Consider the following 55,559-nt stretch of genomic DNA (forward strand, 5'->3'; position numbering starts at 1 on the left):
ACGCCGCAGATCGGCATCGGACAGCCCGCGCAGGTCGGACGGGTCGCGGATCGTGTCGAGGAGGGGGGTGTCTGCGGGCATGGAACGCTCGAAACCTCTGGAGGGAGACGCTGATATGGGTCGCGGGGGCCGGTCCGTCAAAGCGCCGACGTGCATGCTCCAACGTATACGATCAAGGGCCGAAAGCCGCGGGGGTTCCGCGCGCGGCGCGAGACTCAGGGCTCCACGTCGAGGGGGCCGGTGCCGCGCGCGGTCCCGTCCGAGCCGAGGCCGATCTTCTCGATCCGCGCCTCCGCGCTCTTCAGCAGCGTCTCGCAGTGCTTCTTGAGCGCCTCGCCGCGCTCGTAGACACGGATCGACTCCTCGAGCGGCACGGAGCCCTGCTCGAGCTTGCGCACGATCTCCTCGAGCTCCGCGAGCGCGGCTTCGAAGGGCATCTGCGCGATGTCGGTGGGGCTGTGCTCTGCCATGAGGCTGCTCGGTTCCGTCCTGTCGTCGCCGGAGGTGGAGGCATAGCCCGTGGGCGCACGGCCTGGCAAGTTTCCACACCGCCCGCGCCGTCCGCGCATGGCCCCGCCGCGCGGCATGCCGTCCGGCGGTCTTCCCCCCGTCGCACCGGCGCCCTAGCCTCCGATCCGATGCGAGCGTGCGAGGGTGACGGGCGGGCATGGACGAGAGCAATCCTCTGGCGACGACCAAGTTCGGCGTGGGGCAGCCGGTGCCGCGCACCGAGGACCCGATGCTCCTGCGCGGCGAGGGCCGCTATACGGACGACATCGAAATGGAGGGTGCGCTCCATGCGGTCGTCGTGCGCTCCAGCGTCGCCCACGGCGTCCTGCGCGGGGTCGACGTCGCGGCCGCCCGCGACGTGCCGGGCGTGGTCGCCGTCTACACGGCGCAGGATCTCGCTCGGACCGGCACGCTCCCCGCGGGCATCGCCGCGACGCTGAAGAACGCCGACGGCTCGGCGATGGTCGTCCCCGCCCGCCCCGCCCTCGCCACGGGCAAGGTGCGCTGCGTCGGCGACCCCATCGCCCTCGTCGTCGCCGAGACGGCCGCCGCCGCCCGCGACGGCGCGGAGGCGGTGATGCCCGACGTCGAGGCGCTCCCCGCCGTCGCCGACCCGCGCGAGGCGCTCGCCCCCGGCGCGCCGGCGATCTGGGACGAGGTGCCCGGCAACCGCGCCGTCGACTGGGCCTTCGGCGACGCCGCCGCCTGCGAGGCCGCCTTCGCCCGCGCGGCGCACGTCACCCGGCTGAGCGTTGCCTCGAACCGGGTCGTGCCGAGCCCGCTCGAGCCGCGCGCGGCGATCGCCTCGTTCGACGCCGCCGAGGATCGCTTCACCCTGCGGCTCGGCAGCCAGGGCGTGTTCCCCATGCGCGGGCTGCTGGCCAAGGCGATGGGCGTCGCGCCGGAGCGCATCCGCGTGCTCACCGGCCAGGTCGGCGGCTCGTTCGGCATGAAGTCCGCCGTCTACCCGGAATACGTGGCGCTGCTCCACGCGGCGAGGGCGCTCGCGCGCCCCGTGCGCTGGGTCGACACCCGCTCGGAGAGCTTCCTCTCGGACCACCACGGCCGCGCGCTCGTGCTCGACGGGGCGCTGGCGCTGGACGCCGAGGGACGATTCCTGGCGCTGCGCATCGAGGGCGTCGCCGATCTCGGCGCCTGGCTCAATCCGGTGGCGCCGCTGTTCTCGACGATCAACATCCCCAAGAACGCCGTCTCGGTGTACCGCACGCCCGTGGTGCACGCGCGAATCGCCTGCGCCTACACCACCACGACGCCTGTCGGCCCCTATCGCGGCGCCGGGCGGCCGGACGGCAACTACCTGATGGAGCGCCTCGTCGACACGGCCGCCGCCGAGATGGGGATCGATCCCGTCGAGCTGCGCCGCCGCAACCACGTCGCACCGGACGCGATCCCGTTCGAGACCGCCGCCGGCACCCGCTACGACAGCGGCGACTTCCCGGCCATCCTCGACGCCGCGCTCGCCGCCGCGGACCTCGCGGGCTTTCCCGCGCGCCGGGCCGAGAGCGCCGCGCGCGGTCTGCTGCGCGGGCTCGGCATCGGGCAATATTGCGAGGTCACCGCCGTCGTCACCTCGGAGATGGGCGGCCTGCGCTTCGAGAAGGACGGCACGGTGACGCTGCTCACCGGCACGCTCGACTACGGCCAGGGGCACGCCACCGCCTTCGCGCAGGTGCTCTCGCAGCGCCTCGGCGTCCCCTTCGCGTCGATCCGGCTCGACCAGGGCGACAGCGACCGTCTCGTGGCCGGCGGCGGCACCGGCGGCTCGAAGTCGATCATGGCCTCCGGCGCCGCCATCGTGGGCGCTGTCGCGCGCGTCGTCGAGGCCGGCCGTCCGCTCGCCGCGCACGCGCTCGAGGCGGCGACGGTCGACATCGTCTTCGAGGACGGCCGCTTCGCCATCGCCGGCACGGACCGGTCGATCGGCGTGATGGAGCTCGCCGCGCGGCTGCGCGACGAGGGCTTCGTCGCCGCGCTGCCGGACGACGTGCCGCGCACGCTCGACGTCACGCACGTCCACGAGGCCTCGCCGTCGGCCTACCCGAACGGCTGCCACGTGGCCGAGGTGGAGATCGACCCGGAGACGGGCGTCGCGCGCGTGGTGCGCTACACGGCGGCGAACGACTTCGGCGTCGTGGTCAACCCGCTCCTCGTCGAGGGGCAACTCCACGGCGGCGTGGTGCAGGGGATCGGCCAGGCGCTGATGGAGCGCGTCGTCTTCGACGCGGACGGACAGCCGCTCGCGGGCTCCTTCATGGATTACGGCCTGCCGCGGGCGGACGACGCGCCGTTCCTCGCGGTGGAGAACCTGGAATTCCCCGCGACCACGAACCCGCTCGGCGTCAAGGGCTGCGGAGAGGCCGGCTGCGCCGGCGCGCTGCCGGCGGTGATGAACGCCGTCGTCGACGCGCTGCGGCCCCGCGGCATCCGCCACATCGACATGCCGGCGACGCCGCAGGCCGTGTGGCGCGCGCTGCGGGCCGCCGAGAAGGGCACGCGGGGCGCCGCCGCCTGACGCGCCACCCGCCCGCGAATCGGCTACAGTCGCGCACGAAGCGGGAACGGTCGGCGGACGAGGGGCGCGATGCTGCGGCGGTTGGTGATCGGTGCGGCGGTGCTGCTGGCGCTCGGCGTGGGCGCGCTGGCGCTCGTGCCGCTCGTCGTGCCGGCGGAGACGGTGCGCGCGCGCATCGCCGCCGAGATCGAGGCGCGCACCGGCTGGCGCGTCGCCTTCGACGGGCCGGTGTCGCTCGGCGTCTTCCCGGAGATCGCGCTCACCGCCGAGCGGCTGCGCATCGAGAGCGCGGCGGACGCGCACGACGCGCTCGCCGCCGACGTCGAGCGCGCCGCCTTCGGGCTCGCGCTGGCGCCGCTGCTGTCGGGCTCCGTCCGGCTGACCGAGATCGCGCTGGAGCGCCCGGTCGTGCGGATCGTGCGCGGCATCGGGCAGGCGCCGGAGAGCGACGCGCCGGAGGCCGACTCGGGCGCGCTCGCGGGCGTGGCGATCGACCGGCTGACCGTGACCGACGGCCTCCTCGTCCTGCGCGGGGCCGCCGGCGAGAGCCGGCTCGACGACCTCTCCCTCGTCCTCGCCATGCCCGACCCCGCCCGGGAGACGACGCTCGAGGCGACGGGGAGGCTCGACGGGCGCACCTTCGCCCTCGACGCGCGCGTCGATTCGCCCGCAGCCCTGCTCGCCGGCGAGGACGCGGCGATCGCGCTGGGGCTCGAGGCGCCGGGCCTGCTGCCGGCGCGGCTCGCGGGAGAGGCGCGGGCGGCCTTCTCGAGCCCCCGTCTCGTGCTGCGCGACCTCGTCCTCGAAAGCGGCGAGAGCCGGCTCGCGGGCGCGGCGGACATCGTGCTCGGCGGTACGGCGCCGGCGATCGACCTGCGCCTCGCCGGCCTGCTCCTCGATCTCGACGCGCTCCTCCCCGCGGGCGACGGGGGCGCGGGGCCGCGGGCGATCGATCTCTCCCCGCTCGGCGTCGTCGTCGGCGACGTCGAGCTGGCGCTCGAGCGCCTGCGCGTCGCCGGCCGCGAGATCGCGCCGGCCCGCCTCCAGATCCAGTTCGAGGACGAGGCGGCGAGCCTCGTCGTCGACGAGGCGGGCTTCGCCGCCGGCAGGCTGTCGGGCGAGGTGCGGATCGGCCGCGACGGGGCGCGGGCGCGCGTCTCCGGCAGCCTCGCCGCGCGCGACCTCGACGCTTCCGTGCTCGGGGCCGCCCTCGCCCCGAGCCTCGGTGCTGCGGACGCGCCCGCGCTCGCGGGCCTCGTCGCCGCCGACCTGCGCTTCGCGCTGGCCGGGGAGACGCCGCGGGCGCTGCGCGCGAGCCTCAACGCCGCCGGGCGCATCGCGCTCGCGCAGGGCGAGGCGCGGGTGCCCGCCCTCGCCGCCGTGGCGCCGGGGGCGGAGGCGACGCGGTTGTCGCAGATGACGCTCGCCGTCGAGCTTCCGGACCTGACGCGGCCGGTCGGGATCTCGGGGGACGCCGTCTGGCGCGGCGAGCGGATCGGGCTCGACGGCTCGCTCGACCTGCGCGCCCTCGTCGAGGGCCGCGCGGCGCCCCTCGACCTCGCGCTCTCCGCGCCCCGGTTCGAGGTCGGCTATCGCGGCACGCTGGCGCCGGGGGGCGCGACCGCCGGCGAAGCGTCTCTGCGCACCGGCTCCCTGCGCGACCTCCTCGCCTGGCTCGGCCGGGCGCCGACGACGCCCGGCGGGCTCGGACCCTTCGCCATCGCGGGGCGTGTCGACGTCGCCCCGGGCGCCATCGCGGTCGACGACGCGCGGCTGTCGCTCGACGGCGCGAGCGGCACCGGCACGGCGCGCCTGCTCGTCGGCGGCGCGCGACCACGGCTCGAGGCGCGGCTCGCGCTCGACCGGCTCGACCTCAACCCCTACTTCGGCCTCTCCGCGGCCCCGAGCGGCACCGGCGACGGCGGCGGTTGGAGCGAGGCGCCGGTCGACCTCTCCGCGCTGCGGGCGCTCGACGCCATCCTCGACCTCTCGCTGGGCGCCCTCGTCTTCCGGGGCATCGAGACCGGCCGCGTCGCGCTCTCGGCTCGTCTCGAGAACGGGTCGCTCGCCGCGGACCTGCAGGAGATCGCTCTCTATGGCGGGGGCGGCAACGGCCGCGTCGAGGTCGACGCCGACCCGGCCGCGCCGCGGCTCGGGGCACGATTCGCCTTCGCCGACCTCGACGTGCGCCCGTTCCTGACCGACGCCGCCGGGTTCGAGCGTCTGGAGGGGCGCGGTGGCGTGCGGCTCGACGTCTCCGGGCGGCTCGTCACGCAACGCACGCTGATGGAGAGCCTCTCGGGCAGCGCCGGCTTCGCCTTCCGAGACGGGGCGATTCGCGGCGTCGACGTGACCGCGCTGGCGCGGCTCCTCGCGACGGGCATCGTCGACGGCTGGCGCCTGGCGGAGGGCGCGCGCACGGAACTCTTCGCCTTCGAGGCGGGCTTCACCATCGCGCAGGGCACGGCGCGCACCGACGACCTGCGGCTCGTCGGCCCGCTCGTCGACATGAGCGGGACGGGCGCGATCGACCTGCCGGCCCAGCGCCTCGCCTTCACGGTGGAGCCGCGCGTCGCGCTCGAGCAGAGGCGGGGCGAGGGCGTGCGGCTCGTGGGCTTCGGCGCGCCCGTGCGGATCGAGGGGCCGTGGGCGCGTCCGCGAATCTACCCCGACATCGCCGGCGTGCTGCAGGATCCGGTCGGGGCCTATGCGCGGCTGCGCGAGCTCGGCACGGGCGTCTTCGGGATCGATCTCCCGGGCATCGATCTTCCGGGGGTCGCCATTCCGGGGGGCGACGCGCGCTCCGCGGGCGAGGCGCTGGAACGGGCCGTCGGCACGGAGGCCGCGCGCGGGCTCGAGCGCCTCCTCGGCGTGCCGCAGGCGCCCGTGCCGCCGCCGCCCGCCGCGACGCCCGGTGTGGACTCGCCCGCGGCGCCGCCGCCACCCCGCGACCCGGCGGTGGAGGCGGCGCGTGGGCTCATGGATCTGCTCTTGAACAACCGTTGAACCCGGGCATGCCGCGTCGGCAACCCGGCTCGACCGAGAAACGGCCGAGATCCGGCTCTTCCCGGATGCGGCACGGTTGACCCCGGGGCGCGGGGCCATTCTAAATACGTCGAAACGCGGCACCGCCGCGCGACAGGGAGGATTTCATGGCCGACACGACCAAGCGTTCGTTCCTCGCCGCCGCCATGGCCGGCACCATGCTCGCTCTGGCGCCCCACGCGGCGTCCGCGCAGGAGAGCCAGGACTACCTGCTCGCCACCGCCTCGACCGGCGGTACGTACTACCCCGTCGGCGTCGCCATCGCCACCCTCGTCAAGGTGCGCCTCCAGAACCAGGAGGGCATCAACATGTCGGCGATCAATTCCGCCGGCTCGGGGGAGAACATCCGCCTGCTGCGCGACAACGAGGCTCAGTTCGCGATTCTCCAGGGCCTCTTCGGCGCCTATGCGGCGAACGGGACCGGTGACCTCGCCGATGCCGGTCCGCAGGAGAACCTGCGCTCGATCGCGCAGCTGTGGCCCAACGTCGAGCACTTCGTGCTGCGCGCCGATCTCGCGCCCACGGGCACGATCGCGGACATGGAGAACGCCAAGGGCATGGCCGTGTCGATGGGCCTGCAGAACTCGGGCACGCTCGGCTCCAACGAGGTGATCATGTCGAACCTCGGCATGCCGCTGTCGGAGTTCGAGCTCGCCTACATGGGCTACAACCCGTCCGCGGACGCACTGCAGAACAACCAGATCGTGGCGGCCTCGATGCCCGCCGGCGTCCCCGTGTCCGCGGTCACCCGCAGCTTCGCAGCGATGGGCGACGGCGTGCGCCTGCTCGGCTTCAGCGACGAGCAGATCGCGCAGGCGAACGGCGAGTTCGAGGACCTGTGGGTTGCCTACCCGATCGCGGCGGGCACCTATCCGGGCCAGACGGACGACATCGTCACGATCGGGCAGCCGAACTTCCTCGCGGTGAACGCGGACGTTCCCGAGGAGACGATCTACCTCATCACCAAGGCGATCTACGAGAACCTGCCCTTCCTGCAGGCGATCCACCCCGCCACCAACGAGATGAGCCTCGACAATGCGCTGGCCGGCCTGCCGCTGCCGCTGCATCCGGGCGCGCTGCGCTACTACGAGGAAGCCGGCCTGACGATCCCGGATCGCCTGCGTCCCTGATCCGGGCCGAGGCCGGAGGGCGGCGCGCGCCGCCCTCCGGCACGCGCCGGCGCACCCGCCTTCACGCGCGGGTGTGCTCGACGAGAGAATACCGGTTGCGCCGGCCGGGCTCGTGCGGCGGTGCGCGGCGCGCGACGCCGCGACAGTGAGAGACCCCTCCCCATGACCGACGACGCGCCCGCGCCACGCCTCGATCCGGCCGCAGACGACCGGACGCGGGGCAAGCCCGTCGCGGCGGGCGGGCGCGCGCAGGCCGAGGACGTCGAGGGCGAGGTCGAGGCGCACGTGCGCTCCTTCGAGGGGACGCTCGTCGGCCGGGTCGCCTGGGCGGTCGGCATCGCGCTCGCGCTCTACCATATCTGGGCCAACACGATCGGGACCTTCAACCAGGTCTGGCTGACCGCGATCCACTTCGCCGGCTTCGCCTTCCTGTGCGCCCTGCGATACCCGTTCGCGCGCACGCGGACCCCCGCCGCCAATCGCGCGATGCTCGCCTTCGACGTCGCCTTCGGTCTCGTCGTGGCGATCTCCACGCTCTGGCTGATCTCCAACCAGGACGCGATATACGCCCGCGGCGTGCGGCTCTCCACGCTCGACGTGGTGCTCGCCTTCATCGTCATCGCCGGCGCGATCGACCTGACGCGGCGCGCGACCGGCTTCATCATCCCCGTGCTGATCCTCGTCGCGCTCACCTACGTGGTCTGGTGGGGACCCTCGGCGCCGGGCGTATTCCGCTTCGCGGGCCTTTCGCTCGAGACGCTGCTGTTCCGCTCGATCTTCTCCGACGAGGGCATGTTCGGCTCGATCGCGCTGATCTCGGCGACCTTCGTCTTCCTGTTCATCCTGTTCGGCGCCTTCCTCGTGCGCTCGGGGGCGGGCGAATTCATCATCGACCTCGCCCGCGCGGTGGCCGGGCGCTTCGTCGGCGGGCCGGGCTTCGTCGCGGTGATGTCCTCCGGGCTCACCGGCACGATCTCCGGCTCGGCGGTGGCGAACACCGTCTCGACCGGCGTCATCACCATCCCACTGATGAAGCGCGCGGGCTTTCCGCCCAAGTTCGCGGCCGGCGTCGAGGCGGCGGCCTCCACCGGCGGTGGCCTGATGCCGCCCATCATGGGCGCGGGCGCCTTCGTCATGGCGACCTATACGCAGATCTCCTATCTCGAGATCGCGGCGGTGAGCCTCGCGCCGGCGCTGGTGTACTTCCTCTCGGTCGCCTTCTTCGTGCGCATCGAGGCGAAGAAGCTGAACCTCGTCACCAACGACCCGGACGCGCCGTCGGCCTGGGCGGTGCTGAAGAAGGGCGGGCCGACCTTCCTGATACCGGTCGCGGTGCTGATCGGACTGCTCATCGCCGGCTACACGCCGGTCTACGCCGCGGGCTTCGCGATCCTCGCCTGCATCGCGGCCTCCTGGCTGACGCCCAAGCGCATGGGACCGAAGGCGATCCTCGACGCGCTGGCGCTCGGCGCGCAGAACATGATCATGACGGCCGTGCTGCTCGTCGCGGTCGGGCTCGTCATCAACGTCATCGCCATGACGGGCGTGGGCAACACCTTCTCGCTGATGATCAACCAATGGGCCGGCAACAGCCTGATCATCGCGCTCGCGCTGATCGCGCTCGCCTCGCTCGTGCTCGGCATGGGCCTGCCGGTGACGGCGTCCTACATCGTCCTCGCGACCCTGTCGGCGCCGGCGCTGCACGCGCTCATCCAGAACAACGCGCTGATCGACGTGCTGGTGGACGGCGGCGTGCCCGAAGCCGCGCGCATGACGCTCATGCTCGCGGACCCCACCGCGCTGACCACGCTCGCCGCGCCGATGACCCGCGAGGCGGCGGTCGCGTTCATCGGGGCGATGCCGCCTGAGGTGCTCAGCCTCGTCTATCCGCAGGTGCTCGACCCGGTCACGGTGAAGCTGGCGCTGCTCTCGGCACACATGATCATCTTCTGGCTCAGCCAGGATTCGAACGTGACGCCGCCGGTCTGCCTCACGGCCTTCGCGGCGGCGGCGATCGCCAAGACGCCGCCGATGGCGACGGGCCTCGTGTCGTGGAAGGTGGCCAAGGGCCTCTACCTGATGCCCATCCTGTTCGCCTACACGCAATTCCTCGGCGGCCCGCCGCTCGAGGTGCTGCACATCTTCGTCATCGCGACGGTGGGCGTCTACGCGCTCGGCGCGGCGATCGAGGGCCACATGGAGGCGCCGCTGAACTGGCCTCTGCGCATCCTCCTCTTCGCGGCGGGCGTGGCGCTGATCTGGCCGAACAACACGATCGTCGAGACGCTCGGCGCCGTGGGCGTGATCGCGATCTTCGTCTGGAACGTGCGGGAAGACCGCAGGCGGCGCCGGCCCGTGCCGGCCGGCGCCTGACGCGGGCTCAACCGCAGCCGGCGACGAGGCCGCGCAGCGCGGGGCCCGCGCCCGCGAGCGGGAACGTGCCGGCATCGGCGCCGTCGATCGTCACCGACACCGACATCGTCTGTGCCGCGGCCATCGCCGCGACCAGCGGCGTGCGCTTCGAAATCCGCTCCACGCTGGCGAAGAAGGTGCCGTTCCAGCGCATCGGCATCTCGGTCGCCTGCGCGCCCGCCTCGAAGCGCGCGGTGACCTCCGGCTCGGCCTCCGCGCCGGGCACCAGCGCCGAGAGCATGTAGATGCGCAGCGCGTCGACGTCGCAGGCCACCGTCAGCGCCTGGCCGCGCGCAGGGCTGACGCTGGCGCTCAGCGCCCGCGGGTTGAAGGTCCACCCGTCCACGCCCGGCGCTTGGCCGATGGCCGCGCCGGACGGCAGCCACACGGCCAGCATCGCGGCGATCCCGATGCGCGACGAAACTCCTCTCATGCCTCGCTCCTCTCTCGGTGCCGGATCCAGCCGGCGCGAGATGGATGTCGCTCGCCCCACGTCCGCGGCAACAGCGGCATGCGGTCGCGACATCGTCCTGTCGTGGTCGTCCGTTACCCGCGGCGGGATGGCCGTCGCGACGGCCGAAGGGAGTACGGAATGCGCGGTGACGAGGAGACGCCGGCCCTCCTGGCGGAGATGGAGGCGCTGCGCGACGAGGTCTCGCGGGACGGGCGGCGGCGGTGGGAGGCCTTCCGCGCGGACGTCGACCGCACGCCCTTCGCCGTCGGCGCGCTCAACCTCGCCCATTACCTCGCGCTTCGCCGGCGCGATCACCGCGCGCTCCAGCGCGCGCTGATGCTGCGGGGCCTGTCCTCGCTCGGGCGGCTGGAAGGCCGCGTGCTCGCCACGCTCGACGCCGCCACCGTCGCGCTCGCGGCGCTGGCGGGCGAGGAGACGTGCCGGCATGCGCCGTCGCAGCGGCAGTTCTTCCGCGGCGAGACCCGCCTGCGCGCCGCGACGGAGCGCCTGTTCGGGCCCGCGCGGCCGGAACGGCAGGGGCGCATCCTGGTGACGCTGCCGAGCGAGGCGGCGGACGATCCCGCGCTCGTCGCGGGCCTGGCGCGCGCCGGCGCCGACGCGCTGCGGATCAACTGCGCGCACGACGACCCCGAGGCTTGGCGCGCCATGATCGCGCACGCCCGCGCCGCCGAGCGCGAGACCGGACGGCGGCTGCGCATCCTCATGGACATCGCCGGCCCGAAGATCCGCACCGGCGCCGTGCTCGCGCCCGACGAGCGCGCGCGCATCGGTGTCGGCGACCGGCTGCTTCTGGCCAGGACCCTCGCCCCGGGCTTCGCGCAGTCCTTCCCCTTCCAGGCCACCTGCACGGCGCCCGAGGTGCTCGACGCCGTCGGCGTGGGCGCGCGGGTCGCCGTCGACGACGGGCGCTTCTCCGGCCGCGTCGTCGCCCGGGCGCACGACGGGCTCGTCGTCGCGATAGACCAGGCGAAGCTCGGGGGCGCCCGGCTGAAGCCCGAGAAGGGGCTGAACTTCCCCGAGACGGCGCTCGCCCTCGACCCGCTCACCGACAAGGACCGCGCCGACCTCGACGTGGTGGCGCGGGAGGCCGACCTCGTCGGCTATTCCTTCGTGCAGACAGCGGGCGACATCCGGCGCCTGCAGGCGGAACTCGCCGCGCGCACGTCCCGCTGGCGCGAGATCGGCCTCGTCGCCAAGATCGAGACGCCCGTCGCCGTGCGCAACCTGCCGGAGATCATGGTGGCGGCGGCGGGGCGGCAGCCCTTCGCGGTGATGATCGCCCGCGGCGATCTCGCAGTGGAGATCGGCTTCGCGCGATTGGCGGAGATGCAGGAGGAGCTGCTCTGGCTCGCGGAAGCCGCGCACGTGCCGGTGATCTGGGCGACTCAGGTGCTCGAGCGCCTCGTCAAGTCCGGCCTGCCCTCGCGGGGCGAGATGACGGACGCGGCCATGGCGGCGCGCGCCGAATGCGTGATGCTCAACAAGGGCCCGAACGTCGAAGCCGCCGTCGATGCACTCGACGGCCTGTTCCGGCGCATGGGCGAGCATCAGTCGAAGAAGACCCCGACGCTGCGGGCGCTTCGCACGTGGTGAGGGCGGCGCCCCGCGCGGAGCGCCGCCCGCTCGACTTCACCTCTGCGACGTCACTGCGGCTCGATGGGCTCGGCCGGCAGCACCGGCGTGTCGGCCTGCGGGTCGATCGGCACCGGCGCCGGGGCCGGCTCCTCGATGGCGCCGGTCACCGGCACGTCGGTCGCGGTGTAGCCGTCCATCAGGAAGAAGGCCAGGATCGCGCCGATCACCACGATCGCGCCGATCACCCAGGCCATCCCCATCCCCGAGCGCCGTGCGGGCCGCGCCATGCGGTCGTCCCTCGCCGCGTGCCCCGGAAAGCGCGTCGCGTCGGTGCGCGCCGCCACCGGGTCGACGGGATCGGCCGGGCGCGGGTCCGGGCCGGCGCCGCGGGTGGTCTCGCCGGGGCGGATCTCGCCGGGGCGCGTGCCGAACGGGTCCGTCGGCGCGGTCGCCGGCAATGGATCGACCACGCGGTCGGTCCCGGTATGGGGCGTGCGCGGATCGGCGGGGTCGCGTCCATCGTTCGTCGCCATCGTGGCCTCCTTTCGGCTCGAGCGGCGTGATCCGGCCTCAACGCCCGGCGGGGCCGCGGGTTTCCGTCGCGTCGGGCGCTTCGCGGCGGCATGCGACTTGAAGCGCGCGCGAGAGAGCGCTAACCGTCGAGACCGCGCACACGAGGACGGACGAGCCGATGAACGCCCCTGTCGATCCCAAGAAGCTCATCAAGGGCGCCACCGGCGACTGGGAGGTCGTCGTCGGCATGGAGATCCACGCCCAGGTGAATTCCCAGGCGAAGCTGTTCTCCGGCGCCTCGACGGGCTTCGGTGCGGCGCCGAACTCGCACGTCTCGCTCGTCGACGCGGCGATGCCGGGCATGCTGCCCGTGATCAATCTCGAATGCGTCCGCCAGGCGGTGCGCACCGGCCTCGGGCTCAAGGCGCGGATCAACCTGCGCTCCATATTCGACCGAAAGAACTACTTCTACCCGGACCTGCCGCAGGGCTACCAGATCTCGCAGTACCAGCACCCGATCGTCGGCGAGGGCGAGGTCGTGGTAGACATGCTCGACGGGCCGTCCTTCACGGTGGGCATCGAGCGGCTGCACCTCGAGCAGGACGCGGGCAAGTCGATTCACGACCTGCACCCCACCATGTCCTACGTCGACCTCAACCGCTCCGGCGTGGCGCTGATGGAGATCGTCTCGAAGCCGGACATGCGCACGTCCGAGGAGGCCAAGGCCTACGTGACGAAGCTGCGCACCATCCTGCGCTATCTCGGCACCTGCGACGGCGACATGGAGAAAGGCAACCTGCGCGCGGACGTGAACGTCTCCGTGCGCCGCCCCGGCGAGCCGCTCGGCACGCGCTGCGAGATCAAGAACGTCAACTCGATCCGCTTCATCGGCCAGGCGATCGAGTACGAGGCCCGCCGGCAGATCGGCATCCTCGAGGACGGCGGCAGGATCGACCAGGAGACGCGCCTGTTCGACCCGGCCAAGGGCGAGACGCGCTCGATGCGCTCCAAGGAGGAGGCGCACGACTATCGCTACTTCCCCGATCCCGACCTCCTGCCGCTCGAGCTCGAGCAGGACTTCGTCGACGGCCTCGCCACCGGCCTGCCGGAGCTGCCCGACGAGAAGAAGGCGCGCTTCGTCGCCGACTACGGCCTCTCCCCCTACGATGCCGGCGTGCTCGTCGCCGATCGCGAGCAGGCGGACTATTTCGAGGCGGTGGCGAAGGGCCGCGACGGCAAGGCCGCCGCGAACTGGGTCATCAACGAGCTGTTCGGGCGCCTCAACAAGGAGGGGCTCGACATCGCCGCCTCGCCCGTCTCCGCCGACCAGCTCGGCGAGATCGTCGACCTCATCGCCGACGGAACCATCTCCGGCAAGATCGCCAAGGACCTGTTCGAGATCGTCTGGGCCGAGGGCGGCTCGCCCCGGCGGCTCGTCGAGGAGCGCGGCATGAAGCAGGTCACCGACACCGGCGCCATCGAGGCGGCGGTGGACGCGGTGATCGCGGCGAACCCCGACAAGGTCGAGCAGGCCAAGGCGAAGCCCTCGCTCGCCGGCTGGTTCGTCGGCCAGGTGATGAAGACGACCGGCGGCAAGGCGAACCCCCAGGCGGTGAACGCCCTCGTCAAGCAGAAGCTCGGGGTGGAATGACCCCGCGCATCCGCCCCGTCGGCCCCGACGATCTCGCGGCGGTGCGCGCGGCGCTCGTCGCGAGCTGGCACGCGACCTACGACGCGCTCCACGGCGCCGCCAAGGTGACGGAGATCACCGACCGCTGGCATGCGCTTCCCGCGCTCTCCCGGCAGGTGGATCGGCCGGGAACGGTCTTCCTGATGGCCGAGGGGGCGGACGGCGGCGTGCTGGGCTCGTCGCTGGCGCATGTCGACGAGGGCGAGGAGGCCTGCCTGCGCCGGCTCTACGTCGCGCCCGGCACGGAAGGGCGCGGGCTCGGCAGGCTCCTCCTCGACGAGACGCTGGCGCGGCTCGCCGAGCGCGCCGCCTGGCTCGAGGTCGAGCCCCGCAACACCCGCGCGATCCGCTTCTACGAGCGCGAAGGCTTCGTGCTCGACCGGCCGGCGCAGGGGTGCGGCGGGCGTGCCGATCTCGAGGCGGTGATCATGCGCCGCCCGGAGCGCCCGATCGCACGCGCGGTCGTGGACGCCGACGCGCAGGACCTCTTCGGGCTCCTGACGCTCGCCTTCGCCGAGTATCCCGGTTGCTACGTCGATCCGCACGACGACTACCCGGAGATCGTCCGGCCCGCGACGCGGCTCGCGCAGGCGAAGACCACGTTCTGGGTGATCGAGGATCGGTCCGGCCGCGTGCGCGCCTGCTGTGGTGTGACGGCGCCGGAGGCGGACGGCACGGCGGAGCTCACCAAGCTCTACGTGCGCCCCGACCAGCGCCGCCGCGGGCTCGGGGCGTGGCTGATCCGCCTCGTGGAGGACGCCGCCCGCGCCGCCGGTGCCCGCCGGCTCGTCCTGTACACGGACACCCGCTTCACGAAGGCACACCGGCTCTACGAGCACATGGGCTTTTCCCGATTCGGCGCGGAGCGGGTGCTTCACGACGTCTCGGGGTCGGTCGAGTACGGCTACGGGAAGGCGCTGGGGTAGAGTCCGCGGAACCCGCGCACGGCCCCCGCGCGTTGCGCCCGATACCGGCATCGCCAATCGATGGCGTTGCGCCTATGCTCTCGACCGGAGCCGCACGCGAGGAGGCCAGAGCCGTGACCACGATCGATCTCGGGCCGGCGGTGTCCGGCGAGCGCCGCGAGACGCGCCGGCGCGCGGGCAGGCTCTCCTACTACGTGGCCGGCGAGGGGCCGCCCGTCCTCCTGATCCACTCGATCAACGCCGCCGCCTCCGCCTACGAGATGCGCCCGCTCCACGAGCGCCTCTCGACGCACCGGCGCGTCTACACGGTGGATCTGCCGGGCTACGGCTTCTCGGACCGATCGGCGCGCCCCTACGACATCCGGCTCTTCACCAACGCCGTGCTCGACATGGCGGACGTCATTCGCGAGGCGCACGGGCCGCGGGCCTTCGACGCGGTCGCGCTGTCGCTGTCGTGCGAGTTCCTCGCCCGCGCCGCCCGCGAGGTGCCGGACGCCTTCGCGAGCCTCGCCTTCGTGACGCCGACCGGTTTCTCGAAGGGCTCGCACCGCAAGCGCGAGGCCCCGGAGACGCCGATGCGCGTGCCCGGCATGCGCTCCTTCCTGAACGCGCCCTGGGGCCGGCCGCTCTACCGCGCGCTCACCTCCGAGCGCTCGATTCGCTACTTCCTCCAGCGCACCTTCGGACGCAAGGACGTGCCGGAAGACCTCGTCGCCTACGACTGGCGCACGGCGCACCAGCCCGGCGCCGAGCGCGCGCCGTTCGCCTTCCTGTCGGGGAGCCTCTTCGCCCGCGACGTGCGTGTCCTCTACGAGGACCTGACGCTCCCCATCTACGTGCTCCACGGCACGAAGGGCGATTTCAAGGACTTCTCGGAGGCGAATTGGGCGATCGCCCGCCGGAACTGGCTGTTCTCGGCTTTCGACACCGGCGCGCTGGTGCATTTCGAGAAGCCCGACGAGTTCCTCGGCGCCTACCAGCGCTTCCTCGGCGACGTCGCCGGCATAAGGGCTGCTGCTAGCTGACGGAGTGTCCAGTTCCTGTTACGCTCGCGACAGGATGAACATCTTGACACCCCCTCCCGGCACGGCGCACCCCGTGCCCTTCGACGCCGAAACCGCCGGCCGCCCCCACGCCGTGGTGATCGGCGCCGGCTTCGGCGGCCTCGCCGCCGCCGTGCGCCTCGGCGCGCGTGGCTATCGCGTGACCATCGTCGAGAAACTCGACCAGCCCGGCGGCCGGGCGCGGGTCTTCCGCGAGGGGGCTTCACCTTCGACGCGGGCCCGACGCTGATCACGGCGCCGCAGCTCTTCGCCGAGCTGTGGGAGCTGTGTGGCAAGCGGATGGAGGACGACGTCGCGGTCGTCCCGCTCGACCCGTTCTACACGATCCGCTTCGACGACGGCGAGACCTTCCGCTACAGCGGCGACACGGCCGCCATGCGCGCCGAGATCGCGCGCCTCGCGCCCGGCGACCTCGCCGGCTACGAGCGGTTCATGAAGGTCTCGGAGGAGATCTGCCGCGTCGGCTTCGAGGAGCTCGGCCACGTGCCCTTCGCCTCCATCGGCGACATGCTGAAGGTCGCGCCGGACCTCGTGCGGCTGGGCGCGCAGCGCTCCGTCCACGGGCTCGTGTCGCGCCACTTCGCCGACGAGCGGCTGCGCACGGTGTTCAGCTTCCACCCTCTGCTGATCGGCGGAAACCCGTTCTCCGCCAGCGCGATATACGCGCTCATTCATCATCTGGAGAAGCGCTGGGGCGTGCACTACGCGGTCGGCGGCATCAACCGGCTGGTGTCGGGCATCGTCGGGCTGATCGAGGGCCAGGGCGGCCGCGTGCGGCTGTCGGCGCCGGTCGAGCGCATCCTGCTCGAAGGCCGGCGCGCCTGCGGGGTGCGGCTCGAGAGCGGCGAGATCATCCGCGCCGACATCGTCGTCTCGAACGCCGATTCGACGGCCACCTACGCGAAGCTCCTGCCGGACGCGCGGCGCACCCGCTGGGGACCCGCCCGCCAGCGGCTGGCGCAATGGTCGATGGGGCTGTTCGTCTGGTACTTCGGCACGAAGCGACGCTATGACGACGTCGGCCACCACACGATCCTGCTCGGGCCCCGCTACCGGGAGCTGCTCGACGACATCTTCCGGAAGAAGCACCTGGCCGAGGACTTCTCGCTCTACCTCCACCGCCCGAGCGCCAGCGACCCGAGCGTCGCGCCCGACGGCCACGACGCCTTCTACGTCCTCTCGCCGGTGCCGAACCTGCTCGGGACGACGAATTGGGACGAGACGGCGGAGGCCTACCGGCGGAAGGTCGTGCGCCGCCTGGAGGAGACGGTGCTTCCCGGCCTGTCCGACGAGATCGTCGTCTCGCGGCTGCTGACGCCGGCGGATTTCGAGCGCGACTACGCCTCGCTGCACGGGGCGGGCTTCGGGCTCGAGCCGGTGATGTGGCAATCGGCCTGGTTCCGGCCGCACAACCGCTCCGAGAGCATCGAGAACCTCTTCCTCGTGGGCGCCGGCACGCATCCCGGCGCGGGCATGCCCGGCGTGCTCTCCACCGCGCGCGTGCTCGACCGCGTCGTGCCCGATCCCGCACAGTTCCAGACGACGACAGCGAGGCCCCATGCGCGCACCTGACCGCCGCGAGCACCCGTCCGCGCAGGGCGACATCGCCGCCTGCGCCAACCTGCTGCGGGGCGGCTCGCGCTCCTTCCACGCGGCCTCGCGGGTGCTGCCCAGGCGCGTCGGTGAGCCGGCGGCGGCGCTCTACGCCTTCTGCCGGGTGGCGGACGACGCGGTCGACCACGGCCACGACCGGCACGCGGCGCTCGCCCTGCTGCGCGAGCGGCTCGACCGGGTCTATGCCGGCCACCCCGCGCCGCAGGCGATCGACCGCGCCTTCGCCGCGACGGTGACCCGCTACCGCATCCCTCGCGCGCTGCCCGAGGCGCTGCTCGAGGGCTTCGCCTGGGACGCGGAGGAGCGCACCTACGAGACGCTGTCGGACGTCGCCGCCTATGCCGCGCGGGTCGCGGGCACGGTGGGCGCGATGATGACGCTGATCATGGGCAGGCGCGAGCCCGCGGTGCTGGCGCGCGCCTGCGATCTGGGCGTCGCCATGCAGTTCACCAACATCGCCCGCGACGTCGGCGAGGACGCGGCCAACGGGCGGCTCTACCTGCCGCGGCAATGGCTGCGCGAGGCGGGCGTCGACGTGGCGGCCTTCCTCGCCGATCCGCGCCCCTGCGCGGGCGTGCACGCGGCGACGCGGCGCCTGCTGGTCGCGGCGGATGGGCTCTACGCCCGGGCGATCGCCGGGATCGCGGCGCTGCCGCGGGACTGCCGGCCCGGCATCCTGGCCGCGCGGACGCTCTACGCCGAAATCGGGCGGGTGGTGGAGCGCGGCGGGCCGACGAAGGCGCTCGAGCGCGCGGTCGTGCCGCGCACGCGCCAGCTCGCCCTCGTCGCCGGCGCGCTCGCCCGCGCCCCCTTCCTCGCCGCCCGTCCCGACGACACGCCGCCCCTCCCGGAGGTCGCGTTCCTGGTCGAGGCCGCCGTGGGCGCAGGCCGCCACGAACTGCCGCCCCAGGGCCTCGAGGAGCGCATCGCCTGGCTCGTCGACCTGTTCGAGCGGCTGGAGCGGCGCGACCCGGTGGGCTGAGGCGCTCCCTCATCCCGGCAGCGCGTAGGTCCCCGTCGCGTGGCAGACGGGCTCGTCGGCGCCCTCTGAGCGGATCGTCACCTCGCCCACGGCGAGACGGCGGCCGAGCTTGAGCAGGCGGGTGTCGGCGACGAGGGCGGCCCGGGGCGGCTTGCGCAGGAAGTTGAAGGAGAGGTTCGTCGTCACCGCGAGCGCCACCGGCCCGACATTGGCGAGGACGGCGACGTAGAGCGCGAGATCGGCGAGCGTCATCATCGCGGGTCCCGACAGCGTGCCGCCCGGGCGGACGTGCCGCGGGTGGAAGGCGAGCCGCATGCGCGCTTCCAGGGGACCCACGTGCTCGACCCGCCAGATCCGGCCGTCGAGGTAGATCTCGGGGAACTCGCGCTCGAGGAAGGCCTCGACCTCCGGTGCGCTCATCACCGGCGGGGTCGCGCGCTCGCGCATTGCCGGACGCTCGCTCATCGGGCACTCTCCCTCGACGCCGCGGGTCTCGCGCCCGCTCGGCGCATCCAAGCCCGCGCGCGACGCGAGATCAAGCGCACCCGCCGTTTCACCCGTCCGCCACCCGTGCGCCAGCGGAGGAGAGCATGAACGCCCATCCCGGCCTCGACGCGCCCCCGGTCCGCCGCGGCGACGAAGACGGCGTGTGCACGCTCACCCTCGACCGGCCACGCACCCGCAACGCCTTGTCGGACGCCACGATCGCGCTCCTCCACGAGACGCTCGACGCCGTCGCGGCCGACCGCTCGGTGCGCTGCGTGGTGCTGGCGGCGGAGGGGCCTGCCTTCTGCGCCGGGCACGACCTCAAGGAGATGACCGCCCGGCGCGCCGACGATGACCGCGGGCGGGCCTATTTCGAGGACCTGATGCGGCGCTGCTCGGCCATGATGCAGGCGATCGTGGCGCTGCCCCAGCCGGTGATCGCCGCCGTGGAGGGCGTCGCCACCGCCGCCGGCTGCCAGCTCGTCGCCACCTGCGATCTCGCCGTCGCCGGCGAGGGCGCGCGATTCGCCACGCCCGGCGTCAACATCGGCCTGTTCTGCTCGACGCCGATGGTGGCGCTCTCGCGCAACCTCGCGCACAAGCACGCGATGGAGATGCTCCTCCTCGGCGAGCCGGTCGACGCCCGCGAGGCGCACCGGCTCGGCCTCGTCAACCGCGTCGTGCCCGCCGGCGAGGCGCTCGCGCAGGCTCTGGCGCTCGCGCGTGCGATCGCCGGGCGCTCGACGCTCGCCGTCGCCACCGGCAAGCGGGCGTTCTACCGGCAGGCGGAGATGGGCCTCTCCGAGGCCTACGACTACGCGGCGTGGGTGATGGCGACGAACATGATGGCGCGCGACGCGGAGGAAGGCATCGAGGCCTTCGTCGAGAAGCGCCCGCCCACCTGGGAAGACCGATGACCAACGAAGCCGTTCCGCGCCGCGACACCGCCGCCCCGCTCGCCTATCCCGATGCCCTGATCCGCGACGTGCTCACCACGACCGAGTCGATCGCCCTCGTGGGTGCGTCGAGCAATCCGGCTCGGCCGAGCTTCATCGTGATGAAGTACCTCCTCGGCCGCGGCTTCGAGGTGATCCCGATCAATCCCGGACAGGCGGGCGGCGAGATCCTGGGCCGGCGCGTCTACGCGCGCCTCGCCGACCTCGATCGGCCGGTGGACATGGTCGAGATCTTCCGCAACTCGGCGGCGGCCGGCCCCATCGTCGACGACGCTCTGGCGCTGGAGCCGAAGCCGCGCACGATCTGGATGCAGCTCTCCGTGCGCAACGACGAGGCGGCCGCACGGGCCGAGGCGGCGGGCGTGCGGGTCGTGATGGATCGCTGCCCGAAGATCGAGTTCGGCCGCCTGTCGGGCGAGATCTCCTGGCAGGGGGTGAACTCCCGCGTGCTCTCGGCGCGCAAGCCCACCCGTGCCGCCGGCGGCGTGCAGAAGCTGACGCTCGGCCCGAAGCGCTCGTGAGCCCCGTGCGGGACGCCGACGGCGGCGCGCCGATTTCGGCGCTTCCCCGGCCGCACGCGGCGCGCTAGCGTCGCGCGCGCTCGCCCGAGGGCGAGCCCCACGAGGATTCGCGCGATCATGACCGCTCCCCGCTTCCTGCTCCACGGCATCTGGCTCTCGGGGCCGACCTACAAGGTCGCGCTCTTCCTCGCGCTGGCGGGGGAGCCCTTCGACTTCGAACTCGTCAACCTGCGCGAGGGCGCCCACAAGGCGCCGGGCTACGTGGCGCGCCAGCGCTACGGCCAGGTGCCGCTGCTGGAGGATCGCTCGAACGGGCGCGGCCTGTGCCAGGCGGCGTCGATCCTCGAGTACCTCGCCGACGTCACCGGCGAGATGGGCGGCGCCACCCTGGACGAGCGCATCCGCGCCCGCGAGTGGATGTTCTGGGACTACGACCGCTTCGCCGTGCCGATCTACCGCTGCCGCGGCGTGAAGCTCGGCCTGCGGCAGGCCCCGGAGGAGGCGGTGGCGATATGGACGGCCGAGGGCGAGGCGGCGCTCGCGGTGCTCGACGGGCATCTTCGGGGCCGCGACTTCGTCGTCGGCGAGGGGCCGACCATGGCCGACGTCGATCTCTACGGCGTCGCCTGCTACGCCGAGGCCGGCGGGTTCTCGCTCGAGGCGCTCCCGGCGCTGCGGGCCTGGATGGCGCGCATCGAGTCGCTTCCGGGCTTCGGGCCGCCGGACGCGATCGTGCCGAAGGAGACGAGGATCACCGCGTGAGCGACTTCGTCCTGCGCGAGGCGCGCACGAGCGACCTCGAGGCGATCGTGCGCCTCTACGCCGCCGACACGCTCGGCGGCCACGACGACGCCTGGACCGACGAGACCGCGCCCGCCTACGCGGCGGCCTTCGCGCGCATCGTCACCAGCGAGGACCACAGGGTCTTCGTCGCCGAGGCTGGGGGCCGCATCGTCGGCACCTTCCAGGTGAGCGTCATCCCCTGCCTCGTCGATCGCGGCGCGACGCGGGTGCGCATCGAATCGGTGCACGTCGATCCCGCGCGGCGCTCGCAGGGGATCGGCACGTCTCTCGTCGCCCATGCCGAGGCGTGGGCGCGGGAGCACGGCGCGGCCTTCGTCGAACTCGCCTCGAACGCGTCGCGCGTGGACGCGCACCGGTTCTACGGGCGACTCGGCTACGGGCAGACGCATCTGGGCTTCAAGAAGGTGCTGTGACGGCCGCCCGAGCGGCCCGTCACAGCCGCGCCAGCCGCTCCGTCAGGAGGGCGAAGAAGCCGTCGGCGTCGATCTCGCGCAGCATCGTGGCGTTGGGGGCGGCGTCGACGACGCCCCACCAGTCCACCACCGTCATGCCGCGGGTGAGCTCCGAGCCGGTCTCGACCGCCACGTGGACGCGCTTTCCGCGGAACAGGTCGGGGCGCAGCAGCCAGGCGATCACGCAGGGGTCGTGCAGCGGCCCGCCGTCGGTGCCGTACTTCGCCTCGTCGAAGCGCTCGAAGAAGTCGAGCCAGCCGGCCACGGCCTGCGACAGCGGCGTCCCGAGCGCGCGGATGGCCGCCGTCCGCTTGGCCGTCGTCAGCGCCCTGTGGGTGCAGTCGAGGGGGATGAAGGTGACGTCCGCGCCGGAGGCGAAGACGCGCTGCGCGGCCTCCGGGTCGACGTAGACGTTGAACTCGGCCGCGGGCGTGCGGTTGCCGCCCTCGAACACGCCGCCCCCCATCAGCACGATTCCCTGGAGCCGCTCCGCGAGGCGCGGCTCCTTGGCGAGCGCGAGCGCGATGTTGGTGAGCGGTGCGAGCGGGCAGAGCGTGACGGTCCGCGGCGGGCGGCTCATCACCGTCTCGACGATGAAGTCCACCGCGTGACGCGAATCGAGCGGCATCGTCGGCTCGGGCAGATCGGCGCCGTCGAGGCCGGTCTTGCCGTGGACGTACTCCGCCGTGACGAGGGGGCGCAGCAGCGGCCGGTCGGCCCCGGCGAAGGCCGGCACGTCGGTGCGCCCGGCGAGCTCCAGCACCTTGCGCACGTTCACGCTCGTCAGCGCGAGCGGCACGTTGCCGGCGACCGCGCACACGCCCAGGACCTCGAGTTCGGGGGAAGCCAGCGCGAGCAGGATCGCGATCGCGTCGTCCTGGCCGGGATCGGTGTCGATGATGATGGCACGGGTCACGACGGCTCTCCGGTGTGCGTGCGAAGCGCCGCCTCGATGGCGGCACGGGTGGGGGAGGCGGCCTGGGCGCCCACCGCGAGGCAGGCGAGGGCGCCGGCGACCGCGGCGCGCGCGAGCGCCTCGCCGGGCGGGAGGTGCTCGGCGAGCGCCGCGGCGAGCGAGCCGACGAAGGCGTCTCCGGCGCCGGTCGTGTCGATGGGCTCGACGGGGAGCGCGGGCACGTGCAGCGTCTCACCGCCGCGCGTCGCGGCGCGCGCGCCGGCGGCACCGAGCGTGACGACGACGTCGGCATCGCAGCGCGCGGCGAGCGCGGCGTCGCGGGCCGCGCCGTCCGGACCGGGGAGGGCGAGGAGGGCGCAGAGCGCGTCGGCCTCGTGGGTGTTGAGGACGAGGACGTCGGTCGCCGCGAGGAGGGCGTCGAGCGCGGCGCGATCCGGGTTCGTCGGCACCGGGGCGAGGTTGAGGACGACGCGCGCGCCGGCCTGCGCGCCCATCCGCGCCGCGGCGGCGACGGCCGCGAGCGGCACCTCCATCTGCAGCACGAGCACCGCGGCACCGACGAGGAGCGGCGCCAACCCGTCGGCCCGGGCGAGCGCGTTCGCGCCGGACGCGACGGTGATGGCGTTCTCGCCATCCTCGTCGACGGCGATGAAGGCGACGCCGGTGGGCGCGTCGCTGGTCTCGAGCGGGGAGGGGTCGACGCCGTTCTGCGCGAGGTTGGTGCGAGCGGCCGAGCCGAGGGGATCGTCCCCAACCGCACCCGCCATGGCGACGCGGATCGCCCCGCCGGCGGCTCGGGCGGCGGCGATGGCCTGGTTGGCGCCCTTGCCGCCGTGGTGGCGCTCGTGGGTGGGCGCGAGCACGGTCTCGCCCGGACGCGGGATGCGCGGCACGCGCGCCACGAGATCGACATTGACCGAGCCGAACACGACGATCATGCGCGCCCCTCCGCGACCCCGATGGCCGAGGACCATCGTTTAGCGCGGCTGCGCCGGTGTGCAACCTTCGACACCGGTCGGGAGCCGAACGGAGTTGGCACCTCGCGCGCGTCCTGCTACCGTTCGCCACCGGCATCGCGCCCCGAGCGGGCCGGCTTTCGGAGAACGCCAATGGCCTGCGTCGAAGCCCGCGAGGGACGACCGCGCATCCTCGTCGTGGAGGACGAGTACTTCATCGCGGACGATCTCGCCCAGGCGCTGGCGGCGGAGGGCGCGGAGGTGATCGGGCCCGTCGGCGACCCGCGCGAGGCGCTCGCGCTGATCGCCCGCGAGCGGATCGACCGCGCCGTGCTCGACATCAACCTGCGCGGCGAGCTCGTCTTCGAGGTGGCCAGCGCCCTGAAGGCGCGGGGCGTGCCCTTCGTCTTCGCGACGGGCTACGGCGCCAATGTCGTGCCCAGCGGTCTCGGCGACGTGCCGCGCTGGGAGAAGCCCTTCGACGCCACCAGCCTCGCGCGCTTCCTCGCGACGGGACTCGCCGCCTGACGGCGGTGGCCGCCGCTCCCGCCGGCCGCGCCCACCCGCGTCACAGCCGCCCGGCGGCGGCGAGGTGGCGGCGGAGGATCGCCACGTTGCGCTTGTTGGCCTTGTAGAGCGCGTCGAACACGAAGCCGAGCACGGGAACGGCGCCGAGCACGCTGTCGAGCCCGATGTTGGCGAGCATCGCCGCCAGCGTCGCGCGCGGCGCGCCGAGGCGATAGGCCTCGATCACGACGTAGGCGGACACGCCCGCGCCGACGAACGAGCCGACCACCGGCACGATGCTCAGGATCGGATCGAGGCCGAAGGTGAAGCGCGTGCCCGGCACGCGGATCGAGGAATCGAGCAGGCGCGCCAGGGCCTCGAGCCGTTCGCTGGCGCGGCGGGCGTGGTCGCGGCGGGCCTCCCGGTCGTAGCTTCGGCCGGCGTCGGCGCCGGGGCCGTAGGTGCTGGCTGTATCGGTCACGGGCGTGCTCCCGGCTGAGTGCGGTCTCGAGATGGTGTCGACGACCCGAACGCGCGAACGGCGCGGAGGGTCCGATCGTCGCGCAGATGCCGCTTGACGGACGGGTCGGCGAGGCGCAGCGTCCCGTCGCCCGGACCGCCGCCCGCGCGGCCGGACCGCTTCGGCGGCTGGCGGGTCGGACGACATCCGTGCTCGATCGCGAGCTGATCTCCAGGGGCATGGCGGCGCGCTTCTTCCTCGCCGCGGCGCTGGTTCTGGCGTGCGCCTATCTCAGGCCGGTCGACGCGGTCGCGCTGCCTGCGCCGACCGCGCCCGCCTGCGTCGCCGCGCACGCGGCTGCCGCCGTCCTCGACGCCGATGCCCGGTACGCGGGCCTGCGGCTCGAGGGTGCGCGGACGCAGACGCTCGGGCCCAAGCCTTCCCGCGACGGCCGGCCCGCGCCGCGCCGTCCGCGCGTGCCCGCGCGCAGCGCCGCACGTCGTGCGCCGTCTCTGCCGGAGCGGGCCGGGGTAGCCGGGTCCGGCGCACGCCCCCGCGCCCATGCCGCGCGCGGGCCTCCCGGCAGGCCGCCCGCCGCCGCCTGACCCCCACCGATCCCGATACTTCGAGGCCGCGGTCCCGCGCGCGTCCGCAGCGACGCCCGGACCGGCCCGCATGCGCCTTCCTTCGACGGGGAAGGCGGGAGACCTCCCATGTCGATCCTCCACGGAACCGTTCTTCTCGCGCTGGGCGTCGCGCTCACCTATGCCGGCATGCCCAACGCCGCCGGCGTGTCGCCGCGCTTCGTGCGCGGCTTCCTCGGCGAGACGTTCTACCCGCTGTTGTGCACGGGCCTCGTCGTGCTGGGCTTCAGCACGATGCTCGCGGTCGCCCTCGAGCGCATCTGAGCCGTCCGCCCGCGAAGACGACGACGCCCGCGGGGAGGTCTCTCCCCGCGGGCGTCGCGAACGTCTCCCGAGGTCGTGCCCGGCTCAGGCGACCCCGTCGGCCACGCGATAGGCGCCCTGCGTCTTCGCCGCGATCTCGTCGAGGGTGACTCCCTCGGCGAGCTCGACCAGCGTCATGCCGCCGTCGCCGTGCTTGTCGATGGCGAAGACGCCGAGATCGGTGATCACCATGTCGACGACGCGGGTGCCGGTGAGCGGCAGGTCGCAGGCCTCCAGGAGCTTGGGCGCCTCCGAGCCGTCCTTGCCCTTGGCGACGTGCTCCATGACGACGACGACCTTCTTCACGCCGGCGACGAGGTCCATGGCGCCGCCCATGCCCTTGACCATCTTGCCCGGAATCATCCAGTTGGCGAGGTCGCCGTTCCGGGCCACCTGCATGGCGCCCAGGATGGACAGGTCGATGTGGCCGCCGCGGATCATCGCGAACGAGTCGGCGGAGGAGAAGTAGCTCGTCGTCGGCAGCTCGGTGATCGTCTGCTTGCCGGCATTGATCAGGTCGGCGTCCTCCTCGCCTTCGTAGGGGAACGGGCCCATGCCGAGCATGCCGTTCTCGCTCTGCAGCTGAACGGTCATCCCCTCGGGGATGTAGTTCGACACCAGCGTGGGGATGCCGATGCCGAGATTGACGTAGAAGCCGTCGCGCAGCTCACGGGCGGCACGCGCGGCCATCTGCTCACGGGTCCAGGGCATGGTCTGTCGCCTCCCTCAAGCCGCCCGCGGGCGGGTGGTGCGCTGCTCGATGTGCTTCTTGGCGTTCGGCACGTGGATGATCCGCTGCACGAAGATGCCGGGCGTGTGAACCTGGTCCGGGTCCATGTCCTTGGGCTCGACGAGGTGCTCGACCTCGGCGACGGTCGCCTCGGCGGCGGTGGCCATCATCGGGTTGAAGTTGCGCGCGGTCTTCCGGTAGATCAGGTTGCCTTCCGTGTCGCCCTTCCAGGCGTGGACGATGGCGAGGTCGGCGAAGAGGCCGCGCTCCATCACGTAGGTCTCGCCGTCGAACTCGCGCACCTCCTTGCCCTCGGCGATCAGCGTGCCCACGCCCGTCTTGGTGAAGAAGGCGGGGATGCCCGCGCCGCCCGCGCGGATGCGCTCGGCGAGCGTGCCCTGCGGGTTGAACTCCAGCTCGAGCTCGCCGGCGAGGTATTGCTGCGCGAAGGTCTTGTTCTCGCCGACGTAGGACGAGATCATCTTCCGGATCTGGCGGGTCTCGAGCAGGACGCCGAGCCCGACGCCGTCGACGCCGGCGTTGTTCGAGATCACGGTCAGCCCCTTCACGCCCGAGAGCTCGATCGCTCCGATCAGCGTCTCGGGAATGCCGCACAGGCCGAAGCCGCCGGCCATGATCGTCATGTCGTCCTTCAACAGCCCCGCGAGCGCCGCCGTCGCGTCGGGATAGACCTTCTTCATGGCCGTCCGCCTCCAGGTTCGGGTTCGCGTCTCCTGTACAGGATCGGTGCGGGGGGAGGCAACGCGTTGCGGTGCACGATCACGGCGCACGGCGGTCCGGTCGCTGCGCTCACTCCCGCGGCGGCTCTCCTGCGTCGCGCCGGCGCTGGAGCGTGTCGGAGAATGCCGCGGCGAGGATGCCGGTGGGCATCGCGATGAGGCCGATGCCGACGACCGCCGTCGCGGCGGCCAGCACGCGGCCGAGCGCCGTGACGGGATAGATGTCGCCGTAGCCGACCGTCGTCAGCGTCGCGACCGACCACCACATCGCCCGGGGAATGCTGCCGAAGGCGTCGGGCTGCACGCCGCTCTCCACGAGGTAGAGGAGCGTGGAGGACAGCAGGAGCAGGACGAGCGCGGCGGCGCTCGTCACGGCGAGCTCGTAGCGGCGCGCCCGGAGCGCCTCCGAGAGCGCCTCGCCCGCGATGGAGAAGCGGCCCAGGCGCGCGAGCCGCAGGACGCGTGCGAGGCGAAGGAGCCGCAGGACGACGCCGTTGCCTTCCGCGAGCGGCGCGGTGAGCGAGGCGAGGGCGAGGAGGTCGACGAGCGCCATCGGCGTCATCGCCCAGCGCAGGCGCCCGATCATGCCGCGATAGCGCGGGTCCTCGCCGGCGCACCAGACCCGGGCGGCGTATTCCAGGGCGAAGAGGAGCGCGAAGCCGAGCTCGACCGCCCGCAGCAGGCCCTCCCGTCCGGCCGAGACGGCCGGCTCCGTCTCGAGGACGACGAGCGCCGTCGAGGCGAGGATCAGGGCGACGATGCAGCGGTTGAGCGCGGAGAGGCCGGGCCGCGAGCGGGCCTTCGGGTCGAGCTGACGCGTGAGGGCGGCGCGGAGGGACACGGGCGGGGAGGGCGCTCTCGAGAGGGTCGGGGCAGACGAGCCGAGGGAGTCGTCCGGCGCCCGATTCGTCAATCGACGATCGTCCGGCCGTGTGCGTTTCTCACAGCTCCCTGTACCGATCCCCACCGAGTCCCTCCTCTCTGCGCAGGCCGACGTCGCGCAGCAGGCGATCGTCGAGGTGGGCGAGCGAGCGGGCGCTCAGGCGCGCGGGGCTCGTGGGGCGCACGCCGAGCGCGAGCAGCAATCGAACGAGCGCCCGCCTCAGCAGGAACCAGCGCAGCGGCCAAGCCGACCCGCGGACGCGGCGGGAGGGCGGGGGGACGGGGAAGGCGGGGTCGGGACGCATGGGAGCCTCGCGGTTTGACGGGGGAGGCTCGCAGGGATAGAACCTCGAGTAATGTCGAGGTCAAGGGGGCGTGCATGGCGGCGCGCATCGATCGGTCGATCCTGCTCGGGCCCGGCGAGGTGGCCCGCCGGGCCGGCGTCGCGGTCTCGACGCTGCACTTCTACGAGGCGCAGGGGCTGATCGAGTCGATCCGTACGGCCGGAAACCAGCGCCGCTACGCCCGGGACGTGCTGCGGCGGATCGCGATCGTGCGCGTGGGCCAGCGCGTCGGCATCCCGCTCGCGGAGATCCGTGCGGCCTTCGACGCGCTGCCGGCGCACCGCGCCATCAACGCGGCGGACTGGGCGCGGCTCTCGTCGGGCTGGCGGGACGAGATCGACGCGCGCATCGCGCTCCTGTCGAAGCTGCGCGACGATCTCTCGGCGTGCATCGGCTGCGGCTGCCTCTCGCTGGAAGACTGCTCGCTGCGCAACCAGGGCGACCGGCTTTCTCGCGAGGGACCGGGCGCGCATTTCCCGCCGCCGCCGTCCGCTCAGAAGAAGTAGGCGACGATCGCGATGGCCGCTACGACGAAGACCGCCGCCGAGATCAGGCCGAGCCTGCCCATGTAGCGGGCCTGGGCGTTCTCGTCCGGGTTCGGGTCGACGTTGTCGATCCGCCCCGGCTCGCGCCGGGCCGGAGCGCCGGACTTGCGGCGCTTCCAGGTCTGGTACGCGCCGAAGGCGATGGCGAGCCCGAGCAGGACCGGCATCACGATGATGGTCAAAGACCAGATGAGACCTTGTGCACCGTCGACGTCCACGCGTCATCCTCCTCGTCACGCTACGCTGTCGGGGTCAACAATGGCTCGCGCGTCACGGTTCCGCAGGGGAGGAGGAGAGGCATGCAGGCGATCATCTTCGAGGTCTGGCCGCGGGACGGCCGGCGCGGCGACTACATGGCGATGGCGGCGGAGCTGCGCGGCCTGCTCGAGACGATTCCGGGCTTCGTCTCGGTGGAGCGCTTCGAGAGCCTGACCGAGCCCGGCAAGCTGCTCTCGCTGTCCTTCTGGGAGGACGAGGACGCGATCCGCGCCTGGCGCGAGACCCGCGCCCATCGCGTGGCGCAGGCTCTCGGCCGCTCGACGATGTTCGCCGACTACCGGCTGCGCGTCGCGGCCGTGTCTCGCGACTACGGGATGACGCGCCGCGACGAGGCACCCACGGACAGCCGGGCGGCGCACGGGTGAGCCGGCGCGGGCGCTCGGGCCGGCAGCGTGGGTCAATACGACCGCGGCAGGCCGAGCACGTGCTCGGCGAGGTGCGCGAGGATCAGGTTCGTGGAGATCGGGGCGACCTGGTAGAGGCGCGTCTCGCGGAACTTGCGCTCGACGTCGTATTCCTCCGCGAAGCCGAAGCCGCCGTGGGTCTGGAGGCAGGCGTCGGCGGCCTCGGACGAGGCTTCGGCTGCGAGCATCTTGGCCATGTTCGCCTCCGCCCCGCAGGGCGCGCCCGCCTCGTAGAGCCGTGCGGCCTCGCGCACCATCAGCTCGGCGGCGCGCACGCGGGCGTAGGCCCGGGCGATGGGGAACTGCACACCCTGGTTCCGGCCGATCGGCCGACCGAAGACCACGCGCTCCCGGGCGTAGGCGCTCGCGGTCTCGACGAACCACTTCGCGTCGCCGACACACTCCGCGGCGATGAGGATCCGCTCGGCGTTCATGCCGGTGAGGATGTAGCGGAAGCCGCGGCCCTCCTCGCCGATCAGGTTCTCGGCGGGAACCCGCAACCCGTCGAGGAAGACCTCGGTGGTGGCGTGGTTCATCATCGTGCGGATCGGGCGCAGCGTCAGCCCGCGGCCGAGCGCCTCGCGCATGTCGACGAGGAGGACGGAGAGCCCGTCGGTGCGCTTGGCGCAGGCGTCGCGCGGCGTGGTGCGCACGAGGAGGATCATCAGGTCGGAATGCTCGGCGCGGCTCGTCCAGATCTTCTGGCCGTCGACGACGTAGTGGTCCCCCTCGCGCCGCGCGACCGTGCGCAGCGCGCCGGTGTCGGTGCCAGAGGTCGGCTCGGTGACGCCGAAGGCCTGGAGCCGCAGCCGGCCGGCGGCGATCTCCGGCAGCCAGCGCGCCTTCTGCGCCGGCGAGCCGTGCCGCAGCAGCGTGCCCATGACGTACATTTGCGCGTGGCAGGCGGCGCCGTTGCCGCCGGAGCGGTGGATCTCCTCGAGTATCGCGGCGGCCGCGGAGAGCGGCAGGCCGACGCCGCCGTGCTCCTCGGGAATCAGCGCGGCGAGGTAGCCGGCCTCCGTGAGCGCCGCGACGAACGCGGCCGGGTAGCGGCCCTCCCGGTCGAGCGCGCGCCAGTATGCGCCGGGGAAGCCGGCGCAGAGCCTCGCCACGGCCTCGCGGATCTCGGCATGATCCGCCCGCGCGTGGGCCTCGACCGCCTCGTGGGTCTCCATCGTCGGTCCTCCTCGCGCCGTGCCGTCCTGCCCGTCGTAGCGGGTGAGCGGCGTCGCGGGAAGGCGTCGGACCGAGGCAGGGCCCAGACGGCTCTTCCGGTCGAGCGGACGAGCCGATCGGGAAAAGCGAGCCGATCGGGACGGCGGGCCGATGGGGACGACCACGACGGCATCCGCGCACAGCTCCCCGCGCGCGCAACGCCTTAGCCGAACGTCTCAATTACCGATCCTGGAATCTCGTCCATAAAGTGGCGCAGGCTCGGCTACGCGCAAGCGGACCCGGGCAGCCGCGTCGCGCCGGGGAGGTGCGAGCCGGATGCGAGACCGACGGAACAACGTCGGCACTGAGCGCCGGTTCCTGGGGGTCGCGGTGGGAGAAACGCCAAGCCATGAGGTGGGCGCCGTCATGATGAGCCAAAACGACCGAGATCAAAGCTATTGGAAGGCGAATCTAAGCCTCGTACGCAACTGCCTGATCGTATGGGCGGTGATCGCGTTCGGGTTTTCGATCGTCTTCCGTCCGCTCCTGTCCGGCATCTCCATCGGGGGAACCGACCTGGGCTTCTGGTTCGCGCAGCAGGGATCGATCATCGTCTTCCTGGCGCTGATCTTCTACTACGCGTGGCGGATGAACAAGCTCGACCGCGATTTCGGCGTCGAGGAGTGAGGCGGGGACGATGGAAACGCAAACCCTGATCTACATCGTCGTCGGCGCGACCTTCGCGCTCTACGTCGGCATCGCCATCTGGGCCCGGGCGGGCTCGACGGGCGAGTTCTACGCCGCCGGCCGCGGCGTCCACCCGGTCACCAACGGCATGGCGACGGCCGCGGACTGGATGTCGGCGGCCTCCTTCATCTCGATGGCCGGCCTCATCGCCTTCACCGGCTACGGCAACTCGTCCTTCCTCATGGGCTGGACGGGCGGCTACGTGCTGCTGGCCATGCTGCTGGCGCCCTACCTGCGCAAGTTCGGCAAGTACACGGTGCCGGAGTTCATCGGCGACCGCTTCTACTCGCAGACCGCACGCCTCGTCGCCGTCGTGTGCCTGATCATCATCTCGGTGACCTACGTCATCGGTCAGATGACCGGCGTCGGCGTGACCTTCGCGCGATTCCTGCAGGTCGACACCTCGACGGGTCTCTTCATCGGCTCGGCGGTGGTGTTCGTCTACGCGGTCCTCGGCGGCATGAAGGGCATCACCTACACGCAGGTGGCGCAGTACGTGGTGCTGATCACGGCCTACACGATCCCGGCGATCTTCATCTCGCTCAACCTCACCGGCAACCCCGTGCCTCCGCTCGGCCTGTTCTCCGAGCACACGGCGTCCGGCCAGCCGCTGCTGCAGCGGCTCGACGAGGTGATCGTCGGCCTCGGCTTCGCGCAGTACACCACGCTGAACACCTCGATGTTCAACATGGTGCTGTTCACGCTCGCGCTGATGATCGGCACCGCGGGCCTGCCGCACGTCATCATCCGCTTCTTCACCGTGCCGAAGGTCGCCGACGCCCGCTGGTCCGCCGGCTGGGCGCTCGTCTTCATCGCGATCCTGTACTTCACCGCTCCGTCGGTGGGTGCGATGGCGCGCCTCAATATCGTCGACACGATCCAGATAGGGGAGGTCGGCTCGCCCGAGGGCAACCTCGCCTACGAGAACCGTCCGGACTGGTTCCAGACCTGGGAGACCACCGGCCTCCTGCGCTTCGAGGACAAGAACAACGACGGTCGCATCCAGTACTACAACGACGGCAACGCCGCCTTCGCGGCGCAGGCGCAGGAGTGGGGCTGGGCCGGCAACGAGCTGACCGTCAACCCGGACATCCTCGTGCTCGCCAACCCGGAGATCGCCAACCTCCCGGGCTGGGTCATCGCGCTCGTCGCGGCGGGCGGCCTCGCGGCCGCGCTCTCCACCGCGGCGGGTCTCCTGCTCGCGATCTCGTCGGCGATCTCGCACGACGTGCTCAAGAGCGCGGTCATGCCCACCATCTCGGAGAAGGGCGAACTCATGGCCGCGCGCATCTCGATGGCGGGTGCCATCGTGCTCGCGACATGGCTCGGGCTCAACCCACCGGGCTTCGCGGCGCAGACCGTGGCGCTCGCCTTCGGTCTCGCGGCGTCCTCGATCTTCCCCGTGCTGATGATGGGCATCTTCTCGAAGCGCATCAACAACCTGGGCGCGATCGCGGGCATGCTCACGGGCATCCTGTCGACCTGCCTCTACATCTTCACGTACCTGGGCTGGTTCTTCATCCCGGGCACCAACATGATCGCCAACACGCCGGAGAACTGGCTCTTCGGCATCGCCCCGGCCTCGTTCGGCGTGGTCGGCGCGATCCTCAACTTCGCGGTCGCCTACGGCGTCTCGCGCGCGACCGCCGCTCCCCCGAAGGAGATCCAGGATCTCGTCGAGAGCGTGCGCATCCCGCGCGGTGCCGGCGGCGCCGTGGCGCACTGAGCCTCACGCTCCGTACGCGTCGCACCCGGGTTGATCTTTCGGGTGCGACGCGGACACTCTCGCGGAGCCCGCACGCGGGCTCCGCACGCGCATCCGCCCCGCGGATCCGCAGGACACATCGCCAGGAAGACCCGCAGATGACGCAGCCCGCGTCCAGCGCCTCGACCGCCGACAGCGCGCCGCACGAGGCGGCGAGCACGTTCCTGGCGCGCCATCATCCCTTCGACCTCCTGCCCGAGGACGCGCTCGCCGCCTTCGCCGCGTCGGGCGAGGTCCGCACCCATGCCGACGGCGGGGTGCTCCTGCGCCACGGCATGCCGGCGGCGCGTGTCGAAATCCTGCTGTCGGGCGCGGTCGACGCCTTCTCCGCGGAGGGCGAGCGCGTGACGCGCTACGCGCCGGGCGAGGCGGTCGGCGCCCGCGCGATCCTGCGCGAGAAGCCCTCCAGCGTCCGTGCGGTCGCCATTGCGCCGACCCGCACCCTCGCGGTGCCCGCGAGCGCCTTCCTGGCGCTGCTCGCCGCCCATCCCGCCGTCGACGCCTTCTACGACCGCCTGCGCACGTCGGCCGCCCGGCGCGCGCCGCCGCGCGAAGTGCCCGGCGAGAGCGGGCTCGCCGCCCCCCTCTCCGACGTGATGACCGCGGACCCGGTCTGCGTCTCCCCGTCCACCTCCGTGCGCGACGCGGCCGCGCTGATGGCCGAGCGCGCGATCTCCTGCGTGCTCGTGGCGGACGAGGCGGGGCGTCTCGTCGGGCTCCTGACCACGGGAGACCTGACGAGCCGGATCGTCGCGCGCGGCCGCTCGGCCGACACCGCCGTCGCCGAGGCGATGACGCCCGATCCGGTCACCCTGACGCCCGACGCGCTCGTCTACGACGCGATGGTGCTGATGTCCGAGCGCGGCTTCGGGCATCTGCCGATCGCGCGCGGGGGGCTGCCGGAGGGAATCCTCACCCGCACCAACCTCGTGCGCCGCCAGACCATCTCCGCGATGTACCTGCTGGCGGACATCGCCAAGGCGGCGGACGGGTCGGCACTCGCGGGCGTCGTGGCGAAGCTGCCGGAGCTGCTCGTCCAGCTCGTCGGATCGGGCATGCCGCCACACCGCGTCGGCCACGCGATAACCGGCGTCGCCGACGCGGTGACCCGCCGGCTCCTGGCGCTCGCCGAGGTGCGACTCGGCCCCGCGCCGGTTCCCTGGCTCTGGCTCGCCTGCGGCAGCCAGGGGCGGCGCGAGCAGACCGGCGTGTCCGACCAGGACAATTGCCTGATCCTCGACGACGCCTATGACGAGGCCCGCGACGGTGCCTATTTCGCGGAGCTGGCGCGCGTCGTCTGCGACGGCCTCGACGCCTGCGGCTATTTCTATTGCCCCGGCGAAATGATGGCGACGACGCCCCGCTGGCGCCAGCCCCTCGCCGTCTGGCGCGGGTACTTCGCCGGCTGGATCGCGAGGCCCGACCCGATGGCGCAGATGCTCGCCTCGGTCATGTTCGACCTGCGCCCGATCGCGGGGGAGGCGGGCCTGTTCGCGGGGCTGCAGGGCGAGACGCTGGCGGCCGCGCGCCAGAACAGCATCTTCCGCGCCCACATGATCGCGAACTCGCTCAAGCACACGCCGCCGCTCGGGCTGTTCCGCGGCTTCGCGCTGATCCGCTCCGGCGAGCACAAGGACGCGGTGGACCTGAAGCACTCCGGCGTCGTGCCGATCGTCGATCTCGCCCGCGTCTACGCGCTCGACGGCGCCATCGCAGCGGTGAACACCCGCGAGCGGCTGCTGGCCGCACGCGAGGCGGGGACGCTCTCGGAGAGCGGGGCGGCGGATCTGATCGACGCCTACGATCTCGTGAGCGAGACGCGGCTCGCGCACCAGGCGACGCAGGTGCGCGCCGGCACCCGGCCGGACAACTTCCTCAAGCCGTCGAGCCTCTCGGCGCTCCAGCGCAACCATCTCAAGGACGCCTTCGGCGTCGTGAAGGGCCTCCAGGCCGCGCTCGCCCACGGGCGATCGGCGGCCTGAGGCACATACGGGAACAATCGGTCCATGTGGTTCAACCTGATAGCGGTGGTGGTGCTGGGCGTCGCGGTGGCGGGCGTGGTGATGCTCGCCTTCAAGGCTGTGGGCAGGAAGCCGCCACGCTGGATCCTGCCCGTCATGGCGGGCGCGGCGATGATGACCTACACGCTCTACAACGACTATTCCTGGTTCTCCCGTACCGCCGGCGCCCTGCCGGGGACGGTGACGGTCGCGCGGACCTACGAGCAGACGCACCCGCTCCAGCCCTGGACCTACCTCGTCGCGCCGGTGAACCGCTTCGTCGCCGTCGGCACCGTCGTGGCGGCGCCCGGCGATACCGGATACCGGCTCGCCGAGGTCCACCTGCTCCAGCGCTACGTGCCCACCGCGACCGCCGCGATGGTGTTCGACTGCGCCGGTGGGCGGCGGGCGGATCTCGTCGATCTCGACGGTTTCGACGCGAGCGGGCAGCCGGTCGGGGGCGCGTGGCGCCCGCTCGCGCAGGACGACCCGCTGCGCGCGATCGTGTGCGAGCGGGGAGGGCCGCCGAGCGCGTGAGGCGCGAGGCGGCACGGTCGGGGCGAGCGCGGAACCTACCGCGCCGCTCGAGAGGACGCCCGGGGAGGGCACGAGGAGGTGGCGATGGTGGCGAGACGCGTTCTCGTCGCCGAGGACGAGGAGCCGATGCGCGTCGCGCTGGCGCGCCTCCTCGCCGCGGCGGGGCACGATGTGGAGACGGCGGGCGACGGCGAGGCGGCGCTCGCCGCCCTGCGCCGCGCACCGCCCGATTGCGCCGTGCTCGACGCGATGCTCGCGGGCCGCGACGGCTGGGACCTCTGCCGCGCCGTGCGCGCCGACCCGGCTCTGGGGGGCATCCGCATCGTGCTGACGAGCCCGCGCGGCCGGCCGGTGGACCGCGAGAAGGCCCGGGCGCTCGGCGCCGACGCCATGCTGACGAAGCCCTTCGGCTTCGCCGATCTGATGGCAGCGCTGGCCGGCACCGAGGCGGCGCCATGAACCCCGACCGCTGGTCGCTGCGCGTGCGCATCTTCCTGTTCTTCGCGCTGATCGCGCTCGGGGCGGGGGCGGGGATCGTGGGGGCGCTCGTCTACGTGGGCCGCGCCCTCGAACCCGCGAGCGCGGCGCCGCTGGTGCTCGCCGGGCTCGTCGCGAGCGGGGTGACGATCGGGCTCACGGCGTGGGTCTGGCTCAAGTTCGACGAGCACGTGGCGCGGCCCCTCGTCGCCATCGCCGCCGACGTGCGCACCGCCGTCCACACCCGCGCCGCACGCCAACCGCCCTCGCTCCAGCGGGGCCGCTATCTCGGCGTGCTGGCGCCCGCGGTGGCCGAGTTCGGGCAGGCGCTCGACGAAGCCCGGCTCGAGGTCGATGCCGCGGTGGCGGCGGCGACCGCTCGGGCCGATCGGCAGACGCGCAACCTCGAGATCGTCCTGCGCGACCTCCGCCAGGGCGTCGTCCTCTGCACGCTGGCCCACAAGGTGACGCTCTACAACCGGCGCGCCCTGGAGATACTCGGCGCCTGCGGCGAGATCGGGCTCGACCGGCCGTTGACCGAGGTGCTCTCCGGCCGCGTGCTCGCCCACACGCTGGAGCGCCTGGAGGACCGCTTCCGCACCGGCCGTCACCAGATCCACCGCGACGGCCTGACCACGACCCTCGTCGGCGCGACCGCCAGGGAGAACGCTCGCATCGTCGGGCGCATGTCGCTGATGCTCGACCCGGACGGCGCGCGACCGACCGGCTACGTGCTCTCCTTCGAGGACGTGACGAACGCGCTCGCCGCCGGCGTGTGGCGCGACCGGCTGCTCCAGGACGGCATCCGCGACATGCGCGAGCGCGTCGCCGCCCTCGCCCTCGCGGGCGACCTGCTCGCTCGCCGGGAAACGCCCGACCGCGAGGACGTCGCCTTCGCCCGCGACCTGCTGCTGCGCGAGCCCGCCGAGCTCGGCGACCGGCTCGACAGGCTGGAGGAGGCGGCCTCCGACCTCGTCTCCGGCGCCTGGCCGATGGCGACCACCCATTCGCCGACGCTGTTCCAGCTCGTGCGCGTGCGCCGCTCGGAGGGGCGCGACCTCGTCTTCGAGACGCACGGCGAGCCCTGCTGGCTGCGCTGCGATTCCGCCTCGATCACCGCGCTCGTGGAGCATCTCCTCAACCGCATCGCGGTCCATGCCGGCACCGAGGCGTTCCGGCTCCGCGCGGTGGCGGAGAACGGGCGCGTGCGCCTCCTCGCTTCCTGGGCGGGCGAGGCGCCCGCGCCTTCCATGGTGGAGACATGGCTCGCGGAACGCCTGGAGGACGGCGCGGGGGCGGTGACCGGGCACGACGTGCTCGCCCGCCACCGGACGGACCTGTGGTGCGTGCCGGACGCGGCCGCGCCCGGGCGCGCGCGACTCGAGCTGCCGCTCGCGGCCGCGCAGGAGGAGGACCTCCCCATCGCCAAGGCGCCGGTACCGGTGCCCGAGCGGGCGGAGTTCTACGATTTCGGGCTCCTGGGGAGCCTCGCGCCGACGCCCCTCGACGACCGCCCGCTGCGCGCGCTCACCTTCGTCGTCCTCGACACCGAGACGACCGGGCTCGACCCGGCGCGGGACGCGCTGTGCTCGATCGCCGGTGTGCGCATCGTCAACAACCGGCTGATGACGGGGGAGCTCTTCGACGTCCTCGTCGATCCCGGCCGGCCGATTCCGCCGGCGTCGAGCCGGGTGCACGGCATCACCGACGCGATGGTGGCGGGTGCGGAGCCCGCGAGCGTGGTGCTCGCGCGCTTCCGCGCCTTCGTCGACGAGGCGGTGCTCGTCGCCCACAACGCCGCCTTCGACCTCGCCTTCCTCGAGCGCGGGGAGAGGGCGGCGGGCGTGTCCTTCGCGGGACCGGTCCTCGACACGGTGCTGCTCGGCGCGCACCTCTTCGGCACCCAGGAGAGCCTGACCCTCGATGCGCTGGCCGCGCGTTTCGGTGTCGTCATCCCGCCGGAGGCGCGGCACACGGCGCTCGGCGACGCGCGGGCGACGGCGCGGGTGCTGCTGGGCCTCATCCCGCTGCTCGAGGCCGATGGCGTGCGCACGCTTCGTGACGCACTCGCCGTCTCCGACAAGCAGGCGCGGCTGCGGCGGCGGATGGCGGCGCAGGGGTGACGCCGAAAACACTCATGAGAATGTGAAATACGATAATTCACACCTCGGCTATTGACGTCTTCTCGGATCGTTCGTTATACCGAACGACATGGCCGCTCGGCTCCTTCCGCCGAGCCGGTTCGCGCCCAGCCCGACCAGGGGTTCCCGCCGACCCGATCTCATCCGAGGACCGCCCGATGACGCTCAATCGCCGCACCTTGCTCGCCGCCCTCGGCGCGGGCATCGCCGCCCCGTTCGTGCTGACGAACCGGTCCGTCGCGCAGGACGCGCCCGGCCGGATCACGGTCGACTACGCCACCTACAACCCCGTGAGCCTGCTCCTGCGCGAGCGCGGCTGGCTGGAGGAGGCGCTCGCCGCCGACGGGATCGCCGTGCGCTGGGTGCAGACGCTGGGCTCCAACAAGGCGCTCGAGTTCCTCAACGCCGAGGCGATCGACTTCGGCTCGACGGCGGGCGCGGCGGCGCTGGTGGGGCGGCTCAACGGCAACCCGATCCGTACGATCTACCTCTACTCGCGCCCGGAATGGACCGCCCTCGTCACCCGGCCCGACACCGGCATCGAGACGGTGGCCGACCTCGCCGGGCGCCGCGTCGCCGTCACCCGCGGCACCGACCCGCACATCTTCCTGGTGCGCGCGCTCGCCGGTGCCGGCCTGACCGAACGCGACGTGCGCCTCGTCCTGCTCCAGCATCCCGACGGGCGGCTCGCGCTCGAGCGTGGCGACGTCGACGCCTGGGCCGGCCTCGACCCGATGATGGCGGCGGCCGAGCTCGAGAGCGGCGCGACGCTCTTCCACCGCGACCCCGGCGCCAACACCTTCGGCACCCTGAACGTGCGCGAGAGCTTCGCGCAGGCCCACCCGCGGATCGTCGAGACGGTGCTCGCCGCCTACGAGCGCGCCCGCGCGGAGGCGATCGCCGACCCGGCCGCGCTCGCGGCGGTTCTCGGCGACGTCACCCGGCTGCCGCCGGAGATCGTCGCGCGCCAGCTGGAGCGCACCGACATCACGAACCCGGTCCTCGGCGCCGACGAGCGCGAGACTATCCGCGCCGCGGGCGTCGCGCTCGTGGAAGCGGGCGTGCTGCCCGCGGGCTCGGACATCGACGCCACGCTCGACGCGCTCATCGACACCGGCTTCACGGTGGCCGCGCGATGAGCGCAGGGGAGGGGAGCCTCGCGGCGCGCCCGCCCGAGCGGTCGGCTCCGCGGATCGGCTGGCGGCTGCCGCGCCCGGGTGCCGGGGCCGGGCTCGGGCGCTCCCTCGCGCTCGGCCTCGCCCTGCCGCTCGCGGCGGCGCTCGGCTGGGAGGCCGTGGTCGCCGCGGGGCTGGCGCAGGGGCGGCTGCTGCCACCGCCGTCGCGGGTGATCGCCACCTTCGTGGATCTCCAGGCGCGCGGCGAGCTGGTGCTCCACGTCGCGACGACGCTCTGGCGCGTGCTCGTCGGCTTCGGGCTCGGCGCCGGGGCGGGCCTCGTGCTCGGCGCGATGTGCGGCGCGAGCCGATTCGCCCGCGAGACCCTCGACCCGACGCTCCAGGCGCTGCGGGCCATCCCCTCCATCGCCTGGGTGCCGCTGTTCATCCTGTGGCTGGGCATCTTCGAGGCGTCGAAGGTGGCGCTGATCGCGGTGGGCGTGTTCTTCCCGGTCTATCTCGGGGTGTGCGACGCGATCCGCTCGATCGACCGCAAGCTGCTCGAGGTCTCGCGCGTGTTCCGGCTCTCGCGGGTCGAGACCGCGCGGCGCATCCTCGTTCCCGCAGTGCTGCCGGAGACGATCACGGCCCTGCGCTCGGGGCTCGGTCTCGGCTTCATGTTCGTCGTCGCCGCCGAGTTCATGGGGGCGTCGGAGGGGCTCGGCTACCTGCTCGTCGACGGCCAGCAGATGGGCAAGCCCGACCAGATCCTGGCGGCGATCGTCGCCTTCGCACTGCTCGGCAAGGCCTGCGACCTCGTGCTGGTCGCGGCGACGCGCCCCCTCGTCGCCTGGCAGGACGTGGCGCGCGAGCGCCTCTGAACACGAACCCCCGGAAGGGAGACCCGCCATGCTCGCCATCGAGCGCCTCTCGAAGACCTATGCGGACGGCAAGCGCGCGCTCGCCGACGTCGACCTCGACGTGCGCCGCGGCGAGATCGTCGCGATCGTGGGCGGCTCGGGCTGCGGCAAGACCACCCTGATGCGCCTCCTCGCCGGGCTCGACCGGCCGAGCGCCGGCACGATCGCCATCGACGGCGAGGCGGTGCGCGACCCCCATCCGAAGATCGGCGTCGTCTTCCAGGAGCCGCGGCTCTTGCCCTGGCTCGACGTCGCGCGCAACGTCGGCTTCGGGCTCTCGAGCCTGCCCGCCGCCGCGCGTTCGGCGAAGGTCGCGGACGCGCTCGCGCGCGTCGGCCTCTCGGAGCACGCCGAGCGTCTGCCGCGGGATCTCTCGGGCGGCCAGCAGCAGCGCGTCGCCATCGCCCGCGCCTTCGCGGCGGGGCCCGAGGTGCTCCTCCTCGACGAGCCGTTCTCGGCGCTCGACGCCTTCACCCGCGCCGACCTGCACGCGCATCTGCTCGCGCTGTGGAAGGCGACGGGGCTCACCATCGTGATCGTCACCCACGACGTCGCCGAGGCGGTGGTGCTGGCCGACCGGGTGATCGTCATGCGTCCCGATCCGGGGCGGATCCACGACGAGGTCGAGGTGCTGCTTGCGCGCCCCCGCGAGCGCGCGAGCCCGGGCGTCGAGGCGGTCTCGCGCACGCTCTACGCCGCGCTCGACGAGGCGCGGCGCCCCGCCGCCCGCGAGAGCGAGCAGGAGACGGCGGGGCTGTGGTGGTAGCGCCGCGCGGGACGCGGAGACGGCTGCCGTCTTCCTGGCGATGACGCGCCTGCCGCGGGCCGCCCGACGGCTCTCCGCGCCCCACACCCCCGGCCCCTCTCGGTCGTGTCCCCGCTTGTGGTGTAGCTCGGCGAGCGTGCAGCGACACGCGCAACCTGCTCCCCTCTCCCTCGTGGAGAGGGGTGGGGGGTGTGGGGCGGGCAGGATGACGCGCTTTCCGTCGATGCGGGAGGCGTCCCCTTCATCCCCCGGCGCGGGCAGCGATCATCTCCGACGCCAGCGCGACCTGCCGCTCGAACATCTCCATGTCCGGCTCGCGGTCGATGCCCATGATCAGCCGCATGAAGGCGTAGCCCTGGACGATCTGCAGGAAGCCGCCGGCGAGGAGGCGCACGTCCTGCGCGGGTAGCCCCGGCGCGTGGGCGGCGATAAGCTCCGCCGTGCGCACCAGGACGGGCGTCACCGCCCCCTCGAAGAACAGCTTGGAGACGTCCGGCGTGCGCTCCGCCTCCGAGAGCGCGACGCGGTAGGTGCCCAACCGCCGCGGGTGGGTGATCAACTCGACGAAGGCCCGCCCGAGCGAGCGCAACTCTTCCCCGAGCGTCGCGCCAGGCGGCGCGGGGGCGTCGACGAGGGTGCCGCCGCAGATCTCGCGCAGCATGTCGCGGAACAGCGCGTCCTTGCTGCCGAAATGCCGGTAGACCGTCATCTTGCCCACGCCGGCGGCCCGGGCGACCTCGTCCATGCTGGCCGCGGAGAAGCCGTCGCGCAGGAAGACCTCCTGCGCGCCCTCCAGGATGGCACGGCGCTTCGTCGGGTCGAGGCCGCGGCCGACGGGATTGTTCGCGTTGGCGTGATCCATGGCTCTCCCTAGCACGTAGGACGCCCGTTGACGAGACCGACCGGTATCGTCTAAGGCTATTCGAGACGATACGGTATCGTCTCGTTTTTCTGCTCCGCGTTCGCTCCGTTCCTGATCGGGAGTGTGCCATGCCAACCCGCCTCGGCCGCGTGATTTCCCTCGTCGTCCAGATCGGCGTCGTCGCCGCGGCGGGGGCGGGCGTCCTCGCCGGCGTCGGTCTGCTCCAGGATCGCGCGGACGCCCGCGCCGAGGCGGCGCGCGCCGAACCGGCGCCGTTGCCGGTCGCCGTCACGCGGCTCGTGCGCGAGGACGGCTACGAGGTGGAGGATCGCTTCCTGGGGCGCCTGGAGCCGGCCCGCGAGGCGGATCTCGCCTTCGAGCGGCCGGGCCTCGTCGTCGCGGTCCTCGTGGAGGAGGGGGACGCGGTCGCGGCCGGCGCCCCGGTGGCGCGGCTCGACGTCGCCGCGCTCGAGGCCGAGCGCGCGCGGCTCCTCGCCCAGCGCGACCAGATCGTCGCCGCCCGCGACCTCGCCGGGCGCACGCTCGTACGCCAGGAGGCGCTCGGTGACGCCGGGCACGCCTCGAGCCAGCGCCTCGACGAGGCGCGGCTCGCCGCCGCGGTGGAGGCCGCACGCGAGGCGGAGATCGAGGCCGCCATCGCCCGGCTCGACGTCGATCGCGACAAGGCGACCCTGCGTTCGCCCTTCGCCGGCACGATCGCCGCGCGATCCGTGGACGAGGGCGCGGTGGTGGCGGCGGGCACGCCGGTCGTCTCGCTGATGGAGACGGGCGCGCCGCTGGCCCGCGTCGGGCTCTCGCCGGAGGCGGCGGCCGGGTTCGCGCCGGGCGATCGCGCGCGACTCGTGATCGCGGGCGAGAGCGTGCCGGCGCGCCTCGTCGCGCTGCGGCCGGACCTCGCGCCGGCGACGCGCACCGTCACCGCGCTGTTCGCGCCCGACCGCCCGCCCGCCGCCGCCTTCGGCACGACGGTGGCGCTCCACCTGCCGCGCCGGGTGGAGACGCCGGGCTACTGGCTTCCCGTCGCGGCGCTGAGCGAGGGCCGGCGCGGGACCTGGAGCGTTCTCGTCGCCCAGGAGCCCGCCGACGCGCCGGCCCGAATCGTGCGCGAGGCCGTGGAGGTGCTCCACGTCGCCGACGAGCGCGCCTTCGTGCGCGGCACCCTGCGGCCGGGCGCGGCCCTCGTCGCCGGCGGCGCGCATCGCGTCGCGCCGGGGCAGACGGTCGTGCTCGCGCAGGCGGAGCGGTGAGATGGACACGCTGTTCTACCGCAGCCCGCGGCTCCTCTGGCTCGCGATCCTCACCGCGCTGGCGCTCGGCGCCGCCTCGCTCCTGACGATCGCGCGCCAGGAGGATCCGACCATCACCAACCTCTTCGCGACCATCGTGACGCCCTTTCCCGGCGCGGCGCCGGACCGGGTCGAGGCGCTCGTCACCGAGCCGATCGAGGCCGAGCTGCGCGGGCTCGCCGAGATCGAGGTGGTGGAGTCGACGTCGGCCGCCGGCGTCTCCTCGGTGACGATCGAACTGTCGCAGTTCCTCCCGGACGATCGGCTGGAGCAGGTCTGGTCGGAGGTGCGCGACGCGGTCGACGCGGCGGCGCGGGGCTTCCCCGCCGGGGTCGGCACGCCGGACTTCGACAACGACCGTGCCGGTGCCTTCACCGCGATCGTGGCGATCGTGCCGCGCCCGGGCGTCGAGGAGCCCCCCGCGATCCTGCGGCGCACGGCGGAGGAGCTTCGGGACCGGCTGCGGCGCGTGCCCGAGACGCGGCTCGTCGCGCTCTACGGCGCGCCCGACGAGGAGGTCGTCGTCACCCTCGATCCCGCCCGCCTCGCGGCGCTGGGGCTGACCGCCGCCGAGGTCTCCCGCGCCATCGCCGCGGCGGACGCCAAGGTGGCGGCGGGGCAGGTGCGCGGCGCGACGGGCGACCTCATCATCGAGGTCGCCGGCGCCATAGAGGACATCGCCCGGGTGCGCGAGATCCCGGTCCGTCTCGGGGCGGAGGGCGCGAGCGTGCGGGTCGGCGATCTCGGGCGCGTGGCGCGCTCCGAGCGCCTGCCGCCGGCGACGCTGGCCCTGTCGCAGGGCGACGCCGGCGTGCTCGTCGCCGCGCGGATGGAGGCCGATCGGCAGGTCGACGTGTGGTCCGCGGCCGTGCGCGCGACCCTCGACGCCTTCCGCGCCGAGCTGCCCGCCGGCCTCGAGGTGCGCCTCCTCTTCGACCAGTCCGAGTACACCGCCGCGCGGCTGGGGGAGCTCGGCGTGAACCTCGCGCTCGGCGTCGGGCTCGTCGTCGCGGTGCTCCTGGTGACGCTGGGCTGGCGGGCCGCGCTGATCGTGGCGGCGGTGATCCCGCTCGCGGCGCTCGTCTCGCTCACGGTGATGCAGCGCACCGGGCTCACGATCCAGCAGATGTCGGTCGCGGGCCTCATCGTGGCGCTGGGGCTCCTCGTCGACGCGGCGATCGTGATGACGGACGAGGTGCGCCGGCGGATCGCCGAGGGCATGGCGCCGGTCGCCGCCGTGTCGGGCTCCGTGCGCCGCCTCGCCGTGCCGCTCCTCGCCTCGACGGTGACGACGGTTCTCGCCTTCCTCCCGATGGCGCTCCTGCCGGGCCCGGCGGGGGACTTCGTCGGCTCGATCGCGCTCGCGGTCATCATCATGCTCTTCGCCTCGCTGGCGATCGCGCTGACGATCACGCCGGCCTTCGCCGGTCGGCTGCTCGCCGGCCGCGGCGCCGGAGGCGGGGGCGGGGGCATTCTCGCGAATGGCGTGACGATCCCGGTGCTCGGCCGGTTGTTCGACCGCTCGATCGCGCTCGCCCTGCGCCATCGTCTCGCGGCGATCGCGGTGTCGCTGGCGCTGCCGGTGGCGGGCTTCCTGTCCTTCCCGACGCTGACCGCGCAGTTCTTCCCCGGCGTCGAGCGCGACCAGCTCTACGTCCAGGTTCTCCTGCCCGCGGGTACCGCCATCGGCGAGACGGCGCGCGTCGCCCGGGCGGCGGACGCGCTGACGGCGCGGGCGCCGGAGGTGGTCTCGACGCATTGGGTGATCGGCCAGAGCGCGCCGGCCTTCTACTACAACATGCAGGCCAACCGGGACGCGACGCCCCACTTCGCCGAGGCACTCGTCTTCACGACGAGCCCGGAGGCGACGGAGGCGCTCGTGCCGCGCCTCCAGGCGGAACTCGACGCCGCGCTGCCCCAGGCGCAGATCCTGGTTCGCGGGCTCGTGCAGGGCCCCCCCGTGTCGGCCCCCCTGGAGATGCGCCTCGTCGGGCCCGACCTCGAGACGCTGCGCGCCATCGGGGCGCAGGCGCGCGCGCTGATGGCGGACATCCCGAGCGTGATCCACACCCGCGCGACGCTGGAGGGCGGCGCCCCCAAGCTCGTCTTCCGCCTCGACGAGGACGCCGTGCGCCTCGCCGGCCTCGATCTCGGCGCGGTGGCGGGCCAGCTCCAGGCGACGCTCGAGGGCGCGACCGGCGGCTCTCTGCTGGAGGAGACCGAGGACCTGCCGGTGCGCGTGCGGGTGGGCGCGGGGACCCGCGGCGACCTCGCGGCGGTGCGCGCCCTCGACGTCCTGCCCGCCGCCGCGGCCGCCGCCGGGGCCGCGCATCCCGGCGTGCCGCTCTCCGCGCTCGGCACCTGGGAGATGCGGCCCTCCGAGAGCCCGATCGCGCGACGCGGGGGCGAGCGTATCAACGTCGTGCAGGGCTACCTCGCCCACGGCGTGCTTCCCGAGGAGGCGCTCTCCGTCCTGCGCGCGCGGCTCGACGCCGGCGCGCTGGCCCTGCCCGAGGGCTACCGGCTGGAGTTCGGCGGCGACAGCGACGCCCGCGCCGAGACCGTGCGGAACCTGGTCTCGACGCTCGGCCTCGTCGTCACCCTCACGGTGGTGACGATCGTGCTCACCTTCCTGTCCTACCGGCTCGCCCTGATCGCGGGGATCGTCTGCGTTCTGTCCTTCGGGCTCTCGGTGCTCGCGCTCGCGGTGCTCGACATGCCCTTCGGCGTGCAGGCGCTGATCGGGGCGATCGGCTCGATCGGCGTGTCGATCAACGCGGCGATCATCGTCATCACCGCGATCCAGGAGGACGAGGCGGCGATGGCGGGGGACCTCGACGCCATGCGGGCGGTGGTGGTGCGCTCGGCCCGCCACATCGTCTCGACGACGATCACGACGGTGGGCGGCTTCCTGCCGCTGATCCTCGCCGGCGGCGGCTTCTGGCCGCCCTTCGCGGTGGCGATCGCCGGCGGCGTGCTGCTGTCGACGGTGGTGTCGTTCTACTTCACCCCGCCGATGGTGGCGCTCGTCGTCGCGCGGCGGCGGCGCGGCGGAACCCCGAGAGCCGAGCCTATCGCGGCGGCCGCGGCGTGATCAACGCACGCTGGAGCGCCACGGCTGCGACGACGCCGTCGATCACGGGCACGGACACGCGCGGTGCGAGGGCCGGCGCGAGGCCCGCGAGCGGCCCGCCGCCCAGCACGATCGCCGCGCAGCCGTCGTCCTGCGCACGCACGCACAGGTCCGCCAGCGGCGCGACGAGGTCCTCGTCGATCGCCGCGTGTGGGCCGCGTATCGCGTCCCGCGGCGCGTGCAGGCCCGACAGCCGGTCGGACAGGCCGTAGCGGGCGACGACGGCGCGCAGCGACGGTGCCACGGCCGGGCTGAACGTCACGATCGAGAATCGCTCGCCCACGGCCAGCGCGGCGAGAAAGGCCGCGCGCGCGATGCCGACGACGGGAACCGGCACGCGGGCCCTCACGGCGTCGATGCCCGTGTCGCCGAAGGAGGCGATGACGATGCCGTCGTATCCGGCGCGCCGCGCCTCGACACAGGCGACGACCGCACCCGCGGCGACGGCGCCGTCCTCCTCGGTCACGATCAGCGCGGGACCGAACGGCGCACCGACGGTGTCGACGACGTCGCCGGGCGCAGCCGCCGCGACCGCCGCACGCGCGATCGCGCGTGTGACCGAGGCCGACGTGTTGGGATTGACGACGAGGAGACGCATCACAGCAGGACCGAGGGCAGCCACAGGGAGAGTGCGGGGAAGGCGTTCACCAGGAGGAGCGCGACGAGCATCGCCGCGATGAACCACAGCATCGAGGGCAGGATCTGCCCGATCGAGATCTTGGCGATGGCGCAGGTGATGAGCACCACGGAGGCCACCGGCGGCGTCTGCTGGCCGATGCCGAGGTTGATCGTCACGATGAGCCCGAAATGCACCGGATCGATGCCGAGCTCGCGCGCCAGCGGCAGGAAGATCGGCACCAGCATCAGGATCGCCGGCGTGCCGTGGACGATGGTGCCGGCGAGGAGGAAGAACACGTTGATGGCCAGCAGCACCACCCAGTATTGGTCCGAGATGCCGAGGATGGCGCGGGCGATCTCCTGGGGGATCTGCTGGTTGGTGAGGTACCAGCCGAGCAGCGTCGAGGTCGCGACGATGAACATCAGCATGGCCGAGCGCTTGCCCGCGAGGCGCAGCGTCTCGACGAAGCCCGCGAGCGTCAGCGTGCGGTAGAGCACGGCCGCGAGCACGATCGACCAGAGCGCCGCCACCGCGCCGGCCTCGGTCGCGGTGAAGATGCCCCCCAGGATGCCGCCCAGGATGAGGATCGGCAGGGTCAGCGGCACCACCGCGTCCTTGCCGGTCTCGCCCACGCGCGCGAGCGAGAACTTGCCCTCGATCGGGTAGCCGCGCTTGACGGAGATCACGTAGGCCGTGCCCATCAGGAGCGCGCAGACGAGGAAGCCCGGGAGGATGCCCGCGGCGAAGAGCTGCGCGATCGAGGCGTCGGCGACGTAGGCGTAGAGGATGAGGTTGAGGCTGGGGGGCACGATGATCGCCATCGTCGCCGAGGTCGAGGTCACGGCGGCCGCGAACGCAACGGGATAGCCGCGCTTCTTCATCTGCGGGATCATCACCGAGCCGATGGCGGCGGCGTCCGACGTGGCGGTGCCGGAGATCTCCGAGAAGAACAGCGAGGTGAGGATGTTGACGTGCGCGAGCCCGCCGCGGATGTGGCCGACGAGCGAGCTCGCGAAGGCGATCAGCTTCTCGGCGATGCGGCCCTGGTTCATCACCTCGCCGGCGATCATGAACAGCAGCGCCGCCACGAGCAGGTAGTTGTTCGCGCCGCCGAAGGGCACGAGGCCCATGATCTGCGGCACGACGGCGGGATCGAGCAGGATAAGCGTCATGGCGGTGACGCCGAGCACGAAGGCGATCGGCATGCCCATGACGAGCAGCACAACGAGCAGGATCAGGATGAGGTATCCGGGATCGATCGGCATCAGGCGTCGGTCTCCGGCAGGAGGCTGTCGGGGGAGATGCGCCCCATCAGGAGGGCCGCGAGGCGCACGAGGCAGATCGCGCAGATCAGCGCCGCGCCGAGCGGCATCGCGCCGCGGAAGAGCGCCATCGGCAGGTCGACGGAGATCATCTGGCGGCTGGCGAAGCTCGCAGCCGCGATCGCGCCGTACCAGGCGAGCAGGCCCGAGAACAGCGTCATCAGCGCGAGGTTGACCGCCATCACCGCCCGCTTGAGGGCGGGCGGCAGGATCTTCACCACGCTGTCGAAGCCCAGATGCTCGTTGGTGCGCGTGAGGTAGGCGGCGCCGATGAAGGTCAGCACCGCCAGGAGATGCGCCGGCAGCTCCTCTCCCCACGAGACGGAGGCGTTCATCACGAAGCGCGAGAACACCGCCCAGTTCAGGAGGACGAAGAGGAGGCCCGCGAGCGCGATCACCGCGATGTCGAGCACGCGGGTGAGAGCGCGATCGGCGTAAAGGACGGCTTTCTCGAGCATGGCGGGCCTCCTCTCAGGCGTGGCGCGTCACTGGCCGGAGATGGCGGCGCGGGTGGCGGCGATCATCTCGGCCCCGATCACCTCGACGAAGACCGGATCGTCGAACAGCGGCGCGGCCGCCTGCTGGAAGGCGGGGAAGTCGACCTCGTTGATCGCGATCTTGCCCTCGAGCTCGGCCAGCGTCTTGGCGTCCGTCTCGTCGCCCCAGGCCATGGTCCAGGGCGCCATCTCGGCGGCGATGGTCTCGATCGTCTCGCGCATCTCGGGCGTCATGCGGTCGAGAAGCGAGGAGGAGAACAGCAGGAAGGTCGGCAGGTAGACGTGGTTCGACAGCGACATGTAGTCCTGCACCTCGTAGAAGCGCGAGGAGGCGGCGACGTGCGCGGGGTTCTCCTGGCCGTCGACGACGCCCTGGTCGAGGGCGGAATAGAGCTCGCCGAAGGACAAGGGCGTCGCGTTGGCGCCGAGCGTGTTGAACATCGCCACCCGCTGGCGGCTCGTGGGCGTGCGGATCTTCAGGCCCGCGAGGTCGGCGGGCGTCACGACCGGGCGCACGTCGTTGGTGATGACGCGAAAGCCGTTGTCCCACAGCGCGAGGAGCCTCATGCCCTGGCCCTCGAAGCCTTCCGCGAGGAGCGCGCCCGCCTCGCTCTGCGCGAAGGCCTGGACCGCGGCGCGGTCGGGGAAGAGGTAGGGCAGGTCGAACACGGCGGCGCGCGGGTTCACCTGGGTGACCGCGGAGGCGGAGAGCGAGGCGTGGTGGGTGCCCAGGCTCATGCCCTGGAGCACGTCCTCCTCCGAGCCGAGGGTGTTGCCCATGAAGATCTGCAGGTCGATCTCGCCCGGCAGCGCGGCCTCGAGCCGGCTCTCGAACTCCTGCAGGAAGACGTGGGCGAAGGAGCCCTCGGGGAGCGAGGAATTGATCTGGACGACCTGCTGCGCCGCGGCTGGTTGCGCGGCGGCGAGGGCGAGGCCGAGGGCGGCGGCGATGCCGGTTACGGGGCGAAGCGTCATGGGGTGTCTCCTGTCATGCCGTGGGGGCGTTTCGAGAGAGACATTTTTCGTGCCAACCGTATGAGAAAAATTATTTTCACAACACGTACAGATGCTTATGCTCGATGACTCGCACGAACTCCCGCGAGCCCGCGCGCTCCGGGTGGTCACGGCCGCGGCAGTGCCGCGCGCGCGGCGCACAGAAAACAGGCGGGCTCCGCGCCTCCTCAGAGCTCGTCGAGCGCGTCGTGCAGGCCCTCGATCGCCGTGAGCCGGCGGCGCCCCTCGGGTCCGGCCCGCTCGATCACCCGCGTCGCGATCAGGTGCGCCAGGCCGACCACGGCGACGTGGTTGAACAGCGGCCCGGGCGCCGCGGTCTGGCAGCGCAGGTGCCAGGTCGGCCGCGGATCGTGCGGCGCGCTCTCGTCGGTGACCCACGCGACGCTCGCGCCCGAGCGCAGGATCTGCTCGAGCACGACGTCGAGCTTCGCGGGCCGCCGACGCAGGCCGAAGACGACCACGCAGTCCTCCCGGCGCATGCCCGCGATGTGCTCGCCGAGGGTCTCGCCGGCGCCGGGAACCACGCTCACGGTCTCGAGCGCCTGGAGCACCTGCCATCCGAGATACTGCGCGAAGGCCGCGCTCGTGCGGAAGCCGACGATCCAGACCCGTCGGGCGGCGAGCATCCGGTCGGCGACGGCGTCGATCTCGGCCTCGGCGATGGCGCCGAAGGTCGCCGCCAGGTTGGCGCCGCCCTGCGCGGCGTGGCGAGCCACGCGATCGCCGGTTTCGCCGCTGCGCGCGCCGACGAGATAGAGCGCGGCGCCGGTCCGGCGCTCGGCGCGCACGTGCCGACGGGCCTCCTCGTAGCCGGAATATCCGAGCTTGCGCACGAAGCGGGTGACGGTGGCGTTGGAGACGTTGGCGAGACGCGCGAGCTCGGTCGCCGTGTAGCTCGCGAGCTCGCCGGGGAAGTCGAGCAGGAAATCGGCGAGCCGCCGCTCGGTGGGGTGAAGCCGGGGCAGGGCGGTGCGCACGCGCGCGAGGAAGGACGGCTGGGCCTTGGGCGACATGGCTCCTTGTGTCGCCCACACGCGTGCGGTTCGCAAGCCGCCTCGACCCGCGTCGCGGCTCACGAGGCGTCGCGTTTCGCGATCCAGTCGAAATCCGGGTGGTTGGCGAAGCGCCAGGCGCGGCGGGGGCCGGCCATGACGTTGAGGTAGTACATCTCGACGCCGTAGGGCGCCGCGCAGGGGTGGTGGCCCCTCGGAACGAGCACGACGTCGCCGTCCGCCAGCGCCATGGTCTCGTCGAGCGATCCGTCCTCGGTGAAGACGCGCTGGAGGCCGAAGCCGCTCGCCGGGTTCAGGCGGTGGTAGTAGGTCTCCTCGAGGTAGGTCATTCGCGGATAGTCGTCCTCGTCGTGCCGGTGGGGCGGGTAGGACGACCAGTGCCCCTGGGGCGTGAACACCTCGGTGACGAGGAGCCGGTCGGCGACGTCGCGCTCCTCCATGGCGATCGGGTGGATGTGGCGGGTGTTCGTGCCCCGCCCGCGGGTCACGGCCTCGATTTCGTCCGGGCGGATCACCGTCACGGGCCGTGCGCCTTCGCCCGGCGCCGTGCACACGGCGAGCGTGAGCGGCGTCGTCGCGCGGGCCGACCAGGCTGCCCCCGCAGGGACGTAGACGGCATGGGGCCGCTCGCCGGAGAACACGTCCATCCGGCTCCCCAGCTCGCCGAGCGCCTGCCCGGCGGCCTCGATCTCCGCCTTGCCCTCGACGAGCACGAGCATGGCCTCGCGGTCGCCGGTCGCCTCGGCAGCGCCCTCGCCCGGGGCGAGGCGGTAGAGCGAGAAGCCCACATAGGTCCAGCCGGCATTCTGCGGCGTGATGGCGTGGACGCGCCCGTGCGTCCCGTCGGGCTTGCGCAGGAGGTTTCCCATCACGGCGCCTCCGGGTCGAGGCCGGCCTCGCGGGCGATCCGGCGCAGGGCCTCGAGGCCCATCCTCTGGTAGACTTTCGGGTCGTGCACGGCCGGGTCCTGCTCGGCCTCGATCACGAGCCAGCCGTCATAGCCGCGCTCCGCCGCGACGCGCAGGACGGGCAGGAAATCGACCCCGCCCTCCGGATCCCCCGGCACGGTGAAGACGCCCCGGCGCACGCCCGCGAGGAAGCTCAGGCCCTCCGCCTCGACCGCGCGCTTGATCGCCGGGCGCACGTTCTTCGCGTGGATGTGGCGCACCCGGTCCATGTGCCTGTGCGCCAGTGCGGCGGGGTCGGCCCCGGCGAAGAAGGCGTGGCCGGTGTCCAGCAGCAGCTTCGTCGCGGGCCCGGTCTCGCGCATGAGCCGGTCGATCTCGGCCTCGCTCTGCACCACGGTGCCCATGTGGTGGTGGTAGACGAGGTCGATCCCGCGCTTCGCGCAATGCGCGGCGAGTGCCTCGACGCCGTCGGCGAAGGCGGGCCACTCCGCCTCCGAGAGAACAGGGCGCCGGCTCAGGGGCGCGGCGTCGTCTCCGTGGATGGCGTTGGAGGTCTCGCAGACGATGCAGATCCGCGAGCCCATGGCCGCCAGGAGGTCGAGCACCGGGTCGAGCGCCGCCTTCTCCTCCTCGACGCTGCGCGCGAGCAGGTTCAGCGAGTGCCAGCCCGAGACGTAGGCGAGGCCGTAGGGGGCCAGCGTCGTCTTCAGGGCGGCGGCGTCTTCGGGGAACTTGTGCCCTTTCTCGATGCCGCCGAAGCCGATGGCGGCGGCGTCGCCGAGGCACTGCTCGAGAGAGATGTGCGCGCCGAGCGTCCTGTCGTCGTCGTTGGACCAGGCGATGGGGTTGGTGCCGTAGCGGATCATGGGACGTCCTCAGGGGAGGCGGCGGGCGGTGGCCTGCTCGTAGGCGGCGCGGGCGGCGCGGACCTCCTCGCGGGTCGAGACTTCCGGCACGGCGACGTCCCACCAGGCGCCGCCGGCCTGCGTGGTGATCATCGGGTCGGTATCGATGACGATGCCGTAGGTGGATTCCGACGCCCGCGCCCGGGCGAGCGCGGCCTCCAGCTCGGCGATGCCCGCGACCTTCTCGGTGCGCGCCCCCATCGCCGCCATGTGCGCGGCGAAGTCGATGCGCGCCGGCGTCTCGTGCAGGGCGTCGTCGAGGAGGTTGTTGAAGCTCTCGCCCCCGGTGGCGCGCTGGAGGCGGTCGATGCAGCCGAAGCCGCGGTTGTCGAGCACGACGACGATCAGCTTGCGGCCGAGCATGACGGCGGTGGCGAGCTCGGAATTCATCATCATGTACGAGCCGTCGCCCACCATGACCACGACCTCGCGCTCGGGCAGCGCCATCTTCACGCCGAGCCCACCGGCGATCTCGTAACCCATGGTCGAGTAGCCGTACTCGACATGGTATCCGTTCGGCCGCGAGGCCCGCCAGAGCTTGTGGAGCTCTCCCGGCAGCCCGCCCGCGGCGCAGACGACGACGGTGTCTTCGTTCGAGGCGCGCTGGACCGCGCCGATCACCAGCGCGTCCGAGGGCAGCGCGTTGTCGCTCGCCGGCGCGGCGGTGGCGGCGTCGACGGCGGCGTCCCACTCCGCCTTCAGGGCTGTGAAGTCCCCGTCCGCCCGCCAGCCGGCCAGCGCCGCGTCGAGATCGGCGAGGCCGGCCGTGGCGTCCGCGACGAGCGGCAGCGCGCCGTGCTTGCCGGCGTCGAAGGCCGCGACGTTGAGGCCGACGATCCGCAGATCGGGGTTTCCGAACAGAGCCCACGAGCCGGTGGTGAAGTCCTGCAGCCGCGTACCCACCGCGAGCACGACGTCGGCATCGGCGGCCACCGCGTTCGCCGCGCTCGACCCGGTGACGCCGATCGAGCCGAGGTTGAGCGGGTGGTCGTGGGGAAGCGCCGACTTGCCCGCCTGGGTCTCCGCCACGGGAAGGTCGTGCGCCTCGCAGAAGGCGGCGAGATCGGCCGCCGCCTCGGAATAGAGCACCCCGCCGCCGGCGATCACCAGCGGGCGCTTCGCTTGGGTGAGCGCCGCGACCGCGGCGGCGATCTCGTCCACGTCCGGCCGCGGGCGGCGCGGGCGCCACAGCCGCGCCGCGAAGAAGCGCTCCGGCCAGTCGAAGGCCATGGTCTGCACGTCCTGGCAGAACGCCAGCGTCACGGGCCCGCATTCCGCCGGGTCGGTCAACACGCCCATCGCCCGGGGGAGGGCGGCGAGCAGCTGCTCGGGGCGGGTGATCCGGTCGAAATAGCGCGAGACCGGGCGGAAGCAGTCGTTGGCGCTGATCGTCCCGTCCCCGAGATCCTCCACCTGCTGGAGCACCGGGTCGGGCAGGCGGCTCGCGAAGACGTCGCCGGGCAGGAAGAGGACCGGCAGCCGGTTCACGTGCGCGAGTGCGGCGGCGGTGATCATGTTCGTCGCGCCCGGGCCGATCGAGGAGGTCACCGCCATGGCGCGGCGGCGGTTCGACGCCTTGGCGTAGGCGATGGCGGCGTGCGCCATGGACTGCTCGTTGTGGCCGCGGAAGGTGGGCAGCCGGTCGCGCACGCCGTGCAGCGCCTCGCCCAGCCCCGCCACGTTGCCGTGGCCGAAGATCGCCCACACGCCGCCGAGGAACGGCACGCCCGGCGCGCTCTCCTGCGCCGCGAGCCAGCGCACCATGGCCTGGGCGGCCGTCAGCCGGATCGTGGTCATCGCGTCCCCTTCTCGATTCCCTGCCGAGCTTCGTCCCAGATCGCACAGAGACGCGCGAAGCGCCCCGCCATGTCGGCGACCGCGGCCTCGTCGTCCATCTCCCCCGCGAGCCAGCCGCGCGCGGCCTGCGCGAAGATCGTGCGCCCCACCGCGAAGCCCTTCACTCGCTCGTGCCGCGCGGCGAGGCCGAAGCTCTCGCGCAGGCCGTCCTCGCCCTCGCCGAGGCCGAGCACGACGATGCCCCGGCACCACGGGTCGCGGTCCTCGATCACGGCGCAGGCGCGCGCCCAGGCGGCGTCCGCGCGCAGCGGCTCGAGCTTCCACCAGTCGGGCTTCACCCCGAGGTCGTAGAAGCGCGCCATGGCCCGAGCGGTGGTGTCGTCGTCGAGGGGGCCGGCCTTCGAGGCGACGATCTCCAGCAGGAATTCGAGACCGTTGGCGCGCGCCGCCTCGGCGAGGCGCAGGACGGTGTCCTCCTGCGCAGCCTTCGTCTCCGGCGCATCGTCCGGATGATAGAAGCAGAGCACCTTGACGACGTGCTCGAGCGGCCATTCGGCCAGCGCGCTGCCGTAGTCGCGGCCGATCTCGAGCACGAGCGGGCGCGAGCCGGGCGTCTCCACCGGTCGGCCGATCCACAGCCCAGAGCTGGCGGCCGCCATCAGCGCGTCGCCGCCGAGCCGCGGGTCGCACAGGATGCCGTAGCCCGGCCGCCCGTCCGCGACGCGCCGCGTCGCGTCCAGGCACAGCGCCTTGAAGCGCCCGATCCGCTCCGCCCCGGCGCCGGCCGCGGCGGCGATCTCCTCGATCTGCGCGCGATGGTCGAAGGCGAAGACACGCAGGGCCGGCCAGTCGCCACGCCGGGTCGTCGCCCAGTGGATGTGCGCGAGCTCGGCGTCGTGCCGCAGGGCCGGCGTGACGACGCCGCGGCGCAGGAAGAAGTCGAGCTCCGCCCAGGTCGGGTAGGCCGGCGCGCAGCCGTGGCGCGACACGGCGAAGGCGCCGCAGGCGTTGGCGTAGGCGAGCGCGCGCTCCCACGCCTCGCCGTCGAGCCAGCCCTTGAGCAGCCCCGCCATGAAGCCGTCGCCGGCGCCGAGCACGTTGTAGATCTCGATCGGGAACCCCGGCCCCGACAGGCCCTCCGCGAGATCGTCCGGGATCGCG

Annotated in this window: 52 protein-coding genes and 1 pseudogene (1 of these 53 running past the window's edge); 30 read left to right on the forward strand and 23 right to left on the reverse strand. The window is 72.9% G+C overall.

The genetic code is table 11. The features are described 5' to 3' along the window. Positions 1-215: 215 nt before the first annotated feature. Positions 216-470 carry an exodeoxyribonuclease VII small subunit gene (locus tag AB9M23_RS18080; RefSeq protein WP_372425980.1) on the reverse strand — a complete coding sequence of 85 codons (255 nt, stop codon included), beginning with the start codon at positions 468-470 and terminating at the stop codon, positions 216-218. A gap of 197 nt (positions 471-667) precedes the next feature. Between AB9M23_RS18080 and AB9M23_RS18085 the strand changes: the two genes are divergently transcribed. The 4 genes from AB9M23_RS18085 to AB9M23_RS18100 all read left to right on the forward strand — a co-directional run bounded on the left by AB9M23_RS18085 (position 668) and on the right by AB9M23_RS18100 (position 9,591). Then, positions 668-3,043, forward strand: coding sequence for a xanthine dehydrogenase family protein molybdopterin-binding subunit (locus AB9M23_RS18085; protein ID WP_372425981.1), 2,376 nt, complete (start codon positions 668-670; stop codon positions 3,041-3,043). 69 nt (positions 3,044-3,112) lie between these two features. Next, the gene (locus AB9M23_RS18090) at positions 3,113-6,049 is read left to right on the forward strand and encodes an AsmA family protein (protein WP_372425982.1); all 2,937 of its coding nucleotides are present in this window, start codon (positions 3,113-3,115) and stop codon (positions 6,047-6,049) included. A gap of 146 nt (positions 6,050-6,195) precedes the next feature. Beyond that, positions 6,196-7,218, forward strand: a complete 1,023-nt coding sequence (locus AB9M23_RS18095; RefSeq protein ID WP_372425983.1) for a TAXI family TRAP transporter solute-binding subunit — start codon at positions 6,196-6,198, stop codon at positions 7,216-7,218. Between the two features lie 162 nt (positions 7,219-7,380). Continuing rightward, positions 7,381-9,591: a TRAP transporter permease gene (locus AB9M23_RS18100; protein WP_372425984.1), complete on the forward strand. Its 2,211-nt coding sequence runs from the start codon at positions 7,381-7,383 to the stop codon at positions 9,589-9,591. A gap of 7 nt (positions 9,592-9,598) precedes the next feature. On the opposite strand, the gene AB9M23_RS18105 is transcribed toward AB9M23_RS18100, so the two are convergent. Further along, a complete protein-coding gene (locus AB9M23_RS18105; protein ID WP_372425985.1) occupies positions 9,599-10,063 on the reverse strand; it encodes a hypothetical protein in 465 nt (154 codons plus the stop codon). A gap of 159 nt (positions 10,064-10,222) precedes the next feature. Between AB9M23_RS18105 and AB9M23_RS18110 the strand changes: the two genes are divergently transcribed. Further along, positions 10,223-11,698: a pyruvate kinase gene (locus tag AB9M23_RS18110; RefSeq protein WP_372425986.1), complete on the forward strand. Its 1,476-nt coding sequence runs from the start codon at positions 10,223-10,225 to the stop codon at positions 11,696-11,698. A 50-nt stretch (positions 11,699-11,748) separates the two neighbouring features. On the opposite strand, the gene AB9M23_RS18115 is transcribed toward AB9M23_RS18110, so the two are convergent. Then, positions 11,749-12,213, reverse strand: coding sequence for a hypothetical protein (locus tag AB9M23_RS18115; protein WP_372425987.1), 465 nt, complete (start codon positions 12,211-12,213; stop codon positions 11,749-11,751). 158 nt (positions 12,214-12,371) lie between these two features. Between AB9M23_RS18115 and gatB the strand changes: the two genes are divergently transcribed. The 5 genes and pseudogenes from gatB to AB9M23_RS18140 all read left to right on the forward strand — a co-directional run bounded on the left by gatB (position 12,372) and on the right by AB9M23_RS18140 (position 18,469). Further along, entirely contained in the window at positions 12,372-13,844 is a 1,473-nt protein-coding gene (gatB, locus tag AB9M23_RS18120; RefSeq protein WP_372425988.1) for an Asp-tRNA(Asn)/Glu-tRNA(Gln) amidotransferase subunit GatB, read from the forward strand. After that, positions 13,841-14,809, forward strand: coding sequence for a GNAT family N-acetyltransferase (locus AB9M23_RS18125; RefSeq protein WP_372425989.1), 969 nt, complete (start codon positions 13,841-13,843; stop codon positions 14,807-14,809). The genes gatB and AB9M23_RS18125 overlap by 4 nt, the downstream gene beginning before the upstream one ends. Positions 14,810-14,922: 113 nt before the next feature. Continuing rightward, positions 14,923-15,834, forward strand: coding sequence for an alpha/beta fold hydrolase (locus AB9M23_RS18130; protein WP_372425990.1), 912 nt, complete (start codon positions 14,923-14,925; stop codon positions 15,832-15,834). 34 nt (positions 15,835-15,868) lie between these two features. Beyond that, positions 15,869-17,445 (forward strand): annotated as a pseudogene (crtI, locus tag AB9M23_RS18135) (phytoene desaturase family protein). Continuing rightward, a complete protein-coding gene (locus tag AB9M23_RS18140) occupies positions 17,432-18,469 on the forward strand; it encodes a phytoene/squalene synthase family protein (protein ID WP_372425991.1) in 1,038 nt (345 codons plus the stop codon). Before crtI ends, AB9M23_RS18140 begins: the two are co-directional and overlap by 14 nt. Before the next feature lie 9 nt (positions 18,470-18,478). Here AB9M23_RS18140 and AB9M23_RS18145 read toward each other — a convergent pair whose 3' ends face one another. After that, entirely contained in the window at positions 18,479-18,934 is a 456-nt protein-coding gene (locus tag AB9M23_RS18145; RefSeq protein ID WP_372425992.1) for a PaaI family thioesterase, read from the reverse strand. Between the two features lie 125 nt (positions 18,935-19,059). Here AB9M23_RS18145 and AB9M23_RS18150 point away from each other — a divergent pair, with 125 nt between their 5' ends. The 4 genes from AB9M23_RS18150 (at position 19,060) to AB9M23_RS18165 (ending at position 21,649) form a co-directional block, all read left to right on the forward strand. Continuing rightward, positions 19,060-19,872, forward strand: coding sequence for an enoyl-CoA hydratase (locus AB9M23_RS18150; RefSeq protein ID WP_372425993.1), 813 nt, complete (start codon positions 19,060-19,062; stop codon positions 19,870-19,872). Beyond that, positions 19,869-20,432 (forward strand): CoA-binding protein, encoded by a 564-nt coding sequence (locus AB9M23_RS18155; protein ID WP_372425994.1) that lies wholly within the window; start codon positions 19,869-19,871, stop codon positions 20,430-20,432. The genes AB9M23_RS18150 and AB9M23_RS18155 overlap by 4 nt, the downstream gene beginning before the upstream one ends. 117 nt (positions 20,433-20,549) lie before the next feature. Next, on the forward strand, positions 20,550-21,194 hold the full coding sequence (locus tag AB9M23_RS18160; RefSeq protein ID WP_372425995.1) for a glutathione S-transferase family protein: 645 nt from the start codon (positions 20,550-20,552) through the stop codon (positions 21,192-21,194). Then, positions 21,191-21,649, forward strand: a complete 459-nt coding sequence (locus tag AB9M23_RS18165) for a GNAT family N-acetyltransferase (protein ID WP_372425996.1) — start codon at positions 21,191-21,193, stop codon at positions 21,647-21,649. Before AB9M23_RS18160 ends, AB9M23_RS18165 begins: the two co-directional genes overlap by 4 nt. 19 nt (positions 21,650-21,668) lie before the next feature. Here AB9M23_RS18165 and AB9M23_RS18170 read toward each other — a convergent pair whose 3' ends face one another. Together AB9M23_RS18170 and AB9M23_RS18175 are read right to left on the reverse strand one after the other, a co-directional pair. Beyond that, complete coding sequence (locus AB9M23_RS18170; protein WP_372425997.1) at positions 21,669-22,604, reverse strand: nucleoside hydrolase; 936 nt, start codon at positions 22,602-22,604, stop codon at positions 21,669-21,671. Next, a complete protein-coding gene (locus AB9M23_RS18175; RefSeq protein ID WP_372425998.1) occupies positions 22,601-23,542 on the reverse strand; it encodes a PfkB family carbohydrate kinase in 942 nt (313 codons plus the stop codon). Before AB9M23_RS18175 ends, AB9M23_RS18170 begins: the two co-directional genes overlap by 4 nt. 171 nt (positions 23,543-23,713) lie before the next feature. Here AB9M23_RS18175 and AB9M23_RS18180 point away from each other — a divergent pair, with 171 nt between their 5' ends. Beyond that, the gene (locus AB9M23_RS18180) at positions 23,714-24,088 is read left to right on the forward strand and encodes a response regulator (protein WP_372425999.1); all 375 of its coding nucleotides are present in this window, start codon (positions 23,714-23,716) and stop codon (positions 24,086-24,088) included. Between the two features lie 40 nt (positions 24,089-24,128). On the opposite strand, the gene AB9M23_RS18185 is transcribed toward AB9M23_RS18180, so the two are convergent. Next, positions 24,129-24,548, reverse strand: coding sequence for a DUF4112 domain-containing protein (locus AB9M23_RS18185; protein ID WP_372426000.1), 420 nt, complete (start codon positions 24,546-24,548; stop codon positions 24,129-24,131). A gap of 188 nt (positions 24,549-24,736) precedes the next feature. Between AB9M23_RS18185 and AB9M23_RS18190 the strand changes: the two genes are divergently transcribed. After that, on the forward strand, positions 24,737-25,132 hold the full coding sequence (locus AB9M23_RS18190) for a hypothetical protein (protein ID WP_372426001.1): 396 nt from the start codon (positions 24,737-24,739) through the stop codon (positions 25,130-25,132). 108 nt (positions 25,133-25,240) lie between these two features. Continuing rightward, positions 25,241-25,435, forward strand: a complete 195-nt coding sequence (locus AB9M23_RS18195) for a hypothetical protein (RefSeq protein ID WP_372426002.1) — start codon at positions 25,241-25,243, stop codon at positions 25,433-25,435. A gap of 84 nt (positions 25,436-25,519) precedes the next feature. Here AB9M23_RS18195 and AB9M23_RS18200 read toward each other — a convergent pair whose 3' ends face one another. From AB9M23_RS18200 to AB9M23_RS18215, 4 genes are all read right to left on the reverse strand, one after another. Continuing rightward, complete coding sequence (locus tag AB9M23_RS18200; protein ID WP_372426003.1) at positions 25,520-26,185, reverse strand: 3-oxoacid CoA-transferase subunit B; 666 nt, start codon at positions 26,183-26,185, stop codon at positions 25,520-25,522. Between the two features lie 15 nt (positions 26,186-26,200). Further along, positions 26,201-26,905, reverse strand: coding sequence for a CoA transferase subunit A (locus AB9M23_RS18205; protein ID WP_372426004.1), 705 nt, complete (start codon positions 26,903-26,905; stop codon positions 26,201-26,203). A gap of 109 nt (positions 26,906-27,014) precedes the next feature. Then, positions 27,015-27,785 carry a potassium channel family protein gene (locus AB9M23_RS18210; RefSeq protein ID WP_372426005.1) on the reverse strand — a complete coding sequence of 257 codons (771 nt, stop codon included), beginning with the start codon at positions 27,783-27,785 and terminating at the stop codon, positions 27,015-27,017. Positions 27,786-27,885: 100 nt separating this feature from the next. Next, entirely contained in the window at positions 27,886-28,131 is a 246-nt protein-coding gene (locus tag AB9M23_RS18215) for a YjiS-like domain-containing protein (RefSeq protein ID WP_372426006.1), read from the reverse strand. Between the two features lie 74 nt (positions 28,132-28,205). Between AB9M23_RS18215 and soxR the strand changes: the two genes are divergently transcribed. Next, complete coding sequence (gene soxR / locus AB9M23_RS18220) at positions 28,206-28,676, forward strand: redox-sensitive transcriptional activator SoxR (protein ID WP_372426007.1); 471 nt, start codon at positions 28,206-28,208, stop codon at positions 28,674-28,676. Here the strand turns inward: soxR and AB9M23_RS18225 are convergent. Next, entirely contained in the window at positions 28,664-28,933 is a 270-nt protein-coding gene (locus AB9M23_RS18225; RefSeq protein ID WP_372426008.1) for a hypothetical protein, read from the reverse strand. The genes soxR and AB9M23_RS18225 overlap by 13 nt on opposite strands. Before the next feature lie 81 nt (positions 28,934-29,014). Between AB9M23_RS18225 and AB9M23_RS18230 the strand changes: the two genes are divergently transcribed. After that, a complete protein-coding gene (locus AB9M23_RS18230) occupies positions 29,015-29,359 on the forward strand; it encodes an antibiotic biosynthesis monooxygenase family protein (RefSeq protein WP_372426009.1) in 345 nt (114 codons plus the stop codon). A gap of 32 nt (positions 29,360-29,391) precedes the next feature. Here the strand turns inward: AB9M23_RS18230 and AB9M23_RS18235 are convergent, their stop codons facing one another. Then, a complete protein-coding gene (locus AB9M23_RS18235; RefSeq protein ID WP_372426010.1) occupies positions 29,392-30,573 on the reverse strand; it encodes an acyl-CoA dehydrogenase family protein in 1,182 nt (393 codons plus the stop codon). Between the two features lie 406 nt (positions 30,574-30,979). Here AB9M23_RS18235 and AB9M23_RS18240 point away from each other — a divergent pair, with 406 nt between their 5' ends. The 9 genes from AB9M23_RS18240 to AB9M23_RS18280 all read left to right on the forward strand — a co-directional run bounded on the left by AB9M23_RS18240 (position 30,980) and on the right by AB9M23_RS18280 (position 41,021). Continuing rightward, the gene (locus AB9M23_RS18240; protein ID WP_443726255.1) at positions 30,980-31,240 is read left to right on the forward strand and encodes a DUF4212 domain-containing protein; all 261 of its coding nucleotides are present in this window, start codon (positions 30,980-30,982) and stop codon (positions 31,238-31,240) included. Positions 31,241-31,250: 10 nt separating this feature from the next. Then, positions 31,251-33,026: a sodium:solute symporter family protein gene (locus tag AB9M23_RS18245; protein ID WP_372426011.1), complete on the forward strand. Its 1,776-nt coding sequence runs from the start codon at positions 31,251-31,253 to the stop codon at positions 33,024-33,026. A 137-nt stretch (positions 33,027-33,163) separates the two neighbouring features. Beyond that, a complete protein-coding gene (locus AB9M23_RS18250; RefSeq protein WP_372426012.1) occupies positions 33,164-35,047 on the forward strand; it encodes a putative nucleotidyltransferase substrate binding domain-containing protein in 1,884 nt (627 codons plus the stop codon). Positions 35,048-35,071: 24 nt separating this feature from the next. Further along, complete coding sequence (locus tag AB9M23_RS18255) at positions 35,072-35,602, forward strand: hypothetical protein (protein WP_372426013.1); 531 nt, start codon at positions 35,072-35,074, stop codon at positions 35,600-35,602. Positions 35,603-35,686: 84 nt separating this feature from the next. After that, positions 35,687-36,061 (forward strand): response regulator transcription factor, encoded by a 375-nt coding sequence (locus AB9M23_RS18260; RefSeq protein WP_372426014.1) that lies wholly within the window; start codon positions 35,687-35,689, stop codon positions 36,059-36,061. Further along, positions 36,058-38,202 carry a 3'-5' exonuclease gene (locus AB9M23_RS18265; RefSeq protein ID WP_372426015.1) on the forward strand — a complete coding sequence of 715 codons (2,145 nt, stop codon included), beginning with the start codon at positions 36,058-36,060 and terminating at the stop codon, positions 38,200-38,202. The genes AB9M23_RS18260 and AB9M23_RS18265 overlap by 4 nt, the downstream gene beginning before the upstream one ends. A gap of 176 nt (positions 38,203-38,378) precedes the next feature. Next, positions 38,379-39,359, forward strand: coding sequence for an aliphatic sulfonate ABC transporter substrate-binding protein (locus AB9M23_RS18270; protein ID WP_372426016.1), 981 nt, complete (start codon positions 38,379-38,381; stop codon positions 39,357-39,359). Further along, positions 39,356-40,216: an ABC transporter permease gene (locus tag AB9M23_RS18275; RefSeq protein ID WP_372426017.1), complete on the forward strand. Its 861-nt coding sequence runs from the start codon at positions 39,356-39,358 to the stop codon at positions 40,214-40,216. Before AB9M23_RS18270 ends, AB9M23_RS18275 begins: the two co-directional genes overlap by 4 nt. Positions 40,217-40,244: 28 nt before the next feature. Next, the gene (locus AB9M23_RS18280; RefSeq protein ID WP_372426018.1) at positions 40,245-41,021 is read left to right on the forward strand and encodes an ABC transporter ATP-binding protein; all 777 of its coding nucleotides are present in this window, start codon (positions 40,245-40,247) and stop codon (positions 41,019-41,021) included. 241 nt (positions 41,022-41,262) lie between these two features. On the opposite strand, the gene AB9M23_RS18285 is transcribed toward AB9M23_RS18280, so the two are convergent. Beyond that, positions 41,263-41,883 (reverse strand): TetR/AcrR family transcriptional regulator, encoded by a 621-nt coding sequence (locus AB9M23_RS18285; protein ID WP_372426019.1) that lies wholly within the window; start codon positions 41,881-41,883, stop codon positions 41,263-41,265. A gap of 128 nt (positions 41,884-42,011) precedes the next feature. On the opposite strand from AB9M23_RS18285, the gene AB9M23_RS18290 reads away from it, so the two are divergent. Both AB9M23_RS18290 and AB9M23_RS18295 read left to right on the forward strand, forming a co-directional pair. Continuing rightward, entirely contained in the window at positions 42,012-43,151 is a 1,140-nt protein-coding gene (locus tag AB9M23_RS18290) for an efflux RND transporter periplasmic adaptor subunit (protein ID WP_372426020.1), read from the forward strand. A 1-nt stretch (position 43,152) separates the two neighbouring features. Continuing rightward, entirely contained in the window at positions 43,153-46,284 is a 3,132-nt protein-coding gene (locus AB9M23_RS18295; protein WP_372426021.1) for an efflux RND transporter permease subunit, read from the forward strand. On the opposite strand, the gene AB9M23_RS18300 is transcribed toward AB9M23_RS18295, so the two are convergent. The 9 genes from AB9M23_RS18300 to AB9M23_RS18340 all read right to left on the reverse strand — a co-directional run. Next, a complete protein-coding gene (locus AB9M23_RS18300) occupies positions 46,262-46,921 on the reverse strand; it encodes an aspartate/glutamate racemase family protein (protein WP_372426022.1) in 660 nt (219 codons plus the stop codon). The genes AB9M23_RS18295 and AB9M23_RS18300 overlap by 23 nt on opposite strands. Next, a complete protein-coding gene (locus AB9M23_RS18305; protein ID WP_372426023.1) occupies positions 46,921-48,207 on the reverse strand; it encodes a TRAP transporter large permease in 1,287 nt (428 codons plus the stop codon). Before AB9M23_RS18305 ends, AB9M23_RS18300 begins: the two co-directional genes overlap by 1 nt. Next, positions 48,207-48,722, reverse strand: coding sequence for a TRAP transporter small permease (locus AB9M23_RS18310; RefSeq protein WP_372426024.1), 516 nt, complete (start codon positions 48,720-48,722; stop codon positions 48,207-48,209). Before AB9M23_RS18310 ends, AB9M23_RS18305 begins: the two co-directional genes overlap by 1 nt. A gap of 27 nt (positions 48,723-48,749) precedes the next feature. Further along, positions 48,750-49,736, reverse strand: coding sequence for a TRAP transporter substrate-binding protein (locus tag AB9M23_RS18315; RefSeq protein ID WP_372426025.1), 987 nt, complete (start codon positions 49,734-49,736; stop codon positions 48,750-48,752). A gap of 206 nt (positions 49,737-49,942) precedes the next feature. Further along, positions 49,943-50,788, reverse strand: a complete 846-nt coding sequence (locus AB9M23_RS18320) for a MurR/RpiR family transcriptional regulator (protein WP_372426026.1) — start codon at positions 50,786-50,788, stop codon at positions 49,943-49,945. Positions 50,789-50,847: 59 nt separating this feature from the next. After that, entirely contained in the window at positions 50,848-51,657 is an 810-nt protein-coding gene (iolB, locus tag AB9M23_RS18325) for a 5-deoxy-glucuronate isomerase (RefSeq protein WP_372426027.1), read from the reverse strand. Next, positions 51,657-52,562 carry a myo-inosose-2 dehydratase gene (gene iolE / locus AB9M23_RS18330; protein ID WP_372426028.1) on the reverse strand — a complete coding sequence of 302 codons (906 nt, stop codon included), beginning with the start codon at positions 52,560-52,562 and terminating at the stop codon, positions 51,657-51,659. The genes iolB and iolE overlap by 1 nt, the downstream gene beginning before the upstream one ends. A gap of 9 nt (positions 52,563-52,571) precedes the next feature. Continuing rightward, a complete protein-coding gene (iolD, locus tag AB9M23_RS18335) occupies positions 52,572-54,398 on the reverse strand; it encodes a 3D-(3,5/4)-trihydroxycyclohexane-1,2-dione acylhydrolase (decyclizing) (protein WP_372426029.1) in 1,827 nt (608 codons plus the stop codon). Next, positions 54,395-55,559, reverse strand: the 3' portion of a protein-coding gene (locus AB9M23_RS18340; protein ID WP_372426030.1) for a bifunctional 5-dehydro-2-deoxygluconokinase/5-dehydro-2-deoxyphosphogluconate aldolase. Its footprint extends 749 nt past the window's final position; only the last 1,165 of its 1,914 coding nucleotides appear in the window; its start codon lies beyond the right edge, outside the window — the gene reads right to left on this strand; the stop codon is at positions 54,395-54,397. Before AB9M23_RS18340 ends, iolD begins: the two co-directional genes overlap by 4 nt.

Source organism: Salinarimonas chemoclinalis (assembly GCF_041514305.1).
GTDB lineage: Bacteria > Pseudomonadota > Alphaproteobacteria > Rhizobiales > Beijerinckiaceae > Salinarimonas > Salinarimonas chemoclinalis.

Coding starts and splice junctions, on each gene's coding strand:
- AB9M23_RS18110 (WP_372425986.1), top strand. CDS start 10,223: ATGCGCGGTGACGAGGAGACGCCGGCCCTCCTGGCGGAGATGGAGGCG.
- AB9M23_RS18280 (WP_372426018.1), top strand. CDS start 40,245: ATGCTCGCCATCGAGCGCCTCTCGAAGACCTATGCGGACGGCAAGCGC.
- AB9M23_RS18205 (WP_372426004.1), bottom strand. CDS start 26,905: ATGAAGAAGGTCTATCCCGACGCGACGGCGGCGCTCGCGGGGCTGTTG.
- AB9M23_RS18160 (WP_372425995.1), top strand. CDS start 20,550: ATGACCGCTCCCCGCTTCCTGCTCCACGGCATCTGGCTCTCGGGGCCG.
- AB9M23_RS18290 (WP_372426020.1), top strand. CDS start 42,012: ATGCCAACCCGCCTCGGCCGCGTGATTTCCCTCGTCGTCCAGATCGGC.
- AB9M23_RS18195 (WP_372426002.1), top strand. CDS start 25,241: ATGTCGATCCTCCACGGAACCGTTCTTCTCGCGCTGGGCGTCGCGCTC.
- AB9M23_RS18080 (WP_372425980.1), bottom strand. CDS start 470: ATGGCAGAGCACAGCCCCACCGACATCGCGCAGATGCCCTTCGAAGCC.
- AB9M23_RS18200 (WP_372426003.1), bottom strand. CDS start 26,185: ATGCCCTGGACCCGTGAGCAGATGGCCGCGCGTGCCGCCCGTGAGCTG.
- AB9M23_RS18310 (WP_372426024.1), bottom strand. CDS start 48,722: ATGCTCGAGAAAGCCGTCCTTTACGCCGATCGCGCTCTCACCCGCGTG.
- iolB (WP_372426027.1), bottom strand. CDS start 51,657: ATGGGAAACCTCCTGCGCAAGCCCGACGGGACGCACGGGCGCGTCCAC.
- AB9M23_RS18085 (WP_372425981.1), top strand. CDS start 668: ATGGACGAGAGCAATCCTCTGGCGACGACCAAGTTCGGCGTGGGGCAG.
- AB9M23_RS18175 (WP_372425998.1), bottom strand. CDS start 23,542: ATGATCGTCGTGTTCGGCTCGGTCAATGTCGATCTCGTGGCGCGCGTG.
- AB9M23_RS18115 (WP_372425987.1), bottom strand. CDS start 12,213: ATGGCGACGAACGATGGACGCGACCCCGCCGATCCGCGCACGCCCCAT.
- AB9M23_RS18295 (WP_372426021.1), top strand. CDS start 43,153: ATGGACACGCTGTTCTACCGCAGCCCGCGGCTCCTCTGGCTCGCGATC.
- AB9M23_RS18245 (WP_372426011.1), top strand. CDS start 31,251: ATGGAAACGCAAACCCTGATCTACATCGTCGTCGGCGCGACCTTCGCG.
- AB9M23_RS18300 (WP_372426022.1), bottom strand. CDS start 46,921: ATGCGTCTCCTCGTCGTCAATCCCAACACGTCGGCCTCGGTCACACGC.
- gatB (WP_372425988.1), top strand. CDS start 12,372: ATGAACGCCCCTGTCGATCCCAAGAAGCTCATCAAGGGCGCCACCGGC.
- AB9M23_RS18250 (WP_372426012.1), top strand. CDS start 33,164: ATGACGCAGCCCGCGTCCAGCGCCTCGACCGCCGACAGCGCGCCGCAC.
- AB9M23_RS18235 (WP_372426010.1), bottom strand. CDS start 30,573: ATGGAGACCCACGAGGCGGTCGAGGCCCACGCGCGGGCGGATCATGCC.
- AB9M23_RS18285 (WP_372426019.1), bottom strand. CDS start 41,883: ATGGATCACGCCAACGCGAACAATCCCGTCGGCCGCGGCCTCGACCCG.
- AB9M23_RS18145 (WP_372425992.1), bottom strand. CDS start 18,934: ATGAGCGAGCGTCCGGCAATGCGCGAGCGCGCGACCCCGCCGGTGATG.
- AB9M23_RS18305 (WP_372426023.1), bottom strand. CDS start 48,207: ATGCCGATCGATCCCGGATACCTCATCCTGATCCTGCTCGTTGTGCTG.
- AB9M23_RS18105 (WP_372425985.1), bottom strand. CDS start 10,063: ATGAGAGGAGTTTCGTCGCGCATCGGGATCGCCGCGATGCTGGCCGTG.
- AB9M23_RS18140 (WP_372425991.1), top strand. CDS start 17,432: ATGCGCGCACCTGACCGCCGCGAGCACCCGTCCGCGCAGGGCGACATC.
- soxR (WP_372426007.1), top strand. CDS start 28,206: ATGGCGGCGCGCATCGATCGGTCGATCCTGCTCGGGCCCGGCGAGGTG.
- AB9M23_RS18095 (WP_372425983.1), top strand. CDS start 6,196: ATGGCCGACACGACCAAGCGTTCGTTCCTCGCCGCCGCCATGGCCGGC.
- AB9M23_RS18270 (WP_372426016.1), top strand. CDS start 38,379: ATGACGCTCAATCGCCGCACCTTGCTCGCCGCCCTCGGCGCGGGCATC.
- AB9M23_RS18125 (WP_372425989.1), top strand. CDS start 13,841: ATGACCCCGCGCATCCGCCCCGTCGGCCCCGACGATCTCGCGGCGGTG.
- AB9M23_RS18255 (WP_372426013.1), top strand. CDS start 35,072: ATGTGGTTCAACCTGATAGCGGTGGTGGTGCTGGGCGTCGCGGTGGCG.
- AB9M23_RS18150 (WP_372425993.1), top strand. CDS start 19,060: ATGAACGCCCATCCCGGCCTCGACGCGCCCCCGGTCCGCCGCGGCGAC.
- AB9M23_RS18215 (WP_372426006.1), bottom strand. CDS start 28,131: ATGCGTCCCGACCCCGCCTTCCCCGTCCCCCCGCCCTCCCGCCGCGTC.
- AB9M23_RS18090 (WP_372425982.1), top strand. CDS start 3,113: ATGCTGCGGCGGTTGGTGATCGGTGCGGCGGTGCTGCTGGCGCTCGGC.
- AB9M23_RS18155 (WP_372425994.1), top strand. CDS start 19,869: ATGACCAACGAAGCCGTTCCGCGCCGCGACACCGCCGCCCCGCTCGCC.
- AB9M23_RS18230 (WP_372426009.1), top strand. CDS start 29,015: ATGCAGGCGATCATCTTCGAGGTCTGGCCGCGGGACGGCCGGCGCGGC.
- AB9M23_RS18315 (WP_372426025.1), bottom strand. CDS start 49,736: ATGACGCTTCGCCCCGTAACCGGCATCGCCGCCGCCCTCGGCCTCGCC.
- AB9M23_RS18100 (WP_372425984.1), top strand. CDS start 7,381: ATGACCGACGACGCGCCCGCGCCACGCCTCGATCCGGCCGCAGACGAC.
- AB9M23_RS18260 (WP_372426014.1), top strand. CDS start 35,687: ATGGTGGCGAGACGCGTTCTCGTCGCCGAGGACGAGGAGCCGATGCGC.
- iolE (WP_372426028.1), bottom strand. CDS start 52,562: ATGATCCGCTACGGCACCAACCCCATCGCCTGGTCCAACGACGACGAC.
- iolD (WP_372426029.1), bottom strand. CDS start 54,398: ATGACCACGATCCGGCTGACGGCCGCCCAGGCCATGGTGCGCTGGCTC.
- AB9M23_RS18275 (WP_372426017.1), top strand. CDS start 39,356: ATGAGCGCAGGGGAGGGGAGCCTCGCGGCGCGCCCGCCCGAGCGGTCG.
- AB9M23_RS18265 (WP_372426015.1), top strand. CDS start 36,058: ATGAACCCCGACCGCTGGTCGCTGCGCGTGCGCATCTTCCTGTTCTTC.
- AB9M23_RS18320 (WP_372426026.1), bottom strand. CDS start 50,788: ATGTCGCCCAAGGCCCAGCCGTCCTTCCTCGCGCGCGTGCGCACCGCC.
- AB9M23_RS18240 (WP_443726255.1), top strand. CDS start 30,980: ATGATGAGCCAAAACGACCGAGATCAAAGCTATTGGAAGGCGAATCTA.
- AB9M23_RS18180 (WP_372425999.1), top strand. CDS start 23,714: ATGGCCTGCGTCGAAGCCCGCGAGGGACGACCGCGCATCCTCGTCGTG.